52 protein-coding genes (2 of these 52 running past the window's edge) are annotated in these 56,045 nt (G+C 70.4%); 28 read left to right on the top strand and 24 right to left on the bottom strand.

What is annotated here, in order from left to right; translation table 11 throughout:
- The 10 genes from F0Q34_RS09700 to F0Q34_RS09655 all read right to left on the bottom strand — a co-directional run.
- Window positions 1-106: the beginning of a quinoprotein dehydrogenase-associated SoxYZ-like carrier gene (locus F0Q34_RS09700; protein WP_161600818.1), read on the bottom strand. The gene continues 707 nt to the left of window position 1, outside the view; the window shows 106 of its 813 coding nt (coding positions 1-106); it begins with the start codon at window positions 104-106; its stop codon lies beyond the left edge, outside the window.
- Window positions 107-111: 5 nt separating this feature from the next.
- Window positions 112-1,092 carry a quinoprotein relay system zinc metallohydrolase 2 gene (locus F0Q34_RS09695; protein ID WP_149812001.1) on the bottom strand — a complete coding sequence of 327 codons (981 nt, stop codon included), beginning with the start codon at window positions 1,090-1,092 and terminating at the stop codon, window positions 112-114.
- A gap of 64 nt (window positions 1,093-1,156) precedes the next feature.
- Entirely contained in the window at window positions 1,157-2,794 is a 1,638-nt protein-coding gene (locus F0Q34_RS09690) for a GMC family oxidoreductase (protein WP_149812000.1), read from the bottom strand.
- Window positions 2,795-2,804: 10 nt separating this feature from the next.
- A complete protein-coding gene (locus tag F0Q34_RS09685) occupies window positions 2,805-3,587 on the bottom strand; it encodes an SDR family oxidoreductase (protein ID WP_206667986.1) in 783 nt (260 codons plus the stop codon).
- Between the two features lie 13 nt (window positions 3,588-3,600).
- Complete coding sequence (locus F0Q34_RS09680; protein ID WP_149811998.1) at window positions 3,601-4,305, bottom strand: ABC transporter ATP-binding protein; 705 nt, start codon at window positions 4,303-4,305, stop codon at window positions 3,601-3,603.
- Window positions 4,289-6,097: a branched-chain amino acid ABC transporter ATP-binding protein/permease gene (locus F0Q34_RS09675; RefSeq protein ID WP_149811997.1), complete on the bottom strand. Its 1,809-nt coding sequence runs from the start codon at window positions 6,095-6,097 to the stop codon at window positions 4,289-4,291. The genes F0Q34_RS09680 and F0Q34_RS09675 overlap by 17 nt, the downstream gene beginning before the upstream one ends.
- Before the next feature lie 10 nt (window positions 6,098-6,107).
- A complete protein-coding gene (locus F0Q34_RS09670) occupies window positions 6,108-6,983 on the bottom strand; it encodes a branched-chain amino acid ABC transporter permease (protein ID WP_149811996.1) in 876 nt (291 codons plus the stop codon).
- Between the two features lie 26 nt (window positions 6,984-7,009).
- The gene (locus F0Q34_RS09665; RefSeq protein ID WP_149811995.1) at window positions 7,010-8,227 is read right to left on the bottom strand and encodes an ABC transporter substrate-binding protein; all 1,218 of its coding nucleotides are present in this window, start codon (window positions 8,225-8,227) and stop codon (window positions 7,010-7,012) included.
- 41 nt (window positions 8,228-8,268) lie between these two features.
- A complete protein-coding gene (locus F0Q34_RS09660; protein ID WP_241665415.1) occupies window positions 8,269-9,333 on the bottom strand; it encodes a zinc-dependent alcohol dehydrogenase in 1,065 nt (354 codons plus the stop codon).
- Window positions 9,317-11,050 (bottom strand): acetolactate synthase catalytic subunit, encoded by a 1,734-nt coding sequence (locus tag F0Q34_RS09655; RefSeq protein WP_149811994.1) that lies wholly within the window; start codon window positions 11,048-11,050, stop codon window positions 9,317-9,319. Before F0Q34_RS09655 ends, F0Q34_RS09660 begins: the two co-directional genes overlap by 17 nt.
- 78 nt (window positions 11,051-11,128) lie before the next feature.
- Between F0Q34_RS09655 and F0Q34_RS09650 the strand changes: the two genes are divergently transcribed.
- Window positions 11,129-11,821: a GntR family transcriptional regulator gene (locus F0Q34_RS09650; protein ID WP_149811993.1), complete on the top strand. Its 693-nt coding sequence runs from the start codon at window positions 11,129-11,131 to the stop codon at window positions 11,819-11,821.
- Here F0Q34_RS09650 and F0Q34_RS22500 read toward each other — a convergent pair.
- Together F0Q34_RS22500 and F0Q34_RS09645 are read right to left on the bottom strand one after the other, a co-directional pair.
- Window positions 11,790-11,915 (bottom strand): hypothetical protein, encoded by a 126-nt coding sequence (locus tag F0Q34_RS22500; protein WP_277755275.1) that lies wholly within the window; start codon window positions 11,913-11,915, stop codon window positions 11,790-11,792. The genes F0Q34_RS09650 and F0Q34_RS22500 overlap by 32 nt on opposite strands.
- A 141-nt stretch (window positions 11,916-12,056) precedes the next feature.
- Window positions 12,057-12,941 carry a LysR family transcriptional regulator gene (locus F0Q34_RS09645; protein ID WP_174242021.1) on the bottom strand — a complete coding sequence of 295 codons (885 nt, stop codon included), beginning with the start codon at window positions 12,939-12,941 and terminating at the stop codon, window positions 12,057-12,059.
- Between the two features lie 119 nt (window positions 12,942-13,060).
- Here F0Q34_RS09645 and F0Q34_RS09640 point away from each other — a divergent pair, with 119 nt between their 5' ends.
- The 12 genes from F0Q34_RS09640 (at window position 13,061) to F0Q34_RS09585 (ending at window position 26,608) form a co-directional block, all read left to right on the top strand.
- Entirely contained in the window at window positions 13,061-14,002 is a 942-nt protein-coding gene (locus tag F0Q34_RS09640; protein ID WP_149811991.1) for an N-carbamoyl-D-amino-acid hydrolase, read from the top strand.
- Window positions 14,003-14,028: 26 nt separating this feature from the next.
- On the top strand, window positions 14,029-14,880 hold the full coding sequence (locus tag F0Q34_RS09635; RefSeq protein WP_149811990.1) for an amino acid ABC transporter permease: 852 nt from the start codon (window positions 14,029-14,031) through the stop codon (window positions 14,878-14,880).
- On the top strand, window positions 14,877-15,659 hold the full coding sequence (locus F0Q34_RS09630) for an amino acid ABC transporter ATP-binding protein (protein WP_277755274.1): 783 nt from the start codon (window positions 14,877-14,879) through the stop codon (window positions 15,657-15,659). Before F0Q34_RS09635 ends, F0Q34_RS09630 begins: the two co-directional genes overlap by 4 nt.
- Before the next feature lie 13 nt (window positions 15,660-15,672).
- Window positions 15,673-16,497, top strand: a complete 825-nt coding sequence (locus tag F0Q34_RS09625) for an ABC transporter substrate-binding protein (RefSeq protein ID WP_149811989.1) — start codon at window positions 15,673-15,675, stop codon at window positions 16,495-16,497.
- On the top strand, window positions 16,484-17,380 hold the full coding sequence (locus F0Q34_RS09620; RefSeq protein ID WP_149811988.1) for a polysaccharide deacetylase family protein: 897 nt from the start codon (window positions 16,484-16,486) through the stop codon (window positions 17,378-17,380). Before F0Q34_RS09625 ends, F0Q34_RS09620 begins: the two co-directional genes overlap by 14 nt.
- A 31-nt stretch (window positions 17,381-17,411) precedes the next feature.
- On the top strand, window positions 17,412-18,242 hold the full coding sequence (locus tag F0Q34_RS09615) for an ABC transporter substrate-binding protein (RefSeq protein ID WP_241665414.1): 831 nt from the start codon (window positions 17,412-17,414) through the stop codon (window positions 18,240-18,242).
- A gap of 59 nt (window positions 18,243-18,301) precedes the next feature.
- Window positions 18,302-19,891, top strand: coding sequence for an ABC transporter substrate-binding protein (locus F0Q34_RS09610; protein ID WP_206667985.1), 1,590 nt, complete (start codon window positions 18,302-18,304; stop codon window positions 19,889-19,891).
- Between the two features lie 13 nt (window positions 19,892-19,904).
- Window positions 19,905-21,278, top strand: a complete 1,374-nt coding sequence (locus F0Q34_RS09605) for an amidohydrolase family protein (protein WP_149811986.1) — start codon at window positions 19,905-19,907, stop codon at window positions 21,276-21,278.
- 117 nt (window positions 21,279-21,395) lie between these two features.
- Window positions 21,396-22,109, top strand: a complete 714-nt coding sequence (locus F0Q34_RS09600) for a 4Fe-4S dicluster domain-containing protein (RefSeq protein WP_149811985.1) — start codon at window positions 21,396-21,398, stop codon at window positions 22,107-22,109.
- On the top strand, window positions 22,106-23,725 hold the full coding sequence (locus F0Q34_RS09595) for an FAD-binding protein (RefSeq protein ID WP_149811984.1): 1,620 nt from the start codon (window positions 22,106-22,108) through the stop codon (window positions 23,723-23,725). Before F0Q34_RS09600 ends, F0Q34_RS09595 begins: the two co-directional genes overlap by 4 nt.
- Window positions 23,722-24,957, top strand: coding sequence for an NADH-ubiquinone oxidoreductase-F iron-sulfur binding region domain-containing protein (locus F0Q34_RS09590; protein ID WP_149811983.1), 1,236 nt, complete (start codon window positions 23,722-23,724; stop codon window positions 24,955-24,957). The genes F0Q34_RS09595 and F0Q34_RS09590 overlap by 4 nt, the downstream gene beginning before the upstream one ends.
- Window positions 24,958-25,099: 142 nt before the next feature.
- Complete coding sequence (locus tag F0Q34_RS09585; protein ID WP_149811982.1) at window positions 25,100-26,608, top strand: acetyl-CoA hydrolase/transferase family protein; 1,509 nt, start codon at window positions 25,100-25,102, stop codon at window positions 26,606-26,608.
- Between the two features lie 69 nt (window positions 26,609-26,677).
- On the opposite strand, the gene F0Q34_RS09580 is transcribed toward F0Q34_RS09585, so the two are convergent.
- Window positions 26,678-28,342 carry an alpha-amylase family protein gene (locus tag F0Q34_RS09580; RefSeq protein WP_149811981.1) on the bottom strand — a complete coding sequence of 555 codons (1,665 nt, stop codon included), beginning with the start codon at window positions 28,340-28,342 and terminating at the stop codon, window positions 26,678-26,680.
- A gap of 95 nt (window positions 28,343-28,437) precedes the next feature.
- Here F0Q34_RS09580 and F0Q34_RS09575 point away from each other — a divergent pair, with 95 nt between their 5' ends.
- The 4 genes from F0Q34_RS09575 (at window position 28,438) to F0Q34_RS09560 (ending at window position 34,110) form a co-directional block, all read left to right on the top strand.
- Complete coding sequence (locus F0Q34_RS09575; protein ID WP_149811980.1) at window positions 28,438-30,012, top strand: alpha-amylase family glycosyl hydrolase; 1,575 nt, start codon at window positions 28,438-28,440, stop codon at window positions 30,010-30,012.
- Window positions 30,013-30,053: 41 nt separating this feature from the next.
- Window positions 30,054-31,133 carry an SDR family oxidoreductase gene (locus F0Q34_RS09570; RefSeq protein ID WP_149811979.1) on the top strand — a complete coding sequence of 360 codons (1,080 nt, stop codon included), beginning with the start codon at window positions 30,054-30,056 and terminating at the stop codon, window positions 31,131-31,133.
- Window positions 31,134-31,322: 189 nt separating this feature from the next.
- On the top strand, window positions 31,323-33,086 hold the full coding sequence (locus tag F0Q34_RS09565; protein WP_241665413.1) for an IlvD/Edd family dehydratase: 1,764 nt from the start codon (window positions 31,323-31,325) through the stop codon (window positions 33,084-33,086).
- 103 nt (window positions 33,087-33,189) lie between these two features.
- On the top strand, window positions 33,190-34,110 hold the full coding sequence (locus tag F0Q34_RS09560) for a dihydrodipicolinate synthase family protein (RefSeq protein WP_149811978.1): 921 nt from the start codon (window positions 33,190-33,192) through the stop codon (window positions 34,108-34,110).
- Window positions 34,111-34,135: 25 nt separating this feature from the next.
- On the opposite strand, the gene F0Q34_RS09555 is transcribed toward F0Q34_RS09560, so the two are convergent.
- On the bottom strand, window positions 34,136-35,104 hold the full coding sequence (locus tag F0Q34_RS09555; RefSeq protein WP_149811977.1) for a LysR family transcriptional regulator: 969 nt from the start codon (window positions 35,102-35,104) through the stop codon (window positions 34,136-34,138).
- Window positions 35,105-35,230: 126 nt separating this feature from the next.
- On the opposite strand from F0Q34_RS09555, the gene F0Q34_RS09550 reads away from it, so the two are divergent.
- The 6 genes from F0Q34_RS09550 (at window position 35,231) to F0Q34_RS09525 (ending at window position 40,577) form a co-directional block, all read left to right on the top strand.
- Window positions 35,231-36,229: a Bug family tripartite tricarboxylate transporter substrate binding protein gene (locus tag F0Q34_RS09550; protein ID WP_149811976.1), complete on the top strand. Its 999-nt coding sequence runs from the start codon at window positions 35,231-35,233 to the stop codon at window positions 36,227-36,229.
- Window positions 36,230-36,341: 112 nt separating this feature from the next.
- The gene (locus tag F0Q34_RS09545; protein ID WP_161600817.1) at window positions 36,342-37,349 is read left to right on the top strand and encodes a Bug family tripartite tricarboxylate transporter substrate binding protein; all 1,008 of its coding nucleotides are present in this window, start codon (window positions 36,342-36,344) and stop codon (window positions 37,347-37,349) included.
- A 66-nt stretch (window positions 37,350-37,415) separates the two neighbouring features.
- Window positions 37,416-38,270, top strand: a complete 855-nt coding sequence (locus F0Q34_RS09540) for an amidohydrolase family protein (protein WP_149811974.1) — start codon at window positions 37,416-37,418, stop codon at window positions 38,268-38,270.
- The gene (locus F0Q34_RS09535) at window positions 38,264-38,698 is read left to right on the top strand and encodes an RbsD/FucU family protein (RefSeq protein WP_149811973.1); all 435 of its coding nucleotides are present in this window, start codon (window positions 38,264-38,266) and stop codon (window positions 38,696-38,698) included. The genes F0Q34_RS09540 and F0Q34_RS09535 overlap by 7 nt, the downstream gene beginning before the upstream one ends.
- Before the next feature lie 110 nt (window positions 38,699-38,808).
- Entirely contained in the window at window positions 38,809-39,228 is a 420-nt protein-coding gene (locus F0Q34_RS09530) for a CopG family transcriptional regulator (RefSeq protein ID WP_149811972.1), read from the top strand.
- Between the two features lie 44 nt (window positions 39,229-39,272).
- A complete protein-coding gene (locus tag F0Q34_RS09525) occupies window positions 39,273-40,577 on the top strand; it encodes an extracellular catalytic domain type 1 short-chain-length polyhydroxyalkanoate depolymerase (RefSeq protein ID WP_206667984.1) in 1,305 nt (434 codons plus the stop codon).
- A 7-nt stretch (window positions 40,578-40,584) separates the two neighbouring features.
- Here the strand turns inward: F0Q34_RS09525 and F0Q34_RS09520 are convergent, their stop codons facing one another.
- Window positions 40,585-42,183, bottom strand: a complete 1,599-nt coding sequence (locus F0Q34_RS09520; protein WP_149811971.1) for an ABC transporter substrate-binding protein — start codon at window positions 42,181-42,183, stop codon at window positions 40,585-40,587.
- A 114-nt stretch (window positions 42,184-42,297) separates the two neighbouring features.
- Between F0Q34_RS09520 and F0Q34_RS09515 the strand changes: the two genes are divergently transcribed.
- On the top strand, window positions 42,298-43,311 hold the full coding sequence (locus F0Q34_RS09515; protein WP_174242020.1) for a P1 family peptidase: 1,014 nt from the start codon (window positions 42,298-42,300) through the stop codon (window positions 43,309-43,311).
- A gap of 7 nt (window positions 43,312-43,318) precedes the next feature.
- On the opposite strand, the gene F0Q34_RS09510 is transcribed toward F0Q34_RS09515, so the two are convergent.
- The 9 genes from F0Q34_RS09510 to F0Q34_RS09470 form a co-directional block, all read right to left on the bottom strand.
- Window positions 43,319-44,395: a DmpA family aminopeptidase gene (locus F0Q34_RS09510; RefSeq protein WP_241665412.1), complete on the bottom strand. Its 1,077-nt coding sequence runs from the start codon at window positions 44,393-44,395 to the stop codon at window positions 43,319-43,321.
- A gap of 88 nt (window positions 44,396-44,483) precedes the next feature.
- Entirely contained in the window at window positions 44,484-45,512 is a 1,029-nt protein-coding gene (locus tag F0Q34_RS09505; RefSeq protein WP_149811969.1) for an ABC transporter permease, read from the bottom strand.
- A gap of 14 nt (window positions 45,513-45,526) precedes the next feature.
- A complete protein-coding gene (locus tag F0Q34_RS09500; protein WP_149811968.1) occupies window positions 45,527-47,029 on the bottom strand; it encodes a sugar ABC transporter ATP-binding protein in 1,503 nt (500 codons plus the stop codon).
- 15 nt (window positions 47,030-47,044) lie between these two features.
- Window positions 47,045-48,058, bottom strand: coding sequence for a sugar ABC transporter substrate-binding protein (locus F0Q34_RS09495; RefSeq protein ID WP_149811967.1), 1,014 nt, complete (start codon window positions 48,056-48,058; stop codon window positions 47,045-47,047).
- 155 nt (window positions 48,059-48,213) lie between these two features.
- Window positions 48,214-48,948 (bottom strand): ABC transporter ATP-binding protein, encoded by a 735-nt coding sequence (locus F0Q34_RS09490; protein ID WP_149811966.1) that lies wholly within the window; start codon window positions 48,946-48,948, stop codon window positions 48,214-48,216.
- Window positions 48,945-49,802 (bottom strand): ABC transporter ATP-binding protein, encoded by an 858-nt coding sequence (locus F0Q34_RS09485; protein WP_241665411.1) that lies wholly within the window; start codon window positions 49,800-49,802, stop codon window positions 48,945-48,947. The genes F0Q34_RS09490 and F0Q34_RS09485 overlap by 4 nt, the downstream gene beginning before the upstream one ends.
- Window positions 49,799-50,701 (bottom strand): nickel transporter permease, encoded by a 903-nt coding sequence (gene nikC, locus F0Q34_RS09480; protein ID WP_149811964.1) that lies wholly within the window; start codon window positions 50,699-50,701, stop codon window positions 49,799-49,801. The genes F0Q34_RS09485 and nikC overlap by 4 nt, the downstream gene beginning before the upstream one ends.
- Before the next feature lie 14 nt (window positions 50,702-50,715).
- On the bottom strand, window positions 50,716-51,729 hold the full coding sequence (locus tag F0Q34_RS09475) for an ABC transporter permease (RefSeq protein WP_174242019.1): 1,014 nt from the start codon (window positions 51,727-51,729) through the stop codon (window positions 50,716-50,718).
- A 74-nt stretch (window positions 51,730-51,803) separates the two neighbouring features.
- Entirely contained in the window at window positions 51,804-53,429 is a 1,626-nt protein-coding gene (locus F0Q34_RS09470; protein ID WP_149811962.1) for an ABC transporter substrate-binding protein, read from the bottom strand.
- Between the two features lie 148 nt (window positions 53,430-53,577).
- Between F0Q34_RS09470 and F0Q34_RS09465 the strand changes: the two genes are divergently transcribed.
- The 4 genes from F0Q34_RS09465 to F0Q34_RS09450 all read left to right on the top strand — a co-directional run.
- Window positions 53,578-54,252: a phosphoribosyltransferase gene (locus F0Q34_RS09465; protein WP_149811961.1), complete on the top strand. Its 675-nt coding sequence runs from the start codon at window positions 53,578-53,580 to the stop codon at window positions 54,250-54,252.
- Between the two features lie 97 nt (window positions 54,253-54,349).
- Window positions 54,350-54,733: a DUF423 domain-containing protein gene (locus F0Q34_RS09460; protein WP_241665410.1), complete on the top strand. Its 384-nt coding sequence runs from the start codon at window positions 54,350-54,352 to the stop codon at window positions 54,731-54,733.
- The gene (locus F0Q34_RS09455; RefSeq protein ID WP_149811960.1) at window positions 54,730-55,653 is read left to right on the top strand and encodes an SAM-dependent methyltransferase; all 924 of its coding nucleotides are present in this window, start codon (window positions 54,730-54,732) and stop codon (window positions 55,651-55,653) included. The genes F0Q34_RS09460 and F0Q34_RS09455 overlap by 4 nt, the downstream gene beginning before the upstream one ends.
- A 14-nt stretch (window positions 55,654-55,667) precedes the next feature.
- Window positions 55,668-56,045, top strand: partial view of a thermonuclease family protein gene (locus F0Q34_RS09450; RefSeq protein ID WP_161600816.1) — the 5' portion only. It continues 219 nt past the right edge of the window; the window shows 378 of its 597 coding nt (coding positions 1-378); its start codon is at window positions 55,668-55,670; its stop codon lies off the right edge, out of view.

The raw sequence follows: 56,045 nt of genomic DNA, 5'->3' as shown, positions 1-56,045 counted from the left end.
CGGCCCAGCGCTCGGCGCGGCGCGGCTCCTCCTGCGCCAGGGCGGGCAAGGCGGAGGAAAGGGCGGTGGCGGCCCCTAGCGCCAGCAGCGGGCGGCGAAACATCATCGGCTTCACTCCCATTCCAGTTGCCGGTAGGCGGCCGTGACATTGCGGCCATGATGCAGTTCCGCCAGGCGCCATTGCGCCGCCTGGGCGGTGGCGACGCGCCCCGGCGCCTCTGCCAGGCCGATGCCGGCGCGCAGGGCGGCGCGGGTTTCGTCCCGCAGGGCGGTCAGGTAGTCGCGCTCCGCCCGCGCGGCGGCGGGCCAGGGCAGGGCGGCGGGACCATGCCCGGGCACGGCGCGCGGCGCCGGGATGCCGCTGAGCGTGTCGAGCACGCGCAGCCAGCCATGCAGGTCGCCATCCAGCGTCGGGATGTGGCCGGCGAACAGCAGGTCGGACAGCCACAGCGTGCCGGTGGCGTGGTCCAGCAGGCTGAGGTCATTGTCGGTATGGGCCGGCGGATGCGCCCGCAGCGCCAGCACGCGGCCGCCGAGGTCCAGCCTATCCTCTTCCATCACCAGCCGGGTCGGCGGCAAGGGGCCGCTGCCTTCCGCGGCGGCGCCCAGCTCCCGCCGCAGCAGATCGGCATAGAAGGCGCCGCGCTGCGCCAGGAATTCGGGCAGCCGTGCATGGCCGATCACCTCCGGCCGGAGATCCGCGAAGGCCGTGGCCCCCATCACATGGTCGGGATGGCCATGGGTGAGGATGACGTGGCGCACCGGCGGCACGCCGCGCGCCTCGATGGCCCGGCGCAGCTGCCGGCCATGCGCCAGGCTGCCGCCGGGATCGATCACCGCCGTGGCCGAGGCGCCCGCCACGAAGCCGGTATTGGCGATGGCGTTGAGATTGGCGGCCGAGGCTTCCTCGATCCGGCCCGGCAGCACCCAAAGGCCGGCCGCCACTTCCACGCAATCATCGGATGCGGCCGCCATGGCCGCCACGGGCGAAAGGCCAAGCCCCAGCAGCAATGCGCGCCGCGATGGGCGCGGCGCCACGTCGCAAAACGCGCCACGGCGCGGCCCGGCGATGGGCGGCGTGCTGCGGTGCATGCTGTTCCTTCCCGCCAGCACCGTTGGGCTGGCGGTACGAAGCTTGGTGCCGCGGGCGCGGAAGTCAATCCGTCCCGGCGGCCACAGGCGCAGCGGTGGTCCTCGCATCCTCCCCAATCAGCTCGGCGGCGCGCTCGGCCAGCATGATCACCGCCGGCTGGATGTTGCCGGACGGGATCAGCGGAAAGGCCGAGGCATCGGCGACCCGCAGCCCCTCCACCCCGCGCAGACGCAGCCGGGGGTCCAGCACCGCCGCATCGTCGCTGCCCATCCGGCAGGTGCCGCAGGGATGGTACACGGTGGTGCCGGCGGCGCGGATGTAGTTCATCAGCGCCTCGTCATCCTCCACCTCGCGCAGCGGCGCGGTTTCCAGCTCCACCAGGCTGGCGAAGGGAGCGGTGCGGCCGATGCGGCGGCCCAGCCGCGCCGCCGCCAGCATCACCTGCTGGTCGCCCGGCGCGTCGAGGTAGTTGGCGTGGATCACCGGCTTCTCGGCGGGGTCGGGCCCGCGCAGCCGGATCTCGCCGCGGCTGTCCGGGCGGCACTGGCCGAAATTCAGCATCATCCCCGGCTCCGGCGTCAGCACATAGCCGGCCGAGGCCAGGGCGAAATTGATGAACTGAAACTGCACCTCCGCTTCCTCCGCGCCCGGGGTGACGCGGGCGAACAGCGTCGCCTCGGTGGCGCCGACGGCGAGCGGGCCGGCGCGGTGCCAGGCATAGCCGCAAACGGCGCGGGCCAGGGCCCAGCGGCTGGCCATCATCTCGTTCACCGTGCCGGCGGCGCGGGTGCGGAAGGCGAGACGGGCGATCAGGTGGTCCTGCAGGTTGCGGCCGACCCCCGGAAGATGGCGGAACACCGCGACGCCCGCCGCCCGTAGGTCGTCGCCATCGCCGAGGCCGGACAGCATCAGCAGCTTCGGCGTGGCGATGGCGCCGGCGCACAGCACCACCTCGGCGGTGGCATGGAATTCCTCATCGGCGTCGCTGCCGGCGCGGCGCGCCACCACGCCCACGGCGCGGCCGTCCCGCAGCAGCAGGCGCCGCGCCTCGATCCCGGTCAGCACCCGCAGATTGGGCCGGCGCCGCGCCGGATGCAGATAGGCGCGCGCCGTGCTGAAGCGCCGGCCGCCGCGCACATTCATCTGGATCGGCATCACGCCGTCAATGGCGCCGTCATTCATGTCGCGGTTGCGGGGGAAGCCCAGCGCCTCGCAGGCGGCGATAAAGGCGGCGGCGCCCGGCGACAGGCGGCTCACGGAGGAAACCGGAAGGGGGCCGCCGCGCCCGCGCGTTTCGCCCGGCTCGCCGGCCCAGTCCTCCATCCGCCGGAAGAAGGGCAGCACCTCCTCATGCGACCAGCCCCGCGCGCCCGCCTGCGCCCAGCGGTCATAGTCGCGCGGCGAGCCGCGCAGGAACACCAGCCCGTTGACCGAGCCGGAGCCGCCCAGCACCTTGCCGCGCGGCCAGCGGATGCTGCGGTTGTCGAGGTTGGGCTCCGCTTCCGTGGCGAAGCCCCAGTCATAGCGGCCGCTGGCGAAAAGCCGCGCATAGCCGGCGGGCACATGGATCCAGATGTCGCGGTCGCCCGGGCCCGCTTCCAGCAGCAGCACCCGGTTGCGCGGGTCTTCCGACAGGCGCGCCGCCACCACGCAGCCGGCGCTGCCGCCGCCGACCACGATGTAATCCGCTGTCTCGCTCACACCCGGTTCCTCAGGTCATCATCATGCCGCCGGCGACATCCACGACCTGCCCGGTGACAAAGGACGCCTCCCCGGAGGTGAGGTAGAGCGCCAGGTCGGCCACTTCCTCCGGCCGGCCGAGGCGGCGCAGCGGCGTCGCCTCCACCTGGCCACGGTTCACTTCATCGGACACGGTGCGGATCATCGGCGTGTCGATGCGACCCGGCGCGATGGCGTTGACGCGGATGCCGTAAGGGCCAAGCTCGCCCGCCAGATGCTTGGTCAGCCCGATCAGCGCCGCCTTGGTGGCCGCGTAATGCGCGCCGACCACGGGGGAATAGGTGCGCCCGGCCACGGAGGCCATGTTGACGATGCTGCCGCCCGTCTCGCGCATGCGCGGGGACAGCAGGCGGATTGCGTTGAAGCAGCCATTGAGGTTGACGGCGACGACGCGGTTCCATTCCTCCGGCGTCATCTCGAACACAAGGTGGGCGCGGCCATCATGCTTGGGGGAGATGCCGGCATTGTTCACCAGCGTGTCGAAGGGCTGGCCCAGCGCCGTCTGCATCGCGCCCACCGCCGCCGAAAGGGAGGCATAGTCGGCCACGTCGGCGGTGGCGGCGGTGGCGTCGCCACCCTCCTGGCGGATCGCTGTGGCCACGGCCTCGGCGCGGCCCGGCACCGCGTCCAGCACGCCCACGGCGGCGCCGCGGCGGCCAAAGGCGGCGGCGATGGCGGCGCCGATGCCCTGGCCCGCGCCGGTGACAAGAACGAAGCGCCCGGCATGGCTGGGGCGGGCCGCAAGATCCTGCATCGGCATGGCTTCCTCAGATTCCAAGATAGGCCCGGCGCACATGGTCGTCGCGCAGCAGCGCGGCGCCGCTGTCATTCATGACGATGGCGCCATTCTCCAGCACATAGCCGCGATCGGCGATGGAAAGGGTGCGGAACACGTTCTGCTCCACCAGCAGGACAGTGACGCCGGTCTGCACGATGCGCTCCACCACGTCGAACACCTGGGAAACGATGATGGGCGCCAGGCCGAGCGAGGGCTCGTCGAACATCAGCAATTTCGGCCGCGCCATCATGCCGCGCGCGATCGCCACCATCTGCTGTTCCCCGCCCGAGAGCGACCCGGCATGCTGCTCCAGCTTCTCCCGCACGCGCGGGAACAGGTCCAGCACCTCGTCCATGGTCTGCCGCATGCGGTCGCGGGCATGCGGGGTGTAGGCGCCCATGCGGAGGTTGTCGCGCACGCTCATGAAGGGGAAAAGCTGACGCCCCTCGGGGATCAGGGTGATGCCGCGGGCCACCACCTCGTGCGGCGGCAAGTGGCCGATCTCCTCCCCCTCGAAGGTGATGCGGCCGGCGGTGGGGCGCACCAGCCCGGCGACCGTGCGCAGCGTGGTGGTCTTGCCCGCGCCATTGGCGCCGACGATGGTGACGACCTCCCCGGCCCGCACCTCGACATGGATGCCGTGCAGGATGGTGGTGCGGCCATAGCCCGCCTGGACGTCATGCAGGGTGAGCATGGGCGAAATCCTTCCCCAGATAGGCCTCGATCACGGTCGGGTCGCGCACCACGTCCTGCGGCAGGCCCTCGGCGATGACGCGGCCGGAGTTCAGCACGATCACCCGGTCGGACAGGGCCATGATGGCCTGCATCACATGCTCGATGGCGATGACGCTGACGCCGTCGTCGCGGATCTGCTCGATCAGCCTGATGGCGCGCTGCACGTCGGTCTGGTTGAGCCCGGCCATCACCTCGTCCAGCAGCAGGATGCGGGGCTCCATGGCCATGACGCGGGCGATCTCCAGCCGCTTCAGCCCGCCGATGGTGAGGGAGCGCGCTTCCACCTCGCGCTGCGCCCAGAGCCCCATCCGCGCCGCCGTTTCCAGCGCCTTCTCGCGCGCCTCGGCGCGGCCGGGATGGCGGTGGAAGGCGCCGATCATGATGTTCTCCAGCACCGTCATGGCGGCGAAGGGCTGCACGATTTGGAAGGTGCGGCCGACCCCGGCGCGGGCGAAGCCGTGCGGGGAGTGCGGCGTGACGAAGCCGCCTTCCGCCAGCCGCACCCGCACCACGCCGCTTTGCGGCGCCAGGAAGCCGGAGATCTGGTTGAACAGCGTGGTCTTGCCGGCGCCGTTCGGGCCGATGATGCCCAGCACCTCGCCCTGGCGCAGGCTGAAGCTGACATCGGTGGTGACGGCGAGGCCGCCGAAGCGCTTGTTGAGATGCTCGGCCACCAGGATCGGCTCGCCCATTTCCCGCCGCGCCGGGCGTGCCTCGGCCGGGGCGGTGGCGGCGGGCGCGCTGGCCTCCACATCCGAGGCTTCCGTCGTGGCCTTGCGGCGGAACAGACCCGCCAGCCCATCGGGCAGGAACAGCACGATCAGCACCAGCACCGTGCCATAGACGAAGCCGTGCAGCCCGAGCGCCGAGGCGCCGAGCCAGCCCCGCGCCAGCTCCGTCAGCGGCACCACCAGCAGCGTGCCGAAAAGCGGCCCGAACACCGTGCCGATGCCGCCGATCAGCGCGAACATCGCGATCTGCACCGAGAAGGCGAGGGAGAACATCGCTTCCGGCTCGATGAATGTCAGGTACATGCCGTGGAAGGTGCCGACCATGGAGGTCAGCGCGGCCGACACCGCGACGGCGGCGAGGCGGATGCGCAGCGTGTTGACGCCGGCCGCCGCCGCCGCCGGCTCGCGCTCCCGCGTGGCCACCAGGTAGTAGCCGAAGCGGGAGTGGCGGATATAGCCCGCAACGGCAAGGGTAAGGGCGAGCAGCCCGAAGGCGATCAGCAGGGAGGGCCAGCGCTCGAAGAAGATCATCCACTGCCAGCCGGTCTGCAACGGCACCATCAGCCCGACCGCGCCGCCGGTGAGGCCAGTGAAATGCAGCGCCAGCAGGCGGATCACCTGCAGGAAGGCGATGGTGGCGAGGGCGAAGAACGGCCCGCGCAGGCGGAAGCAGGGCAGGCCGATGCCGACGCCCACCAGCGCCGATACCGCCGCGCCGCCCAGCATGCCGATCCAGGGCGAGATGCCGAGCGGCACCAGCAGCGCGGCGGTGTAGGCGCCGATGCCGTAGAAGATGGCGTGGCCCAGCGAAAGCTGCCCGGCGAAGCCGCCGACGATGTTCCACGCCGTGGCCAGGGCGCCATACAGGCAGATGGTGATGAAGACGTGAAAGACGAAATCGTCGCCCACCAGCAGCGGCACCAGCAGGATCAGCGCCAGCAGCGCGGCGATGGCGATGGTGCCGCCGTCGATGCGGCGCGGGGCGGGGCGGGGCGTGGCCGGGATGGTCACGTCGCTCATGCGCGCCTCCTTATTCGGAACCACGGCCGAGGCCGAACAGGCCGGTCGGGCGCAGCAGCAGGATGGTGATGAACAGGCCGAAGATGACGACCTCCTTGAGGTCGGGGGCGATGTAGAAGCCGCTCAGGCTGTCCACCAGGCCGATGATCAGCGCGCCGATGAAGGCGCCATGCAGGCTGCCCATGCCGCCCAGCACCACCACCACGAAGGCGGTCAGCACGAAATAGGTGCCGACGGTGGGGGAGGCGGGATAGATCGGCGCTACCAGCACCGCCGCCAGCCCGACGCAGGCGGCGCCGATGCCGAAGGTGACCATGTAGATCCGCTTCACGTCCACGCCCATGAGCTGCGCCGCCGCGCGGTGCTGCGCCGTGGCGCGAATGGCGCGGCCGAGATAGCTGCGCTCCATGAACAGGTGCAGCGCCGCGACCACGGCGATGCCGCAAACGAACATCACCAGCTGCCCCACCAGGATGCGGTAGGGGCCGAGGGCGATGGAATCCCGCACGCCGCTGGAGGGCGTGGCGTAAAGATCGGCGCCGAACACCAGCAGCGCCAGGTTGATCAGCGCCGTGGACAGCCCGACGGTGGCGAAGATCTGCACATGCGCGTCCCGCGCATCCAGCAGCGGCTGGAGGATGAAGCGCTGGATCAGCAGCCCGACCACGAACAGCGCCAGCACCACCGGCGGCGCCAGCACATAGGGATGCAGCCCCAGCTGGGTGGTGCCCAGCCAGGTCAGGTACATGCCCACCATCAGCAACTCGCCATGCGCGAAGTTGACCAGGCGGATGATGCCGAAGATCAGCGTCAGCCCGACGCTGATGATGGCGAACAGCCCGCCCAGCATCAGGCCGTTGATGACGAGTTGCACAAAGGTGTCCATGCGGCGGGCGCTCCCCGGAGGTTGTTTCAGCGGGGCAGGCGGATCTCGGAGATGGCGGCCTCCGGCGGGAAGACGGTGACCAGCTTGCCGTCCTGCCATTGCAGGCCCATCATCTTGGCGCGCTCATTCTGCCCGTCGGCGCCGAACTTCACGCCCCAGCCTTCGGCCGTGCCGCCATCGGGGATGTCCACCGCGGCGACCGCGGCGCGGATGTCGTCGGCGGAAAAGGACTTGGCCGTGTTGATGGCCTGCAGGAACACCTTGGCGCCGACATAATTGCCGAGGCTGTGGCCCGAGCGCGGCTCCATGTTGTACTTGGCGCGATAGGCCTCGACAAATTTGTCGATGCCGGGCGCGGCCTTCGGGTTGGTGGCGATCTGCGTGAAATCGACGTTCAGCACGCCTTCCATGACGTCCTGCCCGACCGCCTGCATCGTTTCGCGCAGTGAATAGCCGCCGCCGCCGCCGATGATGGCGCGCGGCTTGAAGCCGGCTTCCCTGGCCTGGCGGAAGAACAGCACCGTGTCGTTCTGGTAGGAGGTCTGCAGCACCACATCGGCCTTGGCCGCCTGCAGACGCAGGATCAGCGAGGACATGTCCACCACATTGGCGGGATAGGGCATGGTCTCGACGATCTTCAGCCCGCGCTCCTTGGCGAGGCTGCTCTGGTAGCGGCCCACCGTGGTGCCGTAGAGGCTGTCCTCGTGGATGATGGCGACGTTGAGGCTGCCCGGCTCCACCGACAGGCCCTTGGCCACCGCGTTCACCACCATGTCGATGGAACGCTCGGCCATGTTGCGCGCGGTAGGGTTGGTGCGGAACAGGTAGCGGAACTTGCGCTCGGTGATGGCGTCCGACACCGCGCCCATCTCGAAATAGGGGATGCGCGCCAGCTCGGCCACCTGGCTCGCCACCTGGGCGCGGGCGGAGGAATAGGTGCCGAAGATCGCCTTGACGCCGCCCACCGAGATCAGCCGGCGCGCCTCGGCCACGGCCTGGTTGTTGTCCACGGCGTCGCCGCGCATCAGCGCGACCTTCTCGCCGCGCACGCCGCCGGCCGCGTTGATCTCCTCCACGGCCAACTCAAGGCCGCGCCAGCTTTCATCACCCAGCACGGCCAGTTCGCCGCTGAAGGGATACAGCGCGCCGAAGCGCACCTCGGCCCGCGCCGGCTGCGCCGCCGCGACGCCCGCCCCGAGCAGGAGGCCGAGCATCAGCCTCCGTGTCCACCGCACCTTGGTCATCTTGCTTGTTTCCTCCCTGTTGGCTGTGCCGGATGCGCGGTTCAGCCGTCTCCCGGCCGCAGCAGGATCTTCACGGCGCCCTTGGAGCGCGCGAGTTCGAAGGCCGCCAGCCCTTCCCGGAGCGGCAGGCGGTGCGTGACCATCGCCGACAAGGCCGCGCCATGCCGCGGATCGGCCAGCAGGCCGAGCACGCGCGGCCAGGCGGCGCGGGTGGTGTCGTGGGTGGCGCGAAGCTGGTGCTTGTTGCGCACCATGGTGGTCACCGGCAGGTCGAGGTTGCGCGAATGGATGCCGGCGATCACCAGGATGCCGCTGGAGCGCAGCACGGACAGCCCCTCGGTGATCGAGGCCACGGCGCCGGTCGCCTCGATCACGCGGTCCGCCTTGTCGCCGAAGCGACGCCGCACCGCCTCCTCCAGTGTCGCATCGTGCAGGTCCACGGTGGCCTCGATGCCCATGCGGCGGGCGCAGTCCAGGCGCGGCCCGTCCCGGTAGCCGGCCAGCAGCACGCGGCCGCCGCGATGCTGCGCCATCCAGGCGATGCCGAGGCCGATCGGCCCCGGCCCCAGCACCAGCACCGCGTCGCCCGGCCCGATCTCGGCGGTTTCCACCGCGCGGTCGGCGATGGCCAGCGGCTCGCTCAGCGCGGCCAGCTCCGGGTCCAGCCCGTCCGGCAGGCGGAAGCAGGCGGAGGCCGGGGCGATCACCACCGGCGCGAAGCCGCCATCGCAATGCAGCCCCAGGATGCGCCGTGCCTGGCAGTCCTGGCGCCGGTCCTCGCGGCAGGCGCGGCATTCGCCACAGCCGATCGTGGGCCAGGCGGTCACCGCGTCGCCGGGCATGAAGCCGGCAACGTCAGGGCCCACCGCCGTCACATGGCCGGCGAATTCATGGCCCAGCGTCACCGGCATGTGCGGCGCCATGAACTCGTAGCCCGGCGTCCATTCATAGGCATGCAGGTCGCTGCCGCAGATGCCGGCGGCGGCCACGCGGATCGCCACCTCGCCTGGGCCCGGCGGGGGCGGGGGCGGCACCTCCAGCAATTCCAGCCCCGGTGCCGCCCGGGTCTTGCGCAGGGCCAGCATGGCGTCAGAAGGGCGAGGCATAGGTGTTGTCGTAGAAGGTGACGGGTGGCCGCGCATCCGGGTCGGTGATGACATCCACCAGGCTTGGCCGGTCCTGCGCCCAGGCTTCCCGCAGGGCGTCGTCGAGGTCGGCCGCGCGCTCCACCCGGATGCCGTGGCAGCCGCAGGCGCGGGCGATGGCGGCATGGTCCACGGGGGCGAAGTCGCAGGCTTCGGTATGGGCGCCGAACAGCACGTCCTCGGCATGCTTCTGGTAGCCGAGGATCTGGTTGTTCAGCACGATCACCGGGATGTCGAGCTTCAGGCGGCGCGCGGTTTCCAGCTCCGCCCAGCTATGGGCGAAGCCGCCATCGCCGGCCAGGCACACCACCTTCCGCCCGGGCGCCGCCATCCTGGCCCCGATCGCCAGCGGCAGGCCCCAGCCCAGCCCCGCCAGGCCACGCGGCGTCAGGAAGCGCATGCCGGGCCGCCGCGCCGTCAGGTAGTTGGCGACCCAGATCGAGGAATAGCTGGCATCGGCGGCGACAATGGTGTCGTGGTCGATGATCTCCTCCAGCGCCTGCATCACGCGCTCGGGGCGGATCGGCTCCCGGTTCTCGGTCCGGATGCGCCGGGTGAAGCGGTGCCAGTCCTCGACCCCTTCGCGGATGCGCGCCTCGGTGGCGGGGCGGGCTTCGGCGCGGGCGGAAAGACCTTCCTCCAGCATCGCCGCGCGCAGCGCCTCCAGGGTCAGCTTCGCGTCGCCGGCGAGGCGGAGCGCTTCGTAGTTGCGGCCGATCTCGGTGCTGTCGATGTCGATCTGGATGTAGCGGGCGCCGCGCGGGTACAGCTTCCAACTGTCCGTGCCGTTCTGGTTGGCGCGATTGCCGACCAGCAGCACCACATCCGCCTGCTCCACCAGCGGCCGCAGCGCCCGGCCGCGCGCGCCATCGCCCATGAAGTAGCCCACCACGCCGAGCGACAGGGGATGCGTCTCGGCGACGCTGCCCTTGCCCATGGCGGTGGTGGCGACGGGCAGGTGCGCGTCTTCCTGCAAGGCGGCCAGCGCCTCGGCCGCGCCGGAGGAATGCACGCCGCCGCCGGCGATCACCAGCGGCGCGCGCGCATGGGCCAGCAGCTTCGCCGCTTCCCGCACCGCGGCCGGGTCGGCCACGCTGCGGTCCAGCGGGAAGCGGCCAAGATCGGCCTTGCGGGCCTCGGCGTGGCGCGCGGTTTCGGTCAGCAGGTCGGCCGGCACGATCAGCGCCACCGGGCCGGGCCGCCCGCCATTGGCGGTGGCGAAGGCGAGGTCCACCATCTCCTCAACGCGGGAAGCATGGTCGATGCGCCGCGCCCATTTGGTGCAGCCATCGAACAGCCGCAGGTGGTCGAGTTCCTGGAAGGCGTTCTTTTCCGTGGTGTCGCGCGCCACGTCCTGCACCAGGGCCACGATCGGGATGGAGGCCTTCAGCGCCTCCGCCAGGGGTGGCACCAGCAGCGTCGCGGCCGGGCCGTTCTGCGCCGCGACCACGCCGGTGCGCCCGCTGATGCGCGCATAGCCATCGGCCATGGTGCCGCCGGCATTCTCGGCGCGGTAGGTGGCCTGGCGGATGCCCGCCTGCGGCGCCGCGAGGAAGAAACTGGAAGGGATGCTCTGCCCGAAGACGATCTCGACGCCATGGCGGCGAAAGGCAGTGGCCAGGCGCATGGCGACGGATTCGTTCACGCCCGGCGCGTCGGCCGGCATGGCGGTGCCCATGACGATTTCCTTCCCAGTACCGACGCGCTTCTGTGCGTCATTTGTTATAACAGTGCGAGTGTGACGCAGGACTTGTCAATGACCCTGGCGAATGGCCGGCTGCGGCCAATCCCGCGCGAAAGCCTGAGCGAGCGCGCCTATCAGGCGCTGCGCTCCGCCCTGATGCTGAGCCACCTGAAGCCGGGCGAGAAGCTGCAATTGCGGCCGCTGGCGGCGCAGCTCGGCATCAGCGCGACGCCGGTGCGGGAAGCGCTGCTGCGGCTGGTCTCGGAACAGGCCCTTCAGATGGATGAGCGCGGCACGGTGGTGGTGCCGTCGATCGGCCGCGCCCGCTTCCTGGAAATCCGCCGGCTGCGTTGCAGGCTGGAAGGAGAGGCCGCCGCCGCCGCCGCCGCCCATGCCACGCCGGAGGCCATCGCCGCGCTGGAGGCGATCCATGACCGCATGGCCGCGGCGGAGGCCGCCGGGGATTTCGCCGCCGCCGTGCAGGCCAATGAGCAGTTCCATTTCGGCCTGTGCCGGCTGGCGCGGATGCCGGTGCTGCTGGGGCTGGTGGAGATCCTGTGGATGCAGTGCGGCCCGCTGCTTGGCCATCTTTACGCCGAGGCGCCGCCCTATAACGGCCACCGCGACGCCCTGGCGGCGCTGCGGCGCGGCGATGCGGAAGGGGTGCGCGCCGCCATGATCCGCGACATCGAGGAAGGCGGCCGGCCCCTTCTGGCCTTTCTGGACCAGGCCGCTAGCCGGCCGCTGATCCGGGAGTCCAGTTGAGGATCGCCAGCGTCAGTCCCATGACCATGGCGATCCCGATGGCGTAAAGCAGCAGGATCACCGCGAAGCCGCGGGGCCGGCGATCCAGCGACATGAGGCGCCGCCAAAGGCGCCTGAAAGGGGGAGAGCCCATCAACACTCGCTCGGATCGGGAAAGAACAACCCGTTTCGGCGATGGCCGGGAAAGGGTCGCTCCGACGGCAGCCTAGCAGCTTCGCCCCGGTAATGCATTACCTCATGAATGCGCCAGGGCCTGCCGCACCTGGCGCACCAGCCTTTGGCCGATTTCCGCCACCGGCCGGCGCGCCGACCAGAAGGCCGAGGCGACGCAGGGGATCGCCGGCTCGAAGCGGCGCACCGCCAGATGGGGGCGCCCGGCGAAGGCGGCGGAATAAGGGTCCACCACCGCGGCGCCCATGCCCGCCTCCACCAGCACGCAGGCGGTGTTGCAGTAGCGGACCTCGACCGAGAAGTTGAAGGGCTGCCGCACCGCCTGGAAGGCCTGGCGCACGGCGATCCCCATGCGCGCCTGCCCGTCGAGCGCAATGAAATCCCGGGCCGGCAGGTCGGCGGGCGTGACGACCTCCCGTTGCGCCAGGGCGTGATCGGTGCGGCAGACGCAGACCATGCGGGATTGCTGCAGCTCCGCCGCCTCCAGCGTCGCCTGCGGCCCGAGATTGAGGCCGAAGCCCAGATCCGCCTGGCCGTTCTCGACGCAACGGATGATCTCATCCAGTTCGCGCACGTCGAAGAAGATGCGCAGCCTCGGGTGGCGGCGGGTGAAGGAGGCCAGGACGCCGGGAATGACACCATGGCCGAGGGGGGGGGTGCTCAGGATGCGCAGCCGGCTGAGCTTGGATTCCCGCAGGTCCTGCACCCGCTCATTGAGGGCGGCATGCAGGGTGAAGAGCGGTTCGGATTCCTCATGGATGACGCGCGCCGCGTCGGTGGGATAAAGACGATTGTTGATCCGCTCGAACAACGGGAAGCCGAGCTGGATCTCGATCTGCCGGATGGCGTTGCTGACGGCCGGCTGCGACATGCCCAGCAGCCCGGCGGCCGCCATTGTGGTCTGGCCGCGGATCACCGCCCGAAGAATTTCCAGCTGCCGCAGCGTCATTGCCGGGCACATTATAACCGCAGTGATTGGAAAAGGGCAAATTCGTATAACCTACGCAGTTGTCGTGCCTGAGAAATGGGCGCTAACTGCGGCCCTCACATCCGTCCAAGGGATCAGCCATGCCCCGCCTGCTTCGCGTCGCCGCCGCCCAGATGGGCCCCACCCAGCGCGCCGAAAGCCGCCCCGCCACGCTGGCGCGGATGATCGGACTGCTGGAGCAGGCAGCGAAGCAGGGCGCCCAGCTGGTGGTGTTCCCCGAACTGGCCTTCACCACCTTCTTTCCGCGCTGGCTGCTCGAGGGCGCCGAACTGGACAGCTATTACGAGCGCTCCATGCCGAACCCGACGGTGCAGCCCCTGTTCGATCGCGCGCGAGAACTCGGCATCGGCTTCTATGTCGGCTATGCCGAGCTGACGCCCGAGGGACAGCACTTCAACAGCGCCATCACCGTGGGCCCGGATGGGGCCATCCTCGGCAAGTACCGCAAGGTTCACCTGCCGGGCAGCGTCGAGCCGCGCGAGGGTGCCCGCTTCCAGCAGCTGGAGAAGCGCTACTTCGAATATGGCGACCTGGGCTTCCCCGCCTTCCGTGGCGCGGAATCCTGGCACCGGCCGGTGATGGGCATGCTGGTCTGCAACGACCGTCGCTGGCCCGAGGCCTGGCGCGTCTATGGCCTGCAGGATGTCGAGCTGATGGTGATGGGCTACAACTCGGCGGCCTATGACCCGAATGGCGGCTCCACCGAGAACGAGGAGATCCGCACCTTCCATTCCAACATCGCCGTGCAGGCCAATGCCTATATGAACGCCACCTGGGCGGTCAGCGTGGCCAAGGCGGGCAACGAGGATGGCTCGGGGCTGATCGGCAGCTCGATCATCGTCGATCCGAACGGCGTCATCGTGGCGCAGGCGCGCAGCCTGGGCGACGAGGTGCTGGTGGCGGAGATCGACCTCGACGCCGTGCGCCAGGGCAAGGACAAGATGTTCCACTTCGCCAGCCACCGCCGGCCGGAGCATTATCGCCGCATCATCGACCAGGTCGGCGCCGAGGCGCCGCGCTGAACCGCCGCTTGCCGGAGAATTCCTTCATGACGCTAGCTTCCGCGAGGACGGCAGCCCTGCCGGACATTTCCGGCTACAGCATCGTGCCGCAGCGCCATTGGAAGCGCTGGCTGGCGGTGGCGGTGATCGGCCTGTTGCTGGCCGGCCTGGCGCGCGCCTTCGCCGTCGGGCAGATCGAATGGGATTATGTCGCGCGGTTCTTCACCGCGCAGACCATCCTGAGCGGGCTGTTCAACACGGTGGTGATGTCGATCGGCGCCATGGCGCTGGGCATCGCCCTCGGCATCACCGCCGCGGTGATGCGGATGTCGCCCAACCCCGTCTTGCAGGGCGTCGCCATCGGCTATGCCTGGTTGTTCCGCGGTACGCCGGTGATCCTGCAATTGCTGCTGTGGTTCAACCTGGCGTTGATTTTTCCCACCATCGGCTTCGGCGAGTGGTCCTGGCGCACGGTGGACGTGATGACGCCGGCCGTTGCCGCGCTGCTCGGCCTCGGCATCAACCAGGGCGCCTACACGTCCGAGGTCATGCGCGCCGGCATGCTGTCGGTGGACCAGGGGCAGTACGAGGCCGCCAAGGCGATCGGCATGACGCGCATGAAGTCGCTGCGCCGCATCGTGTTCCCGCAGGCCATGCGCGTGATCATCCCGCCCCTGGGCAACGAGTTCATCGGCATGATCAAGCTGACCTCCCTGGCCAGCGTGATCCAGTTCGCCGAGATCCTGCACAGCGCGCAGAACATCTACTACGCCAATTCCCGGGTGATCGAGCTGCTGATCGTGGCCGCCATCTGGTACCTGCTGATCGTCACGATCCTGACGCCCGGCCAGATGCTGCTGGAACGCCGCTTCGCGCGCGGCGCGGGAGGCAGCCGGTGAGCCAGCCCCCCATCCCCCCGCCGCTTGTCTCCATTGTCGATGTGCACAAGCATTTCGGCAGCTTCCATGCGCTGAAGGGCGTTTCCCTCGACGTCATGCCGGGGGAGGTGATGTGCATCATCGGCGCCTCCGGCTCCGGCAAGACCACGCTGCTGCGCTGCATCAACCAGCTGGTCGAGATCGACCGCGGCGCCATCTGGGTGGATGGCGAGCTGACCGGCTTCCGCATCGATGGCGGCAGGCTGCACCACCTGACGGAAGCCGAAATCGCGCGCCAGCGCCTTGCCACCGGCATGGTGTTCCAGCGCTTCAACCTGTTCCCGCACATGACCGCGCTGGAGAACATCATGGAAGGGCCGGTCCAGGTGCAGCGCCGCCGACGGGACGAGGTGGCGGGGGAAGCGCGCGCGCTGCTCGCCCGCGTCGGCCTGGCGGACAAGGAGAACGCCTATCCGGCCAACCTGTCGGGCGGCCAGCAGCAGCGCGTCGCCATTGCCCGCGCCCTGGCGATGAAGCCGAAGCTGATGCTGTTCGACGAGCCGACCAGCGCCCTCGATCCCGAGCTGGTGGGGGAGGTGCTGGCGGCGATGAAGGAGCTGGCCGCTTCCGGCATGACCATGATCGTCGTCACCCATGAGCTGGGCTTCGCGCGGGAGGTCGCCGACCGCGTGGTCTACATGGATGGCGGCCTGATCGTCGAGGCCGGCTCCGCCGCCGAACTGCTCAACACGCCTCGGGAAGCGCGCACCAAGGCCTTCCTGTCCGCCGTCCTGTCCTGAAGGAAGTCATGCCATGCTGAAGCAAGCTCTGCTGGGGGCCGTCCTCGCCGCCACGTCACTCGGTGCCATGGCGGCGGAGCTGCCTTCCCGCATCGCCTCGCGCGGCGCCATCATCGCCGCCATCGTGCCGAACTACCCGCCGCTCGACCTGCGGGACCCGGCCACCGGCAAGCTGACCGGCTTCGACGTGGAGCTGGGCGAGGCCCTGGCGGCCAAGCTCGGCACCAAGATGCAATGGCAGGAAACCAGCTTCGACCAGATGCTGGCCTCGGTGCGGACGGGGCGCGTCGACATCATCCTGTCCGGCATGTCGGACCTGAAGTCGCGCCAGGAGACCGCGACCTTCATCGACTATCTCCGTTCCGGCTCGCAATTCTTCGCCCAGGCCAGCCGCATCAAGGAATTCCCGGCGCCGGACGCGCTGTGCGGCAAGCGCGTCGGCGCCAGCCGCCGCACCGCGCTGCCCAACGACATCAAGGCGTTCAGCGACGCCGAATGCGTGGCCAAGGGCAAGCCGGCCATCGAATACGTGCCCACGGAAGGCTCCGCCGATGCGCGCACGCAGCTGCGCCAGGGCCGCATCGACGCGGCGATGCAGGGCGGGGAAACGCTGCCCTACATCATGGGGCTGGAGCCCAACACCTACGCCCTGGTGGGGGAGCCGGTGCGCTACACGCTGATGGGCATCGCCACCGGCAAGGACGAGGCGCAGCTGCAGCAGGCGCTGGCCGAGGGGCTGCGCGGCCTGATGGCCGACGGCACCTATGCGAAGCTGGCCGAGAAGTGGCAGCTGACCCCCAGCATGATCCCCGAGGTGCAGATCAATGGCGGCGAGTGATCCCGGCCTGAAGGCGGCGCTCGACGCGCTGCCCTTGCTGCCGGCCAACCGCGCGGCGCTGGCGCCGGTTCATCCCTGGCCGGCGGGCCACAAGGCGGCGATGTTCCTGTCCTTCGACGTGGATGCCGAGAGTGCCTGGACCGCCAAGGACCCGGCGCGCTATGGCGAGCTGGTCACCATGTCCTTCGGCGGCTACGAGGCGCGCATCGGCACCGCCAAGCTGCTGGAGCTGCTGCGCCAGCAGGAGCTGAAGGCCACCTTCTTCATCACCGGCTGGTCGGTCGAGGCGCATCCGGCGATGTGCGAGGCGATCCTGCGGGATGGCCACGAGATCGGCCATCACGGCTTCCACCATGTCATGCCGCAGCCCGGCGACCCGATGCTGGTGGAGGAGGTGGACCGCGGGCTGGAGGTGCTGAAGCGCCGCCTCGGCGTGGTGCCCAAGGGCTACCGCGCGCCTTCCGGCGAGTTCTGCGAGGCGCTGCGCGTGCTGCTGAAGCAGCGCGGCCTGCTCTACACCTCCTCCTTCCGCGACGACGTGCGCCCTTATCGCCACCTGCTGGCCGATGGCACGCCGGGCCTGATCGAGCTGCCGGTCACCGCCAGCTATGATGACTGGCTGCTGGGCCTGTCGCATCGCTACAGCCGCCACACCCTGCTAACGCGGGAACAGGTGCTGTCGATCTGGCAGGATGAGCTGGCCGAGATCCGCGACTGGGGCGGCCTGGCCACCACCGTGCTGCACCCGCAATGCAGCGGCCGGCCGATGCGCCTCAGGCTGCTGCGCGAATTCCTGCAGCATGCCCGCGGCTATGGCGATGTCTGGATCGCCACCGGCGAGCAGATCGCCGCGCATTTCGCCACCTGCGAGGCCGGCGGCTGAACCGCCGCGCGAAACAGAAAGGGTTGGGATCATGATGACGCGTTGCCGCAGTCTTCTGGCCGCCATGCTGATGCTGGCACCGGCCCTTTCGGTTGCGCAGGAGGTGCCGGAGGCCATCCGCCGCCAGGGCTTCCTGCGCGTCGGCATCGAGGCCACCTATCCGCCCATGGCCTACAAGGACCCCGCCACCAATGAGCGGCGCGGGCTGAACGTCGATCTGGTCACCGCCATCGGCGAGGAGCTGAAGCTGGACATCCGCTGGGAGGAGATGGCCTTCGCCCAGCTGATCCCGGCCATCACCACGGACCGCGTGGATTTCTCCGGCTCCTCCATGACCGACCTGCCGGCGCGGCGGGAAAGGCTGAGCTTCGTTGATTACGTTTCCACCGGCGCGCAGGTCTTCACCACCGTGACGCAGCGGAAGGGCGCGGCGCAGCCGGCGGATTTCTGCGGCCGTTCCCTGGCCACGCCCCGCACCACCAACTACTTCCCGCAGGCCCAGGCCTGGAGCGAGAAGAACTGCGTGGCCGCCGGCAAGCCGCCCATCCGGGTGATCGGCACGGAAGGTGCCGCCGCGTCCCGTACCGACCTGCAGCAGGGCCGCGCCGATGGCGCCATCCTCGGCGCCGAATATGTCGTGTACCTGCGGCAGCAGAACCCGGGCACCTTTGTTGCGGTGGGCGAGCCGATCTCGCGCAACCTGTCCGGCATGGCTTTCGCCAAGGACAAGGCGGAGTTGCGGGATGCGGTGGCCGGCGCCTTGTCGCGCATGATCGCCGATGGCCGCTACCTCGCCATCCTGAAGAAGCACGGGCTGGAAAAGCAGGCACTGCCCGCCATCACCATCGACGCCGGCGAATAGCGCCTGGTCCCTTCCGGGGCTGCCATGCCCCGGCTACTTTTTGCCAAGGAATACCGTTCATGCACCGCCGCACCTTGCTGCGCGCCGCCGCGGCCGCGCCCATGCTCGCCTCCGGGCTGGCCCTGCCGGGGGTCGCCCGCGCCGCTTCCGCCACCACGCTGCGCTTCATCCCGGTGATCGACCTTGCCTTCGCCGATCCGATCTATTCCACGGCGCAGGTGTCGCGGAACCATGGCTTCATGGTGTTCGACACGCTGTACGGCATGAACGGCAAGCTTGAAGTGTCGCCGCAGATGGTGGAAGGCCACCGCGTCGAGTATGACGGAAGGCGCTGGGACCTGGTGCTGCGCCCCGGCCTGACCTGGCATGACGGGGAGAAGGTGCTGGCGCGGGATTGCGTCGCTTCCATCCGCCGCTGGGCGAAGCGGGACGCTCTGGGCGGCGCGCTGATCGCCGCCACGGAGGAATTGTCGGCGCCGGATGACCGCACCATCCGCTTCCGCCTGAAGCGGCCCTTCCCGCTGCTGCCCATGGCGCTGGGCAAGGCCGCCGTGCCCGTTTGCTTCATGATGCCGGAACGGCTGGCCAACACCGATCCCTTCAAGCAGATCCCCGAGGTGATCGGCAGCGGCCCTTACTGCTTCATCGCCGATGAGCGCATCCCTGGCGCGCGCAACGTGTATCAGCGCTTCGAGGGCTACCGCCCGCGCGAGAACGGCGTGAGCGACTGGACCAGCGGCCCCAAGGTCGTGCATTACGACCGCGTCGAATGGACCACCATGCCGGATGCCGCGACCGGCGCCTCCGCCGTGCAGTCGGGCGAGCAGGACTGGCAGGAAACCACGCCGCACGACCTGCTGCCGCTCCTGAAGCGCAGCCGGGATGTGGTGGTGGACGTGCTCGATCCGCTGGGCTTCTGCTGCAACATGCGCGTCAACGCGCTGCAGCCGCCCTTCGACAATCCGGCCATCCGCCGGGCCCTGCTCGGTGCCATCGACCAGCGGGCGGTGATGACGGCGGTGGCCGGCGACGATCCGGCCTACCAGCATACGCCGATCGGCTTCTTCGCGCCCGGCACGCCGATGGCCAGCGAGGTCGGCCTCGACGTGTTCCGCGGTGAGCCTGACTACGACAAGGTGAAGCGCGACCTCGCCGCCGCCGGCTACAAGGGCGAGAAGGTGGTGATCCTGGTGCCGGCGGATTCCCTGGCGCAGAAGCCGCTGGGCGATGTCGCCGCCGCGCTGATGCAGCAGGCCGGCATGAATGTCGAATACCAGGCGCTGGATTTCGGCACGGTGCTGACCCGGCGCAACCGCAGGGTGCCGGTGTCGGAAGGTGGCTGGAGCGCCTTCGTGTCCAACTGGCAGGGCATCGACTGGCTGAACCCCGCCAGCCACATCACCCTGCGCGGCGATGCCTCCTATCCCGGCTGGTTCGAGAGCGACCGCATCGAGGCGCTGCGCCAGCAATGGCTGGAAGCGCCGGACCTGGCGGCGCAGCAGCGCATCAGCGCCGAGATCCAGCGCGTGGCCTTCGAGGAGGTGCCCTATTATCCACTGGGCCTGTACCGGCAGCCCACCGCCTACCGGAAGTCGGTGGCGGGGGTGAACCGCGGCACCGCGACCTTCTGGAACGTGCGGCCCGCCTGAGGAGAACGCAGCCATGACCACCACCGCCATCTTCGGCAGCCATGTGCTGGCCGAGCAGGACGGCCAGCCGGTTGTTCTGCGCGACCGCTGGGTGATCACCGAGGGCGACCGCATCGCCGCCATCGCCACCGGCAGGCCGAAGGCCGACATCGTGCTGGACGCGCCGGGGCGCTTCGTGCTGCCCGGCCTGCTCAACCTGCACAACCATTGCTTCTCCGAGGCGGTGGCGCGCACCCACACCGAGGACGGAGCCGGCCGCAAGAGCAATGGCAGCATCGTCTACACGGTGCTGCTGCCGCTCACCAAGACGGGCCTCGACATCTTCACCGCCGAGGAACGCATGGCGGTGGCCCGCATGGGCGTGCTGCAATTGCTGAAGGGCGGCGCCACCACCGTGATGGAGCCGTTCCGCAACGGCCTCGGTGAGATGTTCGACGCGGCGCTGGAGATGGGGCTGCGCTTCTATGGCGCCCCCTACCTGTTCTCCACCGCCGATGCCAAGGCGGATGCATCTGGCCAGGTGGTGTATCGCGGCGATGACGGCGCCGCCGATCTTGATGCCTGGAACGCCCTGCATGCGCGCTGGGAAGGGGCGGGGAATGGCCGCATCCGGCTGGCGATGAGCCCGCATGCCACCGACACCTGCGGACCCGACCTGCTGCGCGCCTGCGCCGCCCGCGCGCGGGAGCTCGGTGCGCCGATCACCACCCATCTGGCGCAAAGCCGGCAGGAAGTGGACACCATCGGCCAGCGCCATGGCGGCCGCACCCCGGCGGAGTATCTCGACTGGCTCGGCCTCATGGGGCCGGACCTGCTGGCGGCGCATTGCATCGCCAGCTCCGATTCCGACCTCGCGCTGATGGCGGCGCGCGGCGCGACGGTGCTGAACTGCCCGCGCGTCTTCGCCCGCGGCGGCACCACCGCCGCCTTTGGCCGCTTCGCGGAAGCCGGCGTGCGCACCGTGATCGGCACGGATGGCTACAACATGGATCTGCTGGGCGAGGTGAACGCCGCCGCCATGATCAGCAAGATCGCCGCCGGCCGGCCGGATGTGGCCGGTGCGCCGGAACTGATCGGCGCCGTCACCCGGCAGGCGGCGCGGGCGATCGGGCGGGAGGATCTGGGCGTCATCGCCGCCGGCGCCAAGGCCGACCTGACGGTGGTGGACCTGACGCATCCGCATCTGCAGCCCTTGCACGATCCGATGCGCGCGCTGGTCTGGCTGGCCAACCGCGCCAACATCGATGGCGTCATGGTGGATGGGCGCCTGCTGATCCAGAATGGGCACTTCCTGGCGGGGGATGAGCGGGCCATCACCCGCGCCGGCGCCGCCGCCATCGAGAAGCTGTGGGCGCTGCCGGAAGCGCAGGCGGCCTTCAACAGCTGAGCCGGCACTGATCTGCCGCAGCCGCCCGCCCGTTTCCGGCGGGCGGCTGCTTGCCCCTGCGGCGGTTCCGCGACAGTTTGCAGGCTGTTCCGCGCAACGCCGCCGAGGAGGGCCCCGATGGCCGACAACGCCGCCACGCCGCCGGTCCGGCTGGTCTTCGAGGGCCATGCCATCGGGGCGGAAGCCGGGTCTTCGTTGTTGCAGGCCTGGGCGGCGGCGGGCCTGCCGCTGACCGAGAATGTCGGCTGCATGGGCCAGGGCGTCTGCGGCGCCTGCCGGGTGCTGGTGCGGCGGCCGGGCGAGCGCCTCGCCGGCACCGCCTTGGCCTGCGAGACGCTGGCGGAGGAGGGGATGCAGGTTTCCTTTCTGGACCATTTCCCGGCCCGGCGCCCGCATGCCTATGACCTCCACGCGCTCACCGACAGCTGGACGGCGCTGGACCAGATCGACGCCGTCTTCCCCGAAGCCAGGAACTGCCGCCATTGCAGCGGCTGCGACCGCGCCTGCCCCAAGGGCATCGAGGTGCAGCGCATGGTGAACCTCGCCGCCGAGGGGCGGGCCTTTTCCGCCGCCGCCCTGTTCGACCATTGCGTGATGTGCAACCTTTGCGTCGCCGCCTGCCCGGAGCATATCGACCCGGCGCATCTGGGCCAGTTCGTCCGGCGCATGAGCGCCGCCCTCACCCTCCGCCCCGCCGACCTGATCAGCCGCCTGCGCGAGATCGAGCAGGGTGGGCAGCCGATCGACTTCGAGGCGCCCGGCGCCAACCCCCCTGAGGCCAAAGCCCCGGCGGCCAGTCCGCCTGCCGCCGGATCCCAGGGGCGGCCATGAGCGGCGGCATCCCCCATGCGGAGGCCCTGGCCGCCTGGCGCGCCCGGGCGCCCGCGCCGCCGCAGGCCCTGCCATTGCCGGTGCCGGACCTGCTGGAGCGCTTCCATCCGGACCGGCAGCCCGGCGCCATAGTGCCGCTCCGCATCGGCGCCAGCGCCGGCCTCTCCTGCCGGGCGGAGCTGGCGGCGCTGCTGCACTCCGACTCCCTGGTCGAGGATCTGGACATCGCCGGCGCGCCGCTGCTGGAAGCGGATGTGCTGGTGATCGGCGGCGGCGGCGCCGGCTGCGTCGCGGCGCTGACGGCGGCGCGGGCGGGGGCGCGGGTGCTGCTCGCCACCAAGCTGCGCCTCGGCGACAGCAACACGGTGATGGCCGAGGGCGGCATCCAGGCCGCCGTGGGGGCCGAGGACAGCCTCCAGCGCCATTTCGAGGACACGCTGCGCGCCGGCCATTTCGCCGCCGACAAGGCGCTGGTGGCGGCCCTGGTCTCGGACGGTCCGGCGGTGATCCGCTGGCTGATCCAGGAGGGCATGAGCTTCGACCTCGCCGAGGGCAGCGAGCGCATGGGCGGCACCTTGCTGCGCAAGAAGCCCGGCGGCGCCACGGCGGCGCGGCTGCTCTCCTATCGCGACTTCACCGGGCTCGAGATGATGCGGGCCTTGCGGGAGGCTGTGCTGCTCGCCCCCGGCATCACCCTGCTGGACCGCCACCCGGCGCTGGAACTGCTGACCGATGACCGCGGGCGCTGCGCCGGCGCCGCGCTGCACGATCTCGGGCAGGGCCGCACCGTGCTGGCCCGCGCCGGTGCCACGGTGCTGGCCACGGGCGGCGCCGGGCGGCTGCACATCGCGGGCTTTCCCACCTCCAACCATTATGGCGCCACGGCGGACGGGCTGGTGCTGGCCTATCGCCTCGGCGCCGCGCTGCGCGAGGTGGACAGCTTCCAGTATCACCCGACCGGCATCGCCTGGCCGCCTTCCATGGAGGGCCAGCTGGTCAGCGAGGCGGCCCGTGCCTCCGGCGCCACCCTGGTCAATGGCCTGGGCGAGCGCTTCGTGGACGAGCTGGAGACGCGCGACGTGGTGGCCGCCGCCATCCTGCGCGAGATCGCCGAGGGGCGGGGCATCGCCCATGGCAGCGGCCAAGGCGTCTTTCTCGACACGCCGGGGCTGGAGCGGGCCAAGCCCGGCATCCTTGGCAAGGGCCTTGTCACGCTCACCCATCTCGCGCGCCGCGCGGGCTTCGATGCGGCGGTGGAGCCCTTCCTGGTCCGCCCGACGCTGCATTACCAGAATGGCGGCATCGCCATCGACCCCGAGGGCTGGAGCGGCGTGCCCGGCCTGTTCTGTGCCGGCGAGGTGACGGGCGGGCTGCATGGCCGCAACCGCATGATGGGCAATGCCCTGCTGGAGCTGGTGGCCTTTGGCCGCCGCGCCGGGCGCGCCGCCGCCGCCGATGCGCGGGCCGAGCGCCCGCGCAACATCGGCCTGACGCATCTGGCCGACTGGCGCCGCGCCCTGATCGCGCAGGGCCTGCCGCTCACCCGCAAGGCGCCGCTGGTCTTTCCGCCCTATGGCAATTTCGACATGGCCACCGAGCGGGGGAGGGCGGCATGAAGGTCCTGACCGATGAGCGCCGCTGCGTCGGCGCCGATCTCGCCGCCTGGATGGCGGCCGGCGGCGGGGAGGGGCTGGAGCGCGCCCTGGCCGAGCCCGCCGGGATCATCCCGGCCATCGAGGCCGCCGGCCTGCGCGGCCTGGGCGGCGCGGGCTTCCCCACCCACCACAAATGGGCGGCTGTGGCGGCGCGGCCCGGCCCCGGCAAATGGGTGGTCTGCAACGGCAACGAGGACGAGCCGGGCACCTTCAAGGACCGCTTCCTGCTCTCCCGCACGCCGCACCAGGTGATCGAGGGGGCGCTGGTCGCGGCGCTGGCCGTCGGCGCCGCCACGGTCGTGCTCTACGTCAACCCGCGCGAGGAAGCGGCGGTGCGGGTGCTGCGCGAGGCCGTCATGCAATGGGAGGCGCATCCGCTCCTCGCGCGGCTTTCCGCCGCCATCGGGGAAAGCCTGCGCCTCCTCGTTGTCACCGGCTCCGGCCTCTATATCGGGGGCGAGGAAACGGCGGCCGTGGCCAGCGTCATGGGTGGCTTCCCCTTTCCCACGCTGAAGCCGCCCTTTCCGGCGGAGCGGGGCGTGGAGGGCGCGCCGACCCTGGTGAACAATGTCGAGACCCTGGCCCATGCCGGGCAGATCCTGCGCGGCGGGCCGGAATGGTACCGTGGCCTTGGCCTGGGCGGCGCGCCGGGCACCAAGCTCTTCTCGCTCTCGGGCGACGTGCTGCGCCCGGGGCTGCATGAGCTGCCCATGGGCACCCCGCTCCGCAGCCTCGTCTTCGAGCATGGCGGGGGCATGCTGGGCGGCAAGGCCTTCAAGGCGGTCTTCACCGGCGGCCCCTCCAACACCCTGCTGACCGCCGGTGACCTCGACGCGCCGCTGGATTTCGACAGTCTGCGGGCACGCGGCTCCCGCCTCGGCACAGGGGCGATGATCGTGGTGGGGGAGGGCACCAGCATCCTTCGCAAGACGGCGGAATATGTCGCTTTCTTCGCGGCCAATTCCTGCGGCCAGTGCCCGCCCTGCAAGATCGGCACGCACCAGGTGTCGCGCATCCTGGAGCGGATCGAGGGCGGCGCCGGGCGTCCGGGCGACCTGCAGGCGCTGGAGAACCTGGCGGAACTCCTGCCGGGCAGCGGCCGCTGCGGGCTGGTGGACGGGGCGGCCACGGTGCTGGCTTCCTCGCTCCGCACCTTCCGGGCGGAATACGAGGGGGCGCTGCGGCGCGGCTGACGGCGGCAAAGGGCAGGGACCGGGGGTATTACGGCGCGACCCGGCTGTCCAGTCATTGCTGCCCATCCACAATGCAGGGTTGTTCGGCGGGGCATCCCTGGATAGCTCAAGCCACCATCCTGCACAGGAGCCAGCCCTCGTCATGTACAACCACCGGATGCGCCGCCCTTCGCTGATCGACAAGGTCTGCACGGCCGAGCAGGCCGCGGCGCTGATCAAGGATGGCATGACCGTGGGCATGAGCGGCTTCACCCGCGCGGGGGAGGCGAAGGCGGTGCCGATCGCCATGGCCGAGCGCGCCGCGGCGGACCCCTTCCGGATCACGCTGATGACCGGCGCCTCGCTCGGCAACGACATCGACCGCCGCCTGACCGAAGCCGGCGTGCTGGCCCGCCGCCTGCCCTTCCAGGTGGACCCGGTGCTGCGCGCCGCCATCAACCGGGGCGAGGTGATGTTCGTGGACCAGCACCTGTCGGAAACGGTGGAGATGCTGCGCTCCCGCCAGATCGGGCCCATGGACTACGCCATCGTGGAAGCGGTGGCGATCCGGGAGGATGGCGGCGTGGTGCCCACCACCTCCGTCGGCAACACCGCGAGCTTCGCCATCCTGGCCGAGAAGGTGATCGTCGAGATCAACCTGACCCAGCCCCTGGCGCTGGAAGGGCTGCACGACATCTACATCCCGACCCGCCGCCCGCACCGGGAGCCGGTGCCCGTGCTGGCCTGCGACAGCCGCCCCGGCCTGCCCTACATCCCGATCGAGCCCACCAAGATCGCCGCCATCGTCTTCACCGAGCAGAGCGACAGCCCTTCCGCCAACGAGCCGCCCGATGCCGAGACGAACGCCATCGCCGCCCACCTGATCGAGTTCCTCAAGCAGGAGGTGAAGCAGGGCCGGCTCGGCATGGGCCTGGCGCCGTTGCAGGCTGGCATCGGCACCATCGCCAACGCGGTGATGCACGGGCTGATCGACAGCCCCTTCCGCGACCTGCGCATGTACAGCGAGGTGCTGCAGGACAGCACCATCGCCCTGTTCGATTCCGGCAAGCTCGCCTTCGCCTCCGGCTCATCCATCACGCTGGGGCCGGCCATGACCCGGCGCTTCAACGAGAACCTCGACGCCTACAAGAAGCGCATGGTGCTGCGCCCGCAGGAGATCAGCAACCATCCCGAGGTGATCCGCCGCCTCGGCATCATCGGCATCAACACGGCGCTGGAATTCGACATCTACGGCAACGTCAATTCCACCCATGTGGAGGGCACGCAGATGATGAACGGCATCGGCGGCTCGGGCGATTTCGCCCGCAACGCCTACATGTCGATCTTTGTCGGCCGCTCCACGGCGAAGGGCGGCGCCATCTCCACCGTGGTGCCGATGGCGACGCATGTGGACCACAACGAGCATGACGTGGACGTGCTGGTGACGGAGCACGGGCTGGCCGATCTGCGCGGCCTTTCGCCGCGCGAGCGACCGGGGCGGATCATCAACAACTGCGCCCATCCCGATTACCGCGACGCGCTGCGGGACTATGCCGAGCGCGCCGCGCGGGAGCGTGGCGGCCACACCCCGCACCTGCTGGAGGAAGCCTTCTCCTGGCATCTGCGACGCCAGCGCACCGGCAGCATGAAGCCGGAAGCGGGCGCCATCTAGGGCGTCCCCTGGTGGCTTCCGCCTTGGGCGATGCGCGGAACCCCAGGCGGGGCAGGAAGGGGCGCCGCCCTAGATCTCGCTGCGGCGAAGCAGGTAGTCCAGCCCGCCGACGCGGAACCAGCGATAGCCGTAAGGCTCCAGCAGCAGGCGGTGCTCACGCCCCTTCTCGGGGCGGCTGTGGTCCTCGGACAGCAGGTTGATCAGCAGGCCGTCATGCGAGCCGCTGGCGCCGGGCTCCAGCCGCACCTCGCAGGCCTCGGGCCGCAGATTGTGCACAACCAGAACGGAATTGTTGCGCCAGTCATAGCGCAGCGCCAGCACGCCCGGCGTGTCGGTGGGCAGCACGGCGAAATCGCCCCAGCCCACCTCCGGCACCTCCTTGCGCATGCGGATCATGCGTTCGGTCCAGTTCAGCAGGGAGGCGGGATCGCGCCGCTGCTGCGCCACGTTCACATGGGCGAAGCCGAACGGCCCCTCGGCGATCACCGGCCGTCCGGGCTCCGGGCTCTTGCTGAAGCCGGCATGGGGCTCGTCCGACCATTGCATGGCGGTGCGGGCGCATTCGCGCTCCGGCAGGCGGAGGTCGTCGCCCATGCCGATCTCGTCGCCATAGCGGAACACGGGGGTGCCGGGCAGGGTCAGCATCAGGCTGGTGGCCAGTTCCAGCCGGCGGCGGTCGCCCTGCAGCATCGGCGCCAGGCGGCGGCGGATGCCGCGGTCATAGAGCTGCATGTCCTTGTCCGGGCCGAAGGCATCGAACACCGCCTGGCGCTGTTCCGGTGCCAGGCGGCCGAGGTCCAGTTCGTCATGGTTGCGCAGGAACTGGCCCCACTGGCCGGTGGCGGGCCGGCCGCGGGTTTCCTCCAGCGCCTGCGTCAGCAGGGATGTGTCGGCGGTGGCCAGGGCATGGAACAGCGCCTGGTTGACGGTGAAGTTGAACACCATGTGCAGCCGGTCGCCGTCATGGCCGAAATACTCCATGCTGACCTCGGGCGGGATGTTCGCCTCGGCCAGGATGATGGCGTCGCCCTTCCGCCATTGCAGGAACTCGCGGAAGCTGCGGAGCATGTCATACTGCTCGACGGGCTTGCGGACCTGCGCGCCCTTCTCGGCGATCACGAAGGGCACCGCGTCCATGCGGAAGCCGCAAACGCCGAGCTGGAGCCAGAAGCCCATGATCTTCAGGATCTCGGCCTGCACATGCGGGTTGCCTGTGTTGAGGTCGGGCTGGAAATCCTGGAAGCGATGGAAGTAATAGGCGCGGGCCTGCTTGTCGCGCGTCCAGGTGGTGTGCTGCACGCCGGGGAACACCACGCCCTTGTCGGCTCCCGCCGGCTTCTTGTCCGCCCAGACATACCAGTCGCGGTAGGGTGACTTCGGGTCGCTGCGCGCCGCCTGGAACCAGGGATGCTGGTCGGAGGTGTGGTTCACCACCAGGTCCATGATGACGCGGATGCCGCGCTGCTTGCAGCCATGCGCGAACTCCACGAAATCGCCGAGGGAGCCGTAGCGCGGATCGACGCCGTAATAGTCGGTGATGTCATAGCCATTGTCGCGCCGCGGGGAAGGCTGGAAGGGCATCAGCCAGATGGTGGTGATGCCGAGGCCGTGAAGATAATCGAGGCGCCGCGTCAGCCCCTCGAAATCGCCGACGCCATCGCCGTTGGAATCCATGTAGCTGCCCACCGACACGCAGTAGACGATGGCGTTCTTGTACCAGAGGTCGTCGATCATGCGGAGGAGCTTCCCTTTCAGGCGAAATCCGCCCGGACGGAACCCGGGAAGGGCGTTGGCGTTGTAAGGCCGGCGGAACGGCAAAGGTTTTCGGCATGGATGAACTGCTCTGGTGGCAGCGCGGCGTGATCTACCAGGTGTATCCGCGCTCCTTCCAGGACAGCGACGGGGATGGCATCGGCGACCTGGCCGGCATCGCGCGGCGGCTCGACCACCTGGTGTCGCTGGGGGTGGACGCGCTGTGGCTGTCGCCGATCCAGCCCTCGCCCATGGCCGATTTCGGCTATGACGTGGCCGATTACTGCGGCGTGGACCCGATCTTCGGCACGCTGGCGCAGTTCGACGCGCTGGTGGCGGAGGCGCACCGGCGCGGCCTGCGCGTGATCCTCGATTTCGTGCCCAACCACAGCTCCGACCAGCATCCCTGGTTCCGGGAAAGCCGCTCCGGCCGAAGCAGCGCATGGCGCGACTGGTATGTCTGGCGCGACCCAGCGCCGGATGGCGGGCCGCCCAACAACTGGCTCAGCCATTTCGGCGGCAGCGCCTGGGAATGGGACGCGGCGAGCGGCCAGTATTACCTGCATTCCTTCCTGAAGCAGCAGCCCGACCTGAACTGGCGCAACCCGGCCGTGCGGGAGGCGATGAAGGCGGTGCTGCGCTTCTGGCTGGAGCGTGGCGTGGACGGCTTCCGCGTGGACGTGATCTGGCTGCTGATCAAGGACGCGCAGTTCCGCGACAATCCGGTGAACGAGGCATGGCGGCACGGCCATCCCCCCCGCGACCGGCTGCTCGACCTGTATGGCGCCGACCAGCCGGAGGTGCATGCGGTGATCGCCGAGCTGCGCCAGGTGATCGACGAATACCCGGACCGGCTGATGATCGGCGAGATCTACCTGCCCGTGCCCCGGCTGGTGGCCTATTACGGGGAAGGGCTGCGCGGCGCGCACCTGCCCTTCAACTTTCAGCTCATCACCGCGCCATGGCAGGCGGAGGGCATCGCCCGCATCATCCGCGAATACGAGGCGGCGCTGCCGCGAGGCGGCTGGCCGAACTGGGTGCTGGGCAATCATGACCAGCCCCGCATCGCCAGCCGTGTCGGCGGGGCGCAGGCGCGGGTGGCGGCGATGCTGCTGCTGACGCTGCGCGGCACGCCGACCCTGTATTACGGCGACGAGATCGGCATGCTGGACGTGCCGGTTCCGCCCGACCGCGTGCGCGACCCGGCGGAGCGGAACCAGCCCGGCCTCGGCCTCGGGCGCGATCCGCAGCGCTCGCCCATGTTGTGGGACGAGACGCCGGGTGCGGGCTTCACCAGCGGCGAGCCCTGGCTGCCGCTGGGCGCCACCCCGCCGGTGTCGGCGCTGGAGGGCGACGCGGATTCCATCCTCCACCTGTATCGCCGGCTGATCGCGCTGCGCGGCCAGGATGCCGTGCTGGTCAACGGCGCCATCGATGCGGTGGCGGCGGAAGGCGACGTGCTGCGCTTCCGCCGTTTCCTGGACGGGGAGGAGCGGTGGGTCCTGCTAAATCTCGGCGCCGCGCCGGCCAGGGTGGCATGGCCGCCGGGCGAGTTGCTGCTTTCCACCCTGCCGGACCGCGTGCCTGGCCGGATGGATGGCGGGGCCGAGCTGCGCGGCCATGAGGGCGTGATCCTGCGGGGCGCCGCGTGAAGGGGCCGGTACAGGCCCAGGCAAGGAACGGAACCGACGCGATGAGCAAGATGAATCCGGCGCGCCGCAAGGTGGTGGTGGTCACTGGCGGCACCATGGGCATTGGCCGCGCCACCGCCCAGGCCTTCGCCCACGATGGCTGGGCCGTGGCCGTTCTGGCGCGCGGCGAGGAACGGCTGCGTTCCACCGAGGCGGAATTGCGGACGCTGGGCGCGCCGGCGCTCGGCCTGTCGGTGGATGTGGCCGAGGCCGCCGCCATGGAGGACGCGGCGGAACGCATCGAGCGCGAACTGGGCCCGATCGAGGTCTGGGTCAACAACGCCATGGCGACGATGATCGCGCCGGTGATGGATCTCACGCCCGAGGAGCTGCGGCGCGTCACCGACGTCACCTATCACGGCCAGGTCTTCGGCACGCTGGCGGCGCTGCGGCGGATGAAGCCGCGCAACCGCGGCGCCATCATCCAGGTGTCCTCCGGGCTGGGGCTGCGGGCGGCGCCGCTGCAATCGGCCTATTGCGCGGCCAAGCAGGCGGTGCAGGGCTTCACGGATGCGCTGCGCTCCGAATTGCTGCATGACCGCTCGGCGGTGACGCTGACGGTGGTGTATCTGCCGGCGGTGAACACCCCGCAATTCCGCCGCACCCGCAACCACATGGGGCAGGCCCAGAACGCGCCCGACCCGGTGTTTGATCCGCGGCTTTGCGCCGCCGCCATCCTGGACGCCGCGCAGCGGCCGGCGCGGGAGGTCTGGGTCGGGCGTTCCACGGTGCAGATGGCGGCGGCGCAGGCGCTGGTGCCTGGCTTCGCCGATCGCAAGGCGGGGCAGATGTGGTCGGCGCAGCTGGACCCCTCGCAGCCGCCGCCCGATCCGGATGGCAACCTGTTCGAGCCGCGCCCGGGCGACCCCGGCATTGACGGCCCCTTCACCGACCGGGTGAAGCCGGCGCGGCAGGAATACTTCACCAGCCGTGCGCGCGATGCGGTGGTGGCGACGGCGGTGGGCCTCGGCCTGGTCGGGCTTGCCGCCCTGGCCGTGCCCGCCCTTGCCCTGCTGGCGCGGCAGCCCCGCCGCCATCCTGCCACCGTGTGGCGAGGCGCTGGCCGGCGCTGGCTCGGCTGAAACGGGCTGGCCGCGCGCCGGGGCCGGGCAACGGGCGCGAGGCTTCCCGTTCCTGCGGCCGAATCGGCGGCCCGCATATCGAATCCGGCATGTCTCCGGGCTGAGAACCTATTGGACCGTGATGGCGGTGCGGTCTACAGCTTGGGAAAAGGTGGGGCGCGCCTCCGCCCCGATGCCGGAGACGTCCCGATGAGCGAAAACAACAACAAGCCCCAGCCGGGCATGACCCATGCGGGCAAGCCCCTTCGCAGCCAGGCCTGGTTCGGCCGGCAGGACAAGATGGGCTTCTATTACCGCTCCTTCCTGAAGAACAGCGGCACGCCCCAGGACCAGTTCGAGGGCAAGCCGGTGATCGGCATCTGCAACACCTGGTCCGAGCTGAACCCCTGCAACGGTCATTTCCGCACCATCGCCGAGCATGTCCGCCGTGGCGTGCTGGAGGCGGGCGGCTTTCCGCTGGAATTCCCCGTCTCCTCCCTTGGCGAGGTGACGATGCGGCCCACCGCCATGCTGTACCGCAACCTCGCGGCCATGGATGTGGAGGAAGGCATCCGCGCCCATCCGCTGGATGGCGTGGTGCTGCTGATGGGCTGCGACAAGACCACGCCCGCCCTGCTGATGGGCGCGGCCTCGGCCGACCTGCCCACCATCGGCGTGTCCGGCGGGCCGCAGCTGCGCGGCGTGTATCGCGGCCAGATCATCGGCTCCGGCACCAACATCATCTCCATGAGCGAGCAGCTGCGCGCCGGCGAGATCACGCTGGAGGAGTTCCACGAGGCCGAGGCGGGGATGAACCGCTCCTCCGGCCATTGCATGACCATGGGCACGGCGTCCACCATGGCCTCGATGGTGGAGGCGCTGGGCGTAGGCCTGCCGGGCAATGCCGCGATCCCGGCGGTGGATGCGCGCCGCAACGAGATGGCCCGCCTCGCCGGCCGCCGCATCGTGGCCATGGTGCATGAGGATCTGGTGCTGTCGAAGATCCTGGTGCGCGAGGCGTTCGAGAACGCCATCCGCACGCTGGGCGCCATTGGCGGCTCCACCAACGCGGTGGTGCATCTGCTGGCCATCGCCCGCCGCGTCGGCATCGAGCTGACGCTGGAGGATTTCGACCGGCTTGGCCGGGGGCTCCATTGCGTGGTGGACCTGATGCCCTCGGGGCGCTTCCTGATGGAGGATTTCTATTACGCGGGCGGCCTGCCCGTGGTGCTGCGCCAGCTGGGCGAGGCCGGGCTGCTGCACAAGGACGCGCCCACCGTCAACGGCAAGCCGGTCTGGGAGAACGTCCGCGATGCGGAATGCTTCAACCCCGAGGTCATCACGCCGCTGGAGAAGCCGTTCAAGGAGGAAAGCGGCATGGCGATCCTGCGCGGCAACCTGGCGCCCGACGGCGCCGTGATCAAGCCTTCCGCCGCCTCACCCGAGCTGATGAAGCACACCGGCCGCGCCGTGGTGTTCGAGAACATCGAGGAGCTGCACGCGCTGAAGGACGATGACAGCCTCGACATCGACGCGTCCTGCATCATGGTGCTGAAGAATTGCGGCCCGAAGGGCTATCCCGGCATGGCGGAGGTCGGCAACATGCCGATCCCGAAGAAGCTGCTGCAACAGGGCGTGCGGGACATGATCCGCATCTCGGACGCGCGCATGTCGGGCACCGCCTACGGCACCGTGGTGCTGCATGTGGCACCGGAGGCCGCGGCCGGCGGGCCGCTCGCCCTGGTGCGCAACGGGGACATGATCACCCTCGACGTCGCCGCGCGCTCGCTGCACCTGCATGTGGACGAGGCGGAGCTGGCCGCGCGCCGCGCCGCCTGGGTGCCGCCGCCGCTGGCCGCCGATCGCGGCTACGTCAGGATGTATGTGGACCACGTGCAGCAGGCCAATCACGGCGTCGATCTCGACTTCCTGGTCGGGCGCAGCGGCTCGCCGGTGCCGCGCGACAACCATTGAGCGGTGGCCGGGGACGGAAGCGTCCCTGGCTCGGGGATCTTGCCGGCACTGGCCGGATGCGGGGACGCTGTGCCTCCCCGCCTTGCAGAGGAGGAAACAACCAATGGCATCATCACCCTATGGCGGCGTGTTCCCCGTCGTTCCCACCGTGTTCGACGAGAATGGCCGTCTCGACCCCGAAGGCCAGAAGCGCGCCATCGACTTCATGATCGATGCCGGCTCGCACGGCCTCTGCATCCTGGCCAATTTCTCCGAGCAGTTCGTGCTGACCGATGAGGAGCGCGACCAGGTGATGCAGGTCGCGCTGAAGCACGTCGCCGGTCGCGTGCCGGTCATCGTCACCACCACGCATTTCGCCACGCATATCTGCGCCGAGCGCAGCCGCCGCGCGCAGGATGCGGGCGCGGCGATGGTGATGATCATGCCGCCCTATCACGGCGCCACCATCCGCGTGCCGGAGCCCGGCATCTATGACTTCTTCCGCGCCGTGTCGGATGCCATCGACATCCCGATCATGATCCAGGACGCGCCGGTGGCCGGCACGCCGCTTTCCGCTTCCTTCCTGGCGCGCATGGCGAAGGAGATCCCGAATGTCTCCTACTTCAAGATCGAGGTGCCCTTCGCCGCCGCCAAGCTGCGCACGCTGCTGGAACTGGGCGGGGATGCCATTGTCGGCCCCTGGGACGGGGAGGAGGCGATCACGCTGATGGCCGACCTCGATGCCGGCGCCACGGGCGCGATGACCGGCGGCGGCTATCCGGACGGCATCCGGCAGATCATGGACCCCTGGGCCGCGGGCGACCGCGCCGGGGCGATGGCCGCCTATAACCGCTGGCTGCCCTTGATCAACTACGAGAACCGGCAGGGCTGGCTGGGGGCCGCTAAGGTGCTGATGCAGGAAGGCGGCGTGATCCGCTCCGACCATGTGCGGCGGCCGCTGGCGCCGATGCACCCGGAGACCCGCAAGGGGCTGATCGAGATCGCTTCCTCCCTGGATGCGATGGTGCTGCGCTGGGGGCGCTGAGGATCGCGGGCGTCAGGCCGGTCCCTCAGGCGGGACCGGCGGTTTCGCGGCGGAACAGCTCGGCGCAAAGCTGGTGGTGCAGCCGCGATGCCGCCGGGGAAAGCGGGCGCAGCCGGCTGCGGATCAGCCCGTAGGGCCGCACCACCAAAGGCGGCGCGTCCAGCAGCGGCGGCAGGCGGCGGTAGCGCCCGTCCGGCGCCAGCAGCGCGGCGACCGAGGCCGTCACCGCGCAGATGGACGGGCCCTGGGCCAGCGCCGCCATCGCCAGCAGGATGGATTCGGTGTCCAGCACCCGCGCCGGCCGCGGCAGGGCGGCGCGCAGGAACAGGGCATCGACCTCCTGCCGCAGCAGGGTGTGCGGCGGCGGCAGCACCCAGGGATAATCCAGCAGGGCGGCGAGGGCGGAAGGCGCGTCCCCCGGCAGAGGGTGATCGGCCGGCACCAGCAGGCACACCGCTTCCTCGCCCACCTCCAGGTAGTCGAGCAGGCCCGGCGCCACATCGGGCGGCATGCGGGCCAGCGCCATGTCGAGCCGTCCCGCCAGCAGCCGTTCCACCAGCGGCGCACTAGCATCCACCTCGACGCTGACGCGCAGATTGGGCTGGGCGCGCTGCACCGCCTCCACCGCGCGGGCGACGATGTCCACCGCCGGCGCCGTCACCGTGCCCAGCGCCACATGGCCGAAGGCGCCTTCCCGAAGGCTGTTCAGCTCGGCGGCGGCCTGTTCCAGCTCCACCAGCACGGAGCGGGCGCGGCGCAGCAGCACCTCCCCGGCCGCATTGGGGGACAGGCCGCGGGGGCGGCGCTCGAACACGGGCGTGCCCACCATCGCCTCGATCTCCGCCAGCAGCTTGGAGGCGGCGGGCTGGGTGATGCCCAGCCCCTGGGCGGCGCGGTTCAGGTTGCGCGTGTCATCCAGCGCCGCCAGCAATTGCAGATGCCGCAGCTTCAGCCGGGCACGGGCGAACCAGGTGGGGGGCAGGCGGGAGGCCATGCGGGGACATATCTCTTCCGGTATGAATCGCTCGGAATTTGGCATTAGACGGGCCTGCCGCGCTTTCCTACTGCTGGCGGCAAGCGGGGCCGCCTCCGGCCGCCCCTTCCTGGGAGAACGTTTGCCATGAAGCCTTGTTCCGACCCTGTCCGGTCGTTGTCCCGCCGTGCCCTGCTGGGCGCCGGCGCCGGCATTCTGGCCCTGCCGTCGCTGGCGCGCGCGCAATCCTGGCCGACCCGGCCGGTGACGCTGGTGGTGGGTTTCCCGCCCGGCGGCCAGACCGACTTCGCCGCCCGCATCGTGCAGCAGGGCATGGCGGCGGCGCTGGGCCAGCCCGTGGTGGTGGAGAACCGCGGCGGCGCCGGCGGCAATATCGGCACCGAATATGTCGTGCGCGCGCGGCCGGACGGCTACACGCTGCTGGCCGCCAATTCCAGCGCCATGGCGATCAACCCGCACACCTTCCCGAACATGACCGTCGATCCGATGGACCTGGTGTCCTGCGGGCTGGCGCTGAAAAGCTCCCTGATGCTGTGCGTGCATCCTTCCGTGCCGGCGAGGACGCTGCCCGAGTTCGTCGAATGGGTGAAAGCGCAGAAGGGCGGCATCGATTACGGCACACCCGCCGCCGGCAGCATGTCGCATTGCGCGATGGAGCTGTTCCGCTCCCGCATCGGCAAGCCGGACATGCAGGACGTGCCGTATCGCGGCAGCGGCCCGGCCATGCAGGATTTCATCGCCGGCCGGTTCAGCGCCATGTTCGACGCCGCCTCGGTGGTGGCGCCCTATGTCAAGGCCGGGCAGGTGCGCGCCATCCTGGTCACCGGCGAAAGCCGCGCCCCCGCCTTTCCGGATGTGCCGACGGCGGCCGAGCAGGGGCTGCAGGATTTCCTGATCACCTCCTGGATCGGCATCTCGGCGCCCAAGGGCACGCCGCCCGAGATCGTGTCGCGGATCAACGCGGCGCTGAATCAGGCGCTGAAGGACCCCGCCGTGACCGGCCGCATCACCGAGCAGGGCGACGAGCCGGGCGGCGGCACCATCGAGGACTATGACCGCCGCGTCCGCAACGACCACAAGCTGTGGGGCGAGGTGGTGCGGGCCAACAACATCACCGCCGGCTGATCCGCGCTTTTCCCCCCCGCTTCCGGGCTGTCGCGGCGGCGGCGGCATGGCTATGGATGGCGCAGGTCCAGAAGAGCCGGCGCCACCCACCCGGCCGCAGGGGAAAGCCGTTATGACGTCTTTGGTTCCGTTCCGCCTCCGCCGCCGCGCGCTGCTGGCCCTTGGAGGGTCCGTGGGAGGCGCGCTGGCCGCGCCCCGGCTGGTCGCCGCGCAGGGCGCCGCCTGGAGCCCGGCCCGGCCGATCCGCCTGGTCGTGCCCTTCGCCGCGGGCGGCGCCGCCGATTCCGCGGCCCGCAGCATCGCGCCCCGCCTGGGCGAGCGGCTGGGCCAGACCATCGTGGTGGAAAACCGCACCGGCGCCAGCGGCTCGGTCGGCGGCGCGGCGGTGGCGCAGGCGGCGCCGGACGGTACCACGCTGCTGTTCGATGCGTCCTCCCACATCGTCAACCCGTCGCTGCTGCGCGGCCTGCCCTTCGACTATGCCACCGCCTTCACGCCGGTTTCCCTGGCCGTGACCTTTCCGCAGGTGGTGGCGGTGAAAAGCGGCTTTCCGGCGCAAAGCCTGGCCGAGTTCATCGCCGCGGCGCGGGAACGGCCGGGGCAGATCAGCGTCGGCACCCAGGGCAACGCCACCGCCGGGCACCTGGCGCTGGTCGCCTTCCAGCAGCGCGCCGGGGTGGAGGTGACGCATGTGCCCTATCGCGGCGGCGCCGACGCGGCGCGGGATCTGGCGGCGGGAACACTGGACGCGGTGTTCATCACCGCCCTGTCCGCCGGCCCGACGGTGGACAGCGGCCGCGCCCGCTTCCTGGCCGTGGCCAGCGGCAAGCGCGTCGGCGTGCGGCCGGAGGTGCCGACCTTCGCCGAGGCCGGGTTGCCGGGCATCGAGTTCAGCGAATGGTCGGCGCTGTTCGGCCCCGCCGGATTGCCGGAGCCCATTGTCACCCGCCTGCATGCCGAACTGGCCGCGGTGCTGGCCGAGCCGGAGGTGAAGGCGCGGCTGGCGCAGCTCGCCGCCGAGCCGGTGGGCAGCGCCCCAGCCGATTTCGCCAATTACCTGCGCGACGGGCGGGAGCGCATGGCGCGGCTGGTGCGGGAAGCCAATATCCGACTGGATTGATGCCGCGCCGGATGTAGCATCCACCCCCGGCAGGCAAAAACAGCCCAACCGGGGGAGGATCGCTGCATGTCCGGCACCGTGGCGGCCGCGCGCATCGACGCGCACCAGCATTTCTGGCGCCTGTCGCGCGGCGATTACGGCTGGCTGACACCCGCCCTGGCGCCGATCCACCGCGATTTCGGCCCCGGGGATCTGCGGCCGCTCCTGGCGCCCCACAACATCACCGCCACCATCCTGGTGCAGGCTGCCCCGACCGAGGCGGAAACCGAGTTCCTGCTGCAACTGGCGCGCGGCGACGAGCTGGTGGCGGGGGTGGTCGGCTGGACCGACCTGGAGGACGCCGATGCGCCGCGCCGCATCGCCGAGCTGGCCGCCGATCCGTTGCTGGTCGGGCTGCGCCCCATGGTGCACGACATCCCCGACGATGACTGGCTGCTGCGCCCCGCCCTGGCGCCAGCCCTGGCGGCCATGGCGCGACACGGGCTGGTGTTCGACGCCCTGCTGCGGCCGCGCCACTTTCCGCACCTGTTGCCGCTGCTGGACCGCCATCCCGGCCTTTCGGTGGTGCTGGACCATGGCGGCAAGCCCGCTATCGCCGAGGGCGCCTCCGGCTGGGCGGAGGCGCTGGCCGAGCTGGCGCGCCACCCCAATCTTTGCTGCAAGCTGTCCGGCCTGGCCACCGAGGCTCCGGCGGACTGGGACATCGAAACGCTGCGCCCCTATGCGGCGGAAATCCTGCGCTGCTTCGGGCCGGAGCGCGTGATGTGGGGCAGCGACTGGCCGGTGGTGAACCTCGCCGGCGGCTACGCGAAATGGCGCGCGGCGGCGGAGGCGCTGGTGCCGGAGGCGGCACGGGGCGCCGTGTTCGGTGGCACCGCCGCCCGCATCTACCTGTCCGGGCGAGGCCGCCCGCCATGCTGAAATCGATCGACCCGCTGCTCTCGGCGGATTTGCTCTGGGTTCTGGCCGCCATGGGGCATGGCGACGACCTCGCCCTGGTGGACGCCAACCATCCGGCCGAGCGCATCGCCCGCGCCACCCCCTCCGGCCGCCTGATCCGGCTTCCCGGGATCCCTGTTGAACGGGCTGCGCGGGCCATCCTGTCCGTGCTGCCGGTCGATGATTTCGAGCCGCACCCGCTGCGCCGCATGGAGGTGGTGGGCGACCCCACCGCCATTCCGCCGCCGCAGCGGGCCGTGCAGGCGCTGCTCGGCCCGGGGGAGGCGCTGCATGGCATCGGGCGCTTCGCCTTCTACGAGGCGGCGCAGCGGGCCTTCGCGGTGGTGCAGGCGGGCGATCCGCGCCCTTATGGCTGCTTCCTGATCCGCAAGGGCGTCATCGCCGGCTGAAATCCGGGCGGCGCGGTCGTGGAAAAGCATGATTCATGGCCGTCCAACCTTGCAGCCGCTGCTTCGCCATCCATTTACCATCCACATGGATGGCGAGAGGATGGTTTTCGATGGCTGCCAAGCTGCATGAGCTGCGCCCCAGGCCGGGGGACAGCGAGAAGATCACCATCAATCTGGGCTATGTGGACCTGGGCCATATCGACCTGCTGGTGCAGGACGGCTTCTACGCCAACCGCACCGACTTCATCCGCACCGCGATCCGCAACCAGGTGGAGCGCCATGCCGAGGCGGCCCGGCAATCCGTGGCCCGCAAAAGCCTCGACCTGGGATTGCGGCATTACAGCCGCGAGGATCTGGAAGCCGCGCGGGCCGCGGGACAACCGCTCCATATCCGCGTGCTGGGCCTGGCCAGCATCGCCGCCGATGTGTCGCCGGAACTGGCCCGCGCCGCCATCGGCTCGCTGTCGGTGCTGGGCTCGCTGCAGGCCAGCGCGGCGGTGAAGGCCGCCCTGGCCGACCGGATCCGTTGACCCGCCGCGCCGCGCCTGAACCCTTTCACGGAAAAATACCCCGCATGAACATCGCATCGCCTACCGGCATGGCCCCCGCCGACATGGCTGAAGTGACCCGCCTGACCCGCGCGGGCCGGCTGCCGGAGGCCACCGCGATGCTGCGGCGCCTGCTGCATGGCGAGGCACCGCCGGCCGCCGCGCCGGCGCCACCGCATCGTGGCGCCCCCTTCCATGCCGGTTCCCGCGCCGCCCGCATCATCGATGTCGAGCCGGAAACGGGCGGTCCGGCGCCGCCCCGGGAAGACATGGCCAAGGGAGCCACCGCCAGGGGAGCTACCGCCAGGGGAGTCACCACCGGATCCGGCGCCTGGCCGCTGCCCGAGGCGGTGCGTGACCTGCTCGGCCGCCTGGGCGGGGACGGGATGGCGCAACCAGCCTGGCCGGGCCGGGCCACGCCCGCGGGCGGTGCGGAACCCGTGCCGGACGGCGGGCGCTTCCTGAGCCTGTCCTTCAGCGCCGAGGCGGGGAGCCGGTCCTACAAGCTTTACATCCCATCCACGCATCGCGGCGCGCCGGCGCCGCTGCTGGTCATGCTGCATGGCTGCACGCAATCGCCCGACGACTTCGCCGCCGGCACGCGCATGAACGCCCTGGCCGAGGAGGCCGGCTTCCTGGTCGCCTACCCGGCCCAGGCCGCTTCCGCCAACGCGCAGCGCTGCTGGAACTGGTTCAGCCCCGATGACCAGCGGCGCGGCCGGGGCGAGCCGGCGCTGATCGCCGGCATCACGCGCCAGGTCATGCGGGACCACGCCATCGACCCGCGCCGGGTTTATGTCGCCGGATTGTCGGCCGGCGGGGCGGCGGCCGCCATCATGGGCGCCACCTATCCCGATCTGTATGCCGCGGTGGGCGTGCATTCCGGGCTGGCCTGCGGCGCGGCGCGCGACATGCCCTCCGCCTTCGCGGCGATGCGGCAGGGCGCCGCCGCGCCATTCCCTTCCGGGGATGGGCGGCGCCTCGTGCCCGCCATCGTGTTCCACGCCGACCGCGACAGCACGGTGCATCCGCGCAATGGCGACCAGGTGATCGCCCAGTCGGCGGCGCATCCGGCGGCGGCGGGGCTGCGCGCCACGGTGCAGCGCGGGCAGGTGCCGGGCGGCCATGCCTATAGCCGCACCTGCCACCTGGACGCGGAGGAACGGGCGGTGCTGGAACAATGGCAGGTGCATGGCGGCGGCCATGCCTGGTCCGGCGGTAGCCCGGCCGGCTCCTACACCGATCCGCGCGGACCCGATGCCTCACGGGAAATGCTCCGCTTCTTTCTGGTCCATCGCTTGCCGCACCCCCAGGGGCCGGGTGGCGCCTGAGGCCGCCCTAGCCGCGCCGGACGTTCCAGAACAACGGAAAGGCGCGCAGCAGCCCGGACAGGTCATCGCGGAAAGCGGCCGGCACCTTGTACTGGCCAAGCGGGATATAGGGCACGTCCAGCAGCGCCTGCCGCTGCATCGCCATGGCGATCTGCTTCTGCTCGGCCTCGGTGCCAGCGGCAAGCCAACGCTCCCGCAGGGCTTCCAGCGCCGGGGCGTCGGGCCAGCCGCGCCCGGCATTGCGCCCATTGCCCCGCAGATAGGAATGCACCGCCGGGTTGAGTTGGTCGAGCCCGGCCCAGAAGGTGTGGAACACGTTCCAGCCGCCTTCTGAGGCCGGCCCCGTATTGGCCAGCTTCTGCACCACCGAGCCCCAGTCCATCGCCTGCACATCCACGGTGAAGCCGGCCCGCTGCAAGGCATCGGCGCCGACATCGGCCAGGGCCTTCAGCGGCGCGAGGTCGGTCGGGTTCAGCACCACGACCGGCCTGCCATCATAGCCCGCCTGTTGCAGCGCCTGCTTCACCGCGGCCGGGTCGCGCGGCGCCATTTTTTCCAGCCCCGTATCGCTGGCCAGCGGGGTGTCGGGGGCGAAGAAGCCGACGCCATCCTCCCACAGCGACGGATCGGTGCCCGCCACGGCCTGCATGAAATCGGCCTGCCGGATGGCGCCCAGCACCGCCTGCCGCACCGCCGGGTTGTTGAAGGGCGGCTGCAACTGGTTGAAGCGCATGCAGCCGATATAGCCGTAATCCTCCAGCAGCTCGACGCGCACGCCGCGGGCGCGGCGCAGCAGCGGCAGCAGGTCGGCGGCGGGGTTTTCCCACCAATCCGCCTCGCCTGCCTGCAAGGCCGCCGCCGCGGTGCCGCCATCGGGCATCACATGCCATTCCACCCGGTCCAGATGGGCCTGCTTCGGCCCGGCGGTGAATTCCGCCGCGCCACCGGGGCGGGGGCGATAGGCCGCATGCCGCGCATAGGCGACGCGGGCGCCCGCCACCCGCTCATCGGCAAGGAAGCGGAACGGGCCGCTGCCCACCATCTCCGTCACCTGCTTGAACGGATCGGTTTCCGCCAGGCGCTGCGGCATGATGGCGCAGATGCTGGAACCGGCCTTGCCCAGCGCCTGCGGCAGCAGCGGAAAGGGCTTCCGCAGGCGGATCAGGATGGTGCGGTCATCCGGCGCCGCGATCTCCTCCGTGGCGGCCATCAGCGTCTGGCCGAAGGCGTCGCGCGCGCCCCAGCGGCGGATGCTGGCGGCGCAGTCGCGGGCCAGCACGGGCTCCCCGTCATGGAACACCAGCCCTTCCCGCAGCACCAGCCGCCAGGCGAGGCCATCCCGTTCCACGGCGAAGCCTTCCAGCATCTGCGGCTGCGGGCGGTATTGCGCGTCCAGCCCGAACAGCGTGTCGAACACCAGCATGGCGTGGTTGCGCGTCACATAGGCGCTGGACCAGACCGGATCGAGCACGCCCAGATCGGATTGCGGGATGAACTTCAGCACGCGCGGCGCCTGGGCGGCGGCGAGGCGCGGCATGGCCAAGGGGGCGGCAAAGGGGGCAGCCAGTAGGGAGGCGGCCTGCAACAGGGTTCGACGGCGCGGCATGGCGGGGCTCCCGAGCGATTCGGCGGCGATTGAAGCCAGCTTGCGCCGCTTCGCCAAGCCCGGGCCGTGACAAGGCGGTTTGCCCGGGCCGGCGCTCTGCCGCATCATCGCCGCATGAGCATCGCCCTGCCAGACCCGCCGCTGAACCTGCTGACCGACATCGCCGGGCTGCGGGTCGGGCAGGCCACCGATCTTCCGCTCGGCTCCGGCGTTACCGCCGTGCTGTTCGACGCGCCGGCGGTGGCGGCGGTGACGATCCGCGGCGGCGCCCCGGGCGGGCGCGACACGGAATTGCTGCGCACCGGGGCGACGGTGCAGGCGGTGGACGCGCTGGTGCTGTCGGGCGGCTCCACCTTCGGGCTGGACGCGGCGGGCGGGGTGCAGGCGGCGCTGCGCGAGCAGGGCAGGGGCCAGCGCTTCGCCGGCATCACCATCCCCCTGGCGCCGCAGGCGATCCTGTTCGACCTGCGCAATGGCGGCAACAAGGATTGGGGCCGGTTCAGCCCGTATCGCGACCTCGGCTACGCGGCGGCGGTGGCGGCGCGGGAGGGGCATTTCGAGCTGGGCAGCGTCGGCGCCGGCACGGGCGCGACCACGGCCACGGTGAAGGGCGGGCTCGGCTCCGCCAGCGGGGTGACGGCGGAAGGGCACCGCGTCGCGGCGATCGTGGCGGTGAACGCCGTTGGCTCGCCCCTGGTGGGGGAGGGGCCGTGGTTCTGGGCCGCGCCCTTCGAGCGGGGAAATGAATTCGGCGGCCTCGGCTTCCCGCCGCGCTTCCTGCCGGAACACAGCCGCCTGCGGCTGAAGGGCGGCCCCGGCACCGCCACCACCATCGGCATGGTGGTGACCGACGCGGCGCTGACCAAGGCGCAGGCGGAGCGCCTGGCGATCATGGCGGATGACGGGCTGGTCCGCGCCATCCTGCCCAGCCACGCGCCGAGCGATGGCGACACGGTGTTCGCCGCCTCCACCGGCCTGCGGCCATTGGCCGACCCGATGGCGGAGCTGGCGGCGCTCGGCCACCTCGCCGGGCAGGTGATGGCGCGGGCCATCGCGCGCGGCGTGTTCGAGGCGGCGGCGCTGCCCTGTCCGGGGGCGCAGCCTTCCTGGCGCGACCGCTTCGGCTGAGGGCGCTTCAAGGGCGCGCCAGGACCTCCCGCAGGCTTATGCGGTGGTGCCCGCGAAAGCCCGTGGTGGTTTCCGCGGCGGCCAGCGCGTCCATCACCGCCTCCGCCGTGGCTTCGGCGGTGGCGCGGAACACCAGATCCATCCGTTCCTCCGCCAGGATGCGGCGCGGCAGGATGGTGGCCTGCGCCTCATGCGGCAATGTCTCGGCGGTGGAGAAGGCGAGGGCGATGTCGCCGCTGCCATGTCCCCAGAAGGAACCGGTCCAGGCGATGCCGGTGCCGGCCCGCGCCGCGACGCGGCGCAGTTGCCGGTGTTCCAGCGGGATATCGGTGGCCAGCACCACGATCACGGAACCCCGCTCGGGCATTGCTTCGGCCGCTGGCTCGACCCGGCGCCCATCCGGCAGGCGCAGGTCGCCCGGATTGCCGAAATTGGCCAGCACCAGCGCGCCCAGGCGGAATGGCGCCTGGTCGATCAGCAATTGCCGGGATGCCGTGCCGATGCCGCCCTTCAGGCCGAAGCAGCTCATGCCGGTGCCGGCGCCGACCGCGCCCGATGCCATTTCATCGCCAGCGGGGGCGGCGGCGGCGGCCAGGGCGGCGGCGGCGTCCTCCGCTGTCACCGCCATGGCCTGGATGTCGTTCAGGTAGCCATCATTGCATTCCAGCACCACCGGATTGACGGTGGACAGGTCCCGGCCGATGCGCGGCTCGCCCTGGATGGCATGGCGGATCAGGGCCTCGGCGCAGGCGGCGACGCCGAAGGTGTTGGTCAGCAGGATCGGGGTTTCCAGCTGGCCCAGCTCATCGACCTGCATCAGGCCGATGCTCTTGCCGAAGCCGTTCAGGACCTGGGTGGCCGCCGGCACCTTCTGGTGAAACAGGTTTCCGCCATGCGGCAGGATGGCGGTGACGCCGGTGCGGATGGCATCGCCCTGATGCAGCGTCCGGTGCCCCACGCGGACGCCGGAAACGTCGGTGATGGCGTTGCGGGGGCCGGGCGGCAGCGTGCCCCAGCCGAGGCCCAGGCCGCGCGCGCGCGGGCCATGTCCGGCGAATGGTTGGGCGGTCGTGTTCGAGGACAAGCGTTCCACCATGGTCTGACGATGGCGTTGTCCCAGGTCCCGGCCCGGCGGCCAACCCCTCCTGACGGGCCGGATGCGCGGCCGGGGCCTATCCCACCCCGCGCCGCATGCTGCGCAGACGCTGGGCATAGACATTGATCACCAGCGCCATCAGCAGCACCAGCCCGCGGATCAGGATCTTCAGGAAGCTGTCCATGCGGATGTGGTCCAGCCCGTTGTTCAGCACGCCCAGCACCAGCACGCCGACAATGGTGTTGCCGATGCCGCCCTGCCCGCCGAACAGGCTGGTGCCGCCCACCACCACGGCCGAGATGGCATCCAGCAGGTAGTTGTCGAACTGGTTCTGCTGCGCGCTGCCGAAATAGGCGACGCCCAGCATCCCGGCGATGCCGGAGCACAGGGCGGAGATCATCATCACCCCCGCCACCACCGCCTTGACGGCGACGCCGGAATGCTCCGCCGCCTCGCGATTGCCGCCCACCATGTAGACGTAGCGGCCGAAGCGCGTATAGGTCAGCACCAGGTGGCCCACCAGCAGCACCAGCGCCGCCACCAGCACGATCCAGGGGACCGGCCCGATCGAGCCGCTACCCAGCGCCACCACCAGGTCCGGCACGTTGTAGGCGATCTGCCCGCGCACCAGCAGGGCGCCGATGCCATTGCCGATCTGCAGCATGGCCAGCGTCATGATGAAGGAGGGGATGCCGATCCAGGTGACGCCAAAGGCGGTGACGGCGCCCAGCGCCAGCGCGCCGGCCAGGGCCAGCAGCATCGCCAAGGGCCCCGGCAGCGGGATGTTGGCGATGTTCACGCTGGCATCCTGCAAGGTGAAGAAGGCCAGCAGGATGCCGGCGGCATTCGCCACGCTGGCGACGCTGAGGTCGATCTCGGCGCACAGGATCACATAGGTCAGCCCAACCGCGATGATGGCGGTGATCGAGACCTGCTGCAGGATGTTGCTGACATTGCCGACCGTCGCGAAGGACGGGCTGAGCAGGCTGAACAGCACCACCAGCGCGATCAGCGTGACAAAGGGCGCCAGGTTGCGCAGCTGCCCGCCGAGGCGGAGCCAGAGCGGCTCGCGCAGCGCGGCGGGATCGGTGAGCGGTGCGGACATCCGGTGTTCTTCCTTCACGCTGCTTCCAGCAGGCGGTCCTTGCCCACCGCTTCCCCGGCGAATTCCCGCGCCAGCACGCCGCGCCGCATCACCAGGATGCGGTCGGCAAGGGACAGCACGGTTTCCGGCTCGGAGGAGACGACGACGATGCCGATGCCCTCGGCGCGCAGCGCGCGCACGATGCGCACCACGTCGTCCTTGGCGCCCACATCCATGCCCCGCGTCGGCTCGCTCAGCAGCAGCACGCGCGGCAGGTGGGTCAGCCAGCGGGCAAGGGCGACCTTCTGCTGGTTGCCGCCCGAAAGCTGCCCCACCGGCAGGTCCACCCGCGCTGGCCTGACGCCCAGGCGGCGCACATGCCCCCCGGCGATCTCGCGCTCCAGGCGTGGGCGCAGCAGCAGGCGGTTGATGCGCTCCAGGATGGAAATGCTGATGTTGCGGTAGACCGGCTGCGGCGCGAACAACATGGCGCGGCGGCTTTCCGGAACGAAGGCGATGCCGGCCCGCTTGGCTCCCGGGGTGCCGCGCCGGAGCCGTGCCTCCCGGCCATCCACCCGCACCGTGCCGTGGTCCAGCTTCAGCTTGCCCGACAGGGCGCGAGCCAGCTCCAGCTGGCCCGAGCCCATGAAGCCGTAGATGCCCAGCACTTCCCCCGCATGGACGCGCAGCGAGGCGCCGTCGAACAGCCCGGCGACGCCAAGGCCTTCGGCTTCCAGCACCGCCGGCGTGGAAGGGCGTGGCGGCAGGGTGCGGGCATCGGTGTAGCTTTCCTCCAGCCGCTCATGGCCGCCGCCGATCATCCGCTCGATCAGCCAGGCCTTGCTGATCGAGCGCGCGGGGGAGGCGCCGACCCGGCGGCCATTGCGGAACACGGTGACGTTGTCCGAGATCCGCAGGACGTCGTCGAGGAAGTGGGAGATGAACACCACGCTGCGCCCGGAGGCGCGCAGCCGCTCCAGCAGCGCGAACAGCTTCTCCACCTCGGGCGGCGACAGGGCGGAGGTCGGCTCGTCCAGGATCAGGATGCGGGCGCCGGACAGCAGCACCCGCGCCAGCTCGATCATCTGCTGCAGGCCGAGCGGCAGCGATCCGGCCGGCGCCGCGGGGTCCACCTCGATGCCCAGCTCGCGCAGCTGCGCCCGCGCCTGGTCCCGCATCCGCCGCCAGGAGATGACGCCGAGGCGGTTCAAGGGCTGCCGGCCCAGCATGACGTTCTCGGCCACCGAAAGCGCCGGCACGATGGAGAGTTCCTGATGCACCATGCCGATGCCGGCATCGCGCGCGTCGCGCGGCGTGCGCAGCCGGACGGGGTGCCCGTCCAGCCGCATCTCGCCCTCATACTCGCTGTGCACGCCGGCGATGATCTTCATCAGCGTGCTCTTGCCGGCGCCGTTCTCGCCGACGAGGCCATGGATCTCGCCCCGGCCGAGGCTGAAATCCACATTGTCCAGCGCGGTGACGCCGGCGAAGCGCTTGGAAACGCCGCGCAGTTCCAGCAGCGGCGGATCGGTGGGCATGCGGCTCCGCCCCGGCTAGATCAGGTAGTGCTTCTGCATCCAGGCCATGCCGGCGGCATTGGCCTTGGTGACCACGGGCCCATCGGTGATGACGTGCTTCGGGATGCCCTCGGCGCCGGTTTTCTCGCCGGCCACCACGGCGGCGACGCCGGCCATGATGGCGCCGCCATGGATGCGGCAGGAGGGATTGCGGACCGTCGCGTGCATGCGCCCATCCGCCACGGCGGCAAGGGCGGGGGGCATGGCGTCGCAGCCGCCGATCTTGATGTCGGTGCGGCCCTTGGCGCGCATGACGTTGTAGGCGGCCAGCGCCATGTCGTCATTGTGGAAATAGGCGGCGCTGATCTTGGGATACTTGGTCAGGTGGGTGTCCCAGATGCGGGCCACCTTGGTCACGTCCCAGTCGCCCGGGGTGGTGTCCAGCACCTCCACCTTGGGGTAGCGCTTGACCACGGAATCGAAGCCGCGCGCGCGGCCCTGGGCGCCGGTATGGCCCAGCGCGCCCTGGGTCATGATGACCGTGCCTTCCCCGCCGATGGCCTGCATCAGCGCCTCGGTGACGGAGGCGCCCATGAACTCGTTGTCGGGCGCCAGGAAGGAATGGACATTGATGCTGTCCAGCGGCGCGATCAGCGTGTCCATGTCGATCACCGGGATGCCGGCATCGATCATCCGCCGCACCGGCGCCGTCAGCGTGCCGATGCCGAAGGCCTGAATGGCCACGAAGTCCCAGCGCTGGGAGGCCATGTTGTCGATGGCACCGCGCTGGCGGGTGGCGTTCAGCTCGCCATCGAACCAGGTGACATCCACATTGAACAGCTTGCCCCAATATTCGGCCGCCGCCTTGCCCTGGGCGCACCATGTCGCCTGCAGCCCGGCATTGGAGAAGGCGGCGCGCAGCGGCTTTTCGGACCGTCCCATCTCGGCGGCGAGGGCGGGGTCGAGGCCGAGCCCCCCCAGGAGCGGCGCCGCCGCGGCGGCAGTCAGCAGGGCACGACGGCCACCGCGCGGTGGGTCTTGCTGGTCCATGACGCTTCTCCCCTGCCCGGGGCGATCATGCGCGCCGCCGCTTCGGGCGCTTCAGCTTGCACCAGCGTGGCGGCGGATTGCAATCATTGGGATGGCGGAAGGAGGGGCGCCTGTCGCGCCGCGTGTGGCGGGCGGGGCGCCCCCGGCCCCACCGCTCACCCCTCCAGCTCGTGCGACAGGGCGATCAGGTCCTGGGTGTGGGAATGCCTCGCCTGTCCGGCGCGCAGCTCCGCTTCCGACAGGATCTCGACGATGCGGCCGCCCTGCATCACCGCCAGCCTTTCACAGAGATGCGCGACCACCGCCAGGTTGTGCGACACCAGGATGCAGGTGAGCTGCCGCGCTTCCCGCAGGTCCGACAGCAGGTTCAGCACCTCCGCCTGCACCGACACGTCCAGCGCGCTGGTGGGCTCGTCCAGCAGCAGCACGGACGGGTCGGCGATCAGCGCGCGGGCAATGGCGACGCGCTGGCGCTGCCCGCCGGACAGCTGGTGCGGATAGCGGAAGCGCGCCGTGCGGGGCAGGGCAACCTCCTCCAGCGCGCGGGTGATGCGGCTCTCGGCATCGGGGATGCCATGCACCTCCAGCGGCTCGGCCAGGATGCGGTCCACCGTCTGGCGCGGGTGCAGGGAGCCATAAGGGTCCTGGAACACCATCTGCACGCGCTGAAAGAAGGCGCGGTCCCGCCTGGGGCCCAACGCCTGCCCGGCCACGGCCATGCGGCCATCCCAGCCCGCGTTCAGCCCCGCGATGGTGCGCAGCACGGTGGACTTGCCGGAGCCGCTTTCCCCCACCAGCCCGAAGGTCTCCCCCGCCGCGACGCGGAAGCTGACGTCGCGCACCACATGGTTGGAGCCGAAATGGACGTTGAGATGCTCGACCTCGATCATGCATGCGGCTCCAGCCAGGCGGCGTCACGGTTCAGGGTCGGCAGCCGCGCGCGCTTCCGCGACAGGGAAGGCATGCAGTCGAGCAAACCGCGCGTGTAGGCGTGGCTCGCGCGGTGCAGGTCGCGCGCCGGCAGCTCCTCCATCACCTGGCCGGCATACATCACCACCACGCGGTCGCAGAAGCGGGCCACCAGCGGCAGGTCGTGGCTGATCAGCATCAGCCCCATGCCGCGCTCCGACACCAGATCCTCGATCAGCTTCAGAATCTCCGCCTGGACGGAGGCATCGAGGGCGCTGGTCGGCTCGTCGGCGATCAGCAGGTCGGGGTTGGGGGCCAGCATCATGGCGATCATGATGCGCTGGCCCATGCCGCCCGACACCTCGTGCGGATAGGAATCCAGCACGCGCCTCGGGTCGCGGATCTTCACCTGCTCCAGCAGGGACAGCGCCGCGTCGCGCGCTTCCCGCCGGCCGCCCTTGTTGTGCGCCAGCCAGGCCTCGGCGATCTGCCGGCCCACCGACATCACCGGGTTCAGCGAGTATTTCGGATCCTGCATGATCAGGCCGATCCGGCCGCCGCGCAGGGAGCGCATCTGCTGTTCGGAAGCCGCCAGCACATCGACCCCGTCGAAGCGCAGTGCCTCCGCCCGGACGCGGGCGGCCTGCGGCAGCAGCCGCATCAGAGCCCGCCCCGTGACCGACTTGCCCGATCCGCTTTCGCCGACGATGCCGAGCTTCTCCCGCCCAAGGCTGAAGGAGATGCCGCGCACCGCCTGTGTGAAGCCGGAAGGGTTGGGGAAATCCACGCGCAGGTCGCGGATCTCCACCAGCTTGCCGTTGTTCATGCCGCTCATCGCTGCTTCGGGTCCAGCACGTCGCGCAGGCCGTCGCCCAGCAGGTTGAAGGCGAGGGAGGCGGTGAAGATGGCGATGCCCGGGATCACCGGCACCCACCATTGCTCCAGGATGAAGCGCCGCGCCGTCGCGATCATGGTGCCCCATTCCGGGATCGGCGGCTGCGCGCCGAGGCCGAGGAAGCCCAGGCCCGCCGCCGTCAGGATGATGGAGGACATGTCGAGCGTGACGCGCACCGTCAGCGACGGCATGCACATCGGCGTCACATGCTTCCAGATGACGCGCCAGGGGGAGGCGCCGGTCATCCGCACGGCGGCGATGTAGTCGGTGTTGCGGATGGTCAGCGTCTCGGCCCGCGCGAGGCGCGCATAGGGCGGCCAGGCGGTGAGCGCGATGGCGATCACGGCGCTTTCCACGCCGGGCCGCATGGCGGCGACGAAAGCCAGCGCCAGGATCAGCCGCGGAAAGGCCAGGAACACGTCGGTGACGCGCATCAGGACCTTGTCCACCATGCCGCCGGCATAGCCCGCGACGCAGCCGATGATCAGCCCGAGCGGCGCCACCAGCGCCACCACGGCGACCACCATGCCGAGGGTGACGCGGCCGCCATACAACAGGCGGGACCAGGAATCGCGCCCCAGCTCATCCGTGCCCAGCCAGTGCTCGGCCGAAGGCGGCTGCAAACGGTTGGCGAGTTGCTGCGCGCCGGGATCATGCGTCGCCAGCAGCGGCGCGAAGATCGCCAGCAGCAGCATCAGCACCACCACGGCGAGGCCGGCGACCGCCAGCCAGTTGCGCCGGAAGGCCAGCCAGAGCTGGTAGCGCCGCCCCCAGCGCGCCTGGGAGCGGGAGGAGGGGGTGTCGGAGAGCAGCCATTCGCGGCGCGTTGTTGCGGACATTCTACCTCACCCCTTCACTTCACGCGGGGATCGAGCAGCCGGTACAGCAGGTCCGACAGCAGGTTCAGCATCACATAGATCAGCCCGACCACCAGCGTGGCGCCCAGCACCGCGTTCATGTCGGCGTTCAGCAGCGACACGGTGAGGTACTGGCCTAGGCCGGGCCAGGAGAAGATCGTCTCGGTCAGCACGGCGCCTTCCAGCAGGCCGGCATAGGTCATGGCCAGCACCGTCACCAGCGGCACTGCGGTGTTGCGGAAGGCGTGGCCCCAGACGATCCGGCCGCGCGACAGGCCCTTGGCCCGCGCGGTGGTGACGTATTCGCTCTTCAGCTCGTTCAGCATGAAGGCTCGCGTCATGCGGGCGATATAGGCGAGGGAGAACATCGCCAGCACGCCGGCCGGCTGCGCCAGGTGCAGCAGCGCGTCCTGGAAGGCGCCCCAGTCCCCGGCCAGCAGCGCGTCCAGCGTCAGGATGCCGGTGCGGGTGTCCACCATGCCTTCATAGAAGATGCTTTGCCGCCCGGGGCCCGGCAGCACGCCCCAATGGGCGTAGAACAGCAGAAGCGAGATCAGGCCCAGCACGAATACCGGCAGCGAATGCCCGGCGAGGCAGAACAGCCGCACACCCTGATCCACCCAGGAACCCTGCCGCGTGGCCGCCCAGACACCCAGCGGGATGCCGATCAGCACCGCGACGATCAGGGCGAGCGTGGCCAGCTCGAAGGTCGCCGGAAAGAAGCGGATGATGTCGTCGGTGACCGGGTTCGATGTCATCACCGAACGCCCGAGGTCGCCCGACGCGATCTGCCCCAGATAGCGCCAGAACTGCACATAGAGCGGCTGGTCGAGGCCAAGCTGCAGCCGGGCGGCTTCCACCACGTCCTGGGGGGCTCGGTCGCCCACGATGGCCAGCACCGGGTCGATCGGCACCACGCGGCCGATGAAGAAGGTGACGAGAACAAGGCCGAACAGCGTGATCGGGATGCTGGCCAGCGTGCCCGAGACGGCCTGAAAGCGGAGACGCATGGCGGAGGGGCGCTGGCGCCCTCCCGCGGGCTGGCCTCCCGGCGGCGGCGCCGCCGGGGAAGTTGCCGTATCGCTCATGCCTTGGTGATGTTGGTGTAGGAATGGCGGTCGTTCATCGGCCCCATGTCGAAGCCCTTCACCGCGGCGCGGGACACGGCGACCTCGATCTCCTGCAGCATGATCACGAAGGGCGACACCTGCTGGTGCTCCTTCTGGATGTCGGCATACATGGCCGCGCGCTTCTCGGAATCGGTTTCCTTCAGCGCCGCCAGCGTCTTCCGCGACAGCTCGGGGATGTCCCAGCTCGCGCGCCACGCGATGGTGCGGTTCTTGGCGTTCTCGCTGTTGTCGAGGTTGATCGAGAAGGCCTCGGCGTTGCTGTGCGGATCGAAGTAGTCGGAGCCCCAGCGCACCATGGCGATGTCATGCTGGCGGGCGCGGGTCTTGGTGATCACCGCGCGCTGCTCGCCGGGCAGCATCTGCAGGCGGATGCCGATCTCGGCCAGATTGGCCTGGATCGCCTGGGCAATGTCGGAGGTCGGCGCGCCGGAGAAATAGTCGAGCGCGACCTCGAAGCCGTCGGCGTGGCCGGCCTTGGCCAGCAGCGCCTTGGCCTCGGCGGTCTTCTTGGAGAAGGGATGCTCGGTCAGCGCGCCGGGCAGGCCAGCGGGCAGGAAGGATTGGTGCACCGCATAGGTCGTGGGCACGATGTTCTTCTGGATGGCGTCATAGTCGAGCGCCAGCTTGATCGCCTGACGCACCTCGGGCTTCGACAGGATCGGGTGCTTCTGGTTCAGGCTGAGATACATCAGGCTCGCCTTGCGGGCGTATTGCACCGAGAATTTCGGGTCCTTCTCCACCTGCTTCACCTGATCGGCCACCAGGTTGCGGGCGATGTCCACATCGCCGCGCTGCAGCCCGAGAAGCTGCGCCGAGGGGTCGGCCATGTGGCGCATGATGATGCGGCGGATCTTGGGTGGCGTGTCACTGTTCGGGTTGGCGTCGAGCATGACGCTCTCGCTCGCCTTCCATTGCCGCACCGCGTAAGGGCCGGAGCCGGCGGAATTCTGCTTCAGCCACGCATTGCCGAGGTCGTCACCTCCCTTGTCGTCCTTCTGCGCATTGGCCATCACCGTGGCCTTTTCCACAACCGAGCCGACCGCGGCTGACAGGCAGTAGAGCAGGAAGGAAGGCGACGTCGGCTCGGCCGTTTCCAGCACCACCGTGCGCGCATCGGTGGCGCGGATGCGGCTCGCCACATTGTCGCGGTTGAAGCCGAACTGGTTGATGATGAAGGCGGGCGACTTGTTGAGGATCACCGCGCGGGACAGGGAAAAGGCCACGTCCTCGGCCGTCACCGGCTTGCCGGAAGCGAATTTGGGCCCCTGCTTCAGCGTGAAGGTGAAGGTCTTGTTGTCGGCCGACACTTCCCACTTTTCCGCCAGCTCGCCTTCCAGCCGGGCGGGATCGGAATTCGGGGTGGTGACCAGCTTCTGGTACACGTTGCCGGCGATTTCCGAGGCGGTGTACTCGAACGCCTCATGCGGATCGAGGCTGATGATGTCATCGATCTGCTTGGCGAAGACCAGCACATTGGCGGGTGTCTGGGCCCCGGCGGAGCGCGGCATGCCCATGGCGGCAAGGGCCGGCACCGAGGCCGCGGCCGCGGATGCGAGCAGGACGGAACGGCGGGTAAGCATGGTTGGGACCTCCTGAACCCCGCTTCTGTAGCGCGCGGCAATGGCCTTCGCCACGGCCCGCCGATCGCGCAAAGGCGTGAACGCTGCGCGCGGCGCTGTGTACGGGCTGGCTCTGGCGCGGCATTTCCGGTCATGCGATGGGGCCATCATGGAATACTGGCAAGTCTTCCGGCCCCGCCCCGAACGAGCTGCCTTCGCCGACAGCTACCCGGCGCCGATGCCGAACGGCCTCAGCCTGTGCATGCCGCTGCGCGGCCACGGGCAGATCGGTGTCGCCTGGCTGATCGTCAACCAGGCGAGCTTCGCCGTGCATGCCGCGATCACCGGCTGGATGGCGGCGGCGGCGCAGCCGCTCGGCGCCGAGCTGGTGGTCGGCATGCCGACGCTGGGCCACAGCCTGGCCGCCCCGGTGGCGGAGGCGCTGGGCCATCCGAACTGGGTGGCGCCCGGCTATTCCCGCAAGCCGTGGTACGACCCGGCGCTGTCGGTGCCCACCGCATCCTCCATCACGCCCGATGCGCGCCGCGTCTGGCTCGACCCGCACCTGCTGCCGCGCCTGTCGGGCAAGCGGGTGCTGCTGGTGGATGACGTGATCAGCACCGGCTCCTCCGCCCTGGCCGGGCTGGCGCTGCTGGCCTCGGCCGGGGTGCAGCCGGTCGGGCTGTGCGTCGCCATGGCGCAGGGCCATCGCTGGCGCGAAGCCTGGCCGCGCAACATCCCGGTCGCCGCCGCCTTCGCCACGCCGCTGTTCCGCCCCGCCCCCGATGGCGGCTGGGTGCCCGATGCCGGCACCCTGCCCACCGGCCTGATGCTGCCCGGCTGAAGGGGGCGCCCTTCTGCGTCCCCTGGCCCCCGTCCTTTGCCCACGCCCTTTCCCCCATACCCTTTCCCCAGGGGGCGATCCGCATTAATCCGGCGCCATGTCCGCATCTCCCTTGTCCCGCTTCTGGCTGTTCATCGGTGCCTTGTCCGGCTTGTCGGCGGTGGCGCTGTCGGCCTGGGCCGCGCATGGGCTGGCGCCACGGCTGGACGAGGCCGGGTACCGCATGGCGCAAAGCGCGCTGACCATGCAGGGCTGGCACGCCCTGGCGCTGCTGGCCACCGGCCTGCTGGCCGAGCGCCGCGCCGGCCGCCTCGCGCATTACGCCGGCGGCTGCTTCCTGCTGGGCAGCCTGGGCTTCTGCGGCGCCGTGTGGTGGCTGGTGCTGACCGGCGCGTCGCTTGGCATCGCGCCGCTGGGGGGCACGCTGCTGATGCTGGGCTGGCTGCTGCTGGCCCTGGCCGGGCTGGGCCGCGCGGCATGACCATCCGCTCGGCCTACCGCGCCGCCGAAGGCTTCGAGCGCGAGCTGGAGGAGGAGCTGCGCCGCGCCGGCGTCGCCATCGCCTCCTGGCACGGGCCGCTGGCGCTGAGCGAGGCGTTGCCCGTTGCGTCCGCCTGGGCGCTGGATGTCTGGACCGATGTGCGCGAGGCGGAGGTGCCCTCGATCAAGGGCGCCGCCGGCGCGCTGCGCGCCATCCAGCGCAACTGGGCGCTGGAGCCGGTGCTGCACCACCGCCGCGCCGCGCTGATCGAGGCGGCGCTGCCGCCGGTCAAGGCGCGCGCCCTGCGTTTCCCGGAGCCGGCGCCCACCGGCCATCTCGGTGGCTGGACGCTGCTGGCGCCGGACCGGATGCTGCTTTCCCCCACCAAGACCAGCCCCTTCGTGCAAGGGCAGGTGCGCTTCGAGGAGGATCGCGAGGGCCCCCCCTCCCGCGCCTACCTCAAGCTGTGGGAAGCGCTGACCCGCATCGGCCGCTGGCCCGGGCCGGGGGAGGTGGCGCTCGACCTCGGCGCCGCGCCGGGCGGCTGGACCTGGGCGCTGGCGCAGCTCGGCGGCCAGGTGGTGGCGGTGGACAAGGCGGCGATGGACCCCGCCATCGCGGCGCTGCCCAATGTCACGGTGCGCACCGAAAGCGCCTTCGGCCTGGAGCCAGAGTGGGAAGCGCCGGTGGACTGGCTGTTCAGCGACATCATCTGCTACCCGGCGCGGCTGCTCGGGCTGGTGCGGCGCTGGATGGCGGCGGGGCGGGCGCGGAACTTCGTCTGCACCATCAAGTTCCAGGGCGAAACGGACCATGACACCGCGGCGGCCTTCGCCGCCATTCCCGGCGCGCGGCTGTTTCACGGCGCGCACAACAAGCACGAGCTGATGTTCTGCCTGCTGGATCACCGGGCATCATGAATCGGAAAGGCATCTTGTCGAAAGTCTGGCTGGCCCTGGCGGCCATCGTGATCGGCCTGATCGGCACGGGGGAGGTGTCGCAGGGCGACCTGACGCGGCTGTTCCGCAGCCTGAACCAGGCCCTGCAATCCGAGGCGCCGCGTGACACGGGACGCGGCGGCCGCCCGGGCGAGGTGCTGGCCGGCCGGCCGCGCATCATCGATGGCGACACCTTGGATGTGGATGGCGTCCGGGTGCGGATGCAAGGCATCGACGCCCTGGAGCACGACCAGGAATGCCGCGGCGGCAATGGCCGCTTCGAATGCGGCGCGGCCGCCCGGCAGGCCCTGGTCGAGCTGATCGGCGGCCGCAGCGTCACCTGCGTGCCGGACGGTTCCACCACCCATGGCCGC

This window comes from Teichococcus oryzae (assembly GCF_008386565.1).
Classification (GTDB): domain Bacteria; phylum Pseudomonadota; class Alphaproteobacteria; order Acetobacterales; family Acetobacteraceae; genus Pseudoroseomonas; species Pseudoroseomonas oryzae.
This window is presented reverse-complemented; position numbering and strand designations above follow the sequence as displayed.

Coding starts and splice junctions, on each gene's coding strand:
- F0Q34_RS09695 (WP_149812001.1), bottom strand. CDS start 1,092: ATGCACCGCAGCACGCCGCCCATCGCCGGGCCGCGCCGTGGCGCGTTT.
- F0Q34_RS09685 (WP_206667986.1), bottom strand. CDS start 3,587: ATGCAGGATCTTGCGGCCCGCCCCAGCCATGCCGGGCGCTTCGTTCTT.
- F0Q34_RS09680 (WP_149811998.1), bottom strand. CDS start 4,305: ATGCTCACCCTGCATGACGTCCAGGCGGGCTATGGCCGCACCACCATC.
- F0Q34_RS09675 (WP_149811997.1), bottom strand. CDS start 6,097: ATGAGCGACGTGACCATCCCGGCCACGCCCCGCCCCGCCCCGCGCCGC.
- F0Q34_RS09670 (WP_149811996.1), bottom strand. CDS start 6,983: ATGGACACCTTTGTGCAACTCGTCATCAACGGCCTGATGCTGGGCGGG.
- F0Q34_RS09665 (WP_149811995.1), bottom strand. CDS start 8,227: ATGACCAAGGTGCGGTGGACACGGAGGCTGATGCTCGGCCTCCTGCTC.
- F0Q34_RS09660 (WP_241665415.1), bottom strand. CDS start 9,333: ATGCCTCGCCCTTCTGACGCCATGCTGGCCCTGCGCAAGACCCGGGCG.
- F0Q34_RS09655 (WP_149811994.1), bottom strand. CDS start 11,050: ATGGGCACCGCCATGCCGGCCGACGCGCCGGGCGTGAACGAATCCGTC.
- F0Q34_RS09650 (WP_149811993.1), top strand. CDS start 11,129: ATGACCCTGGCGAATGGCCGGCTGCGGCCAATCCCGCGCGAAAGCCTG.
- F0Q34_RS22500 (WP_277755275.1), bottom strand. CDS start 11,915: ATGTCGCTGGATCGCCGGCCCCGCGGCTTCGCGGTGATCCTGCTGCTT.
- F0Q34_RS09645 (WP_174242021.1), bottom strand. CDS start 12,941: ATGACGCTGCGGCAGCTGGAAATTCTTCGGGCGGTGATCCGCGGCCAG.
- F0Q34_RS09640 (WP_149811991.1), top strand. CDS start 13,061: ATGCCCCGCCTGCTTCGCGTCGCCGCCGCCCAGATGGGCCCCACCCAG.
- F0Q34_RS09635 (WP_149811990.1), top strand. CDS start 14,029: ATGACGCTAGCTTCCGCGAGGACGGCAGCCCTGCCGGACATTTCCGGC.
- F0Q34_RS09625 (WP_149811989.1), top strand. CDS start 15,673: ATGCTGAAGCAAGCTCTGCTGGGGGCCGTCCTCGCCGCCACGTCACTC.
- F0Q34_RS09620 (WP_149811988.1), top strand. CDS start 16,484: ATGGCGGCGAGTGATCCCGGCCTGAAGGCGGCGCTCGACGCGCTGCCC.
- F0Q34_RS09615 (WP_241665414.1), top strand. CDS start 17,412: ATGATGACGCGTTGCCGCAGTCTTCTGGCCGCCATGCTGATGCTGGCA.
- F0Q34_RS09610 (WP_206667985.1), top strand. CDS start 18,302: ATGCACCGCCGCACCTTGCTGCGCGCCGCCGCGGCCGCGCCCATGCTC.
- F0Q34_RS09605 (WP_149811986.1), top strand. CDS start 19,905: ATGACCACCACCGCCATCTTCGGCAGCCATGTGCTGGCCGAGCAGGAC.
- F0Q34_RS09600 (WP_149811985.1), top strand. CDS start 21,396: ATGGCCGACAACGCCGCCACGCCGCCGGTCCGGCTGGTCTTCGAGGGC.
- F0Q34_RS09595 (WP_149811984.1), top strand. CDS start 22,106: ATGAGCGGCGGCATCCCCCATGCGGAGGCCCTGGCCGCCTGGCGCGCC.
- F0Q34_RS09590 (WP_149811983.1), top strand. CDS start 23,722: ATGAAGGTCCTGACCGATGAGCGCCGCTGCGTCGGCGCCGATCTCGCC.
- F0Q34_RS09585 (WP_149811982.1), top strand. CDS start 25,100: ATGTACAACCACCGGATGCGCCGCCCTTCGCTGATCGACAAGGTCTGC.
- F0Q34_RS09580 (WP_149811981.1), bottom strand. CDS start 28,342: ATGATCGACGACCTCTGGTACAAGAACGCCATCGTCTACTGCGTGTCG.
- F0Q34_RS09575 (WP_149811980.1), top strand. CDS start 28,438: ATGGATGAACTGCTCTGGTGGCAGCGCGGCGTGATCTACCAGGTGTAT.
- F0Q34_RS09570 (WP_149811979.1), top strand. CDS start 30,054: ATGAGCAAGATGAATCCGGCGCGCCGCAAGGTGGTGGTGGTCACTGGC.
- F0Q34_RS09565 (WP_241665413.1), top strand. CDS start 31,323: ATGAGCGAAAACAACAACAAGCCCCAGCCGGGCATGACCCATGCGGGC.
- F0Q34_RS09560 (WP_149811978.1), top strand. CDS start 33,190: ATGGCATCATCACCCTATGGCGGCGTGTTCCCCGTCGTTCCCACCGTG.
- F0Q34_RS09555 (WP_149811977.1), bottom strand. CDS start 35,104: ATGGCCTCCCGCCTGCCCCCCACCTGGTTCGCCCGTGCCCGGCTGAAG.
- F0Q34_RS09550 (WP_149811976.1), top strand. CDS start 35,231: ATGAAGCCTTGTTCCGACCCTGTCCGGTCGTTGTCCCGCCGTGCCCTG.
- F0Q34_RS09545 (WP_161600817.1), top strand. CDS start 36,342: ATGACGTCTTTGGTTCCGTTCCGCCTCCGCCGCCGCGCGCTGCTGGCC.
- F0Q34_RS09540 (WP_149811974.1), top strand. CDS start 37,416: ATGTCCGGCACCGTGGCGGCCGCGCGCATCGACGCGCACCAGCATTTC.
- F0Q34_RS09535 (WP_149811973.1), top strand. CDS start 38,264: ATGCTGAAATCGATCGACCCGCTGCTCTCGGCGGATTTGCTCTGGGTT.
- F0Q34_RS09530 (WP_149811972.1), top strand. CDS start 38,809: ATGGCTGCCAAGCTGCATGAGCTGCGCCCCAGGCCGGGGGACAGCGAG.
- F0Q34_RS09525 (WP_206667984.1), top strand. CDS start 39,273: ATGAACATCGCATCGCCTACCGGCATGGCCCCCGCCGACATGGCTGAA.
- F0Q34_RS09520 (WP_149811971.1), bottom strand. CDS start 42,183: ATGCCGCGCCGTCGAACCCTGTTGCAGGCCGCCTCCCTACTGGCTGCC.
- F0Q34_RS09515 (WP_174242020.1), top strand. CDS start 42,298: ATGAGCATCGCCCTGCCAGACCCGCCGCTGAACCTGCTGACCGACATC.
- F0Q34_RS09505 (WP_149811969.1), bottom strand. CDS start 45,512: ATGTCCGCACCGCTCACCGATCCCGCCGCGCTGCGCGAGCCGCTCTGG.
- F0Q34_RS09500 (WP_149811968.1), bottom strand. CDS start 47,029: ATGCCCACCGATCCGCCGCTGCTGGAACTGCGCGGCGTTTCCAAGCGC.
- F0Q34_RS09495 (WP_149811967.1), bottom strand. CDS start 48,058: ATGGACCAGCAAGACCCACCGCGCGGTGGCCGTCGTGCCCTGCTGACT.
- F0Q34_RS09490 (WP_149811966.1), bottom strand. CDS start 48,948: ATGATCGAGGTCGAGCATCTCAACGTCCATTTCGGCTCCAACCATGTG.
- F0Q34_RS09485 (WP_241665411.1), bottom strand. CDS start 49,802: ATGAGCGGCATGAACAACGGCAAGCTGGTGGAGATCCGCGACCTGCGC.
- nikC (WP_149811964.1), bottom strand. CDS start 50,701: ATGTCCGCAACAACGCGCCGCGAATGGCTGCTCTCCGACACCCCCTCC.
- F0Q34_RS09475 (WP_174242019.1), bottom strand. CDS start 51,729: ATGCGTCTCCGCTTTCAGGCCGTCTCGGGCACGCTGGCCAGCATCCCG.
- F0Q34_RS09470 (WP_149811962.1), bottom strand. CDS start 53,429: ATGCTTACCCGCCGTTCCGTCCTGCTCGCATCCGCGGCCGCGGCCTCG.
- F0Q34_RS09465 (WP_149811961.1), top strand. CDS start 53,578: ATGGAATACTGGCAAGTCTTCCGGCCCCGCCCCGAACGAGCTGCCTTC.
- F0Q34_RS09460 (WP_241665410.1), top strand. CDS start 54,350: ATGTCCGCATCTCCCTTGTCCCGCTTCTGGCTGTTCATCGGTGCCTTG.
- F0Q34_RS09455 (WP_149811960.1), top strand. CDS start 54,730: ATGACCATCCGCTCGGCCTACCGCGCCGCCGAAGGCTTCGAGCGCGAG.